At 65.6% G+C, this 57083-nt stretch carries 51 protein-coding genes and 2 tRNA genes (2 of these 53 cut by a window edge); 32 read left to right on the top strand and 21 right to left on the bottom strand.

Translation table 11 applies throughout. The features are described 5' to 3' along the window. Positions 1–743, bottom strand: partial view of a hypothetical protein gene (locus tag E4634_RS20500; RefSeq protein ID WP_135446547.1) — the 5' portion only. It extends 25 nt beyond the left edge of the window; only the first 743 of its 768 coding nucleotides appear in the window; its start codon is at positions 741–743; its stop codon lies beyond the left edge, outside the window. A gap of 324 nt (positions 744–1067) precedes the next feature. On the opposite strand from E4634_RS20500, the gene E4634_RS21575 reads away from it, so the two are divergent. After that, entirely contained in the window at positions 1068–1622 is a 555-nt protein-coding gene (locus tag E4634_RS21575) for an outer membrane beta-barrel protein (RefSeq protein WP_167855009.1), read from the top strand. A gap of 13 nt (positions 1623–1635) precedes the next feature. On the opposite strand, the gene E4634_RS20490 is transcribed toward E4634_RS21575, so the two are convergent. Together E4634_RS20490 and E4634_RS20485 are read right to left on the bottom strand one after the other, a co-directional pair. Beyond that, on the bottom strand, positions 1636–1935 hold the full coding sequence (locus tag E4634_RS20490) for a chaperone modulator CbpM (protein ID WP_135446545.1): 300 nt from the start codon (positions 1933–1935) through the stop codon (positions 1636–1638). Next, the gene (locus E4634_RS20485) at positions 1935–2876 is read right to left on the bottom strand and encodes a DnaJ C-terminal domain-containing protein (RefSeq protein ID WP_135446544.1); all 942 of its coding nucleotides are present in this window, start codon (positions 2874–2876) and stop codon (positions 1935–1937) included. Before E4634_RS20485 ends, E4634_RS20490 begins: the two co-directional genes overlap by 1 nt. Before the next feature lie 131 nt (positions 2877–3007). Here E4634_RS20485 and E4634_RS20480 point away from each other — a divergent pair, with 131 nt between their 5' ends. The 3 genes from E4634_RS20480 to E4634_RS20470 are packed head-to-tail and all read left to right on the top strand — an operon-like array spanning position 3008 to position 5718. Then, on the top strand, positions 3008–3739 hold the full coding sequence (locus tag E4634_RS20480; protein WP_206046968.1) for a sulfotransferase: 732 nt from the start codon (positions 3008–3010) through the stop codon (positions 3737–3739). A gap of 36 nt (positions 3740–3775) precedes the next feature. Beyond that, on the top strand, positions 3776–4777 hold the full coding sequence (locus E4634_RS20475; protein ID WP_240725263.1) for a glycosyltransferase family 2 protein: 1002 nt from the start codon (positions 3776–3778) through the stop codon (positions 4775–4777). Between the two features lie 11 nt (positions 4778–4788). Then, positions 4789–5718: a cation diffusion facilitator family transporter gene (locus E4634_RS20470; RefSeq protein ID WP_135446542.1), complete on the top strand. Its 930-nt coding sequence runs from the start codon at positions 4789–4791 to the stop codon at positions 5716–5718. Between the two features lie 120 nt (positions 5719–5838). On the opposite strand, the gene E4634_RS20465 is transcribed toward E4634_RS20470, so the two are convergent. Further along, positions 5839–7917 carry a TonB-dependent receptor gene (locus tag E4634_RS20465; protein ID WP_240725262.1) on the bottom strand — a complete coding sequence of 693 codons (2079 nt, stop codon included), beginning with the start codon at positions 7915–7917 and terminating at the stop codon, positions 5839–5841. 299 nt (positions 7918–8216) lie between these two features. Here E4634_RS20465 and carA point away from each other — a divergent pair, with 299 nt between their 5' ends. The 3 genes from carA to greA are packed head-to-tail and all read left to right on the top strand — an operon-like array spanning position 8217 to position 13056. Then, positions 8217–9356 (top strand): glutamine-hydrolyzing carbamoyl-phosphate synthase small subunit, encoded by a 1140-nt coding sequence (carA, locus tag E4634_RS20460; RefSeq protein ID WP_135446540.1) that lies wholly within the window; start codon positions 8217–8219, stop codon positions 9354–9356. Positions 9357–9361: 5 nt separating this feature from the next. Beyond that, complete coding sequence (gene carB / locus E4634_RS20455; protein ID WP_135446539.1) at positions 9362–12583, top strand: carbamoyl-phosphate synthase large subunit; 3222 nt, start codon at positions 9362–9364, stop codon at positions 12581–12583. Beyond that, positions 12580–13056, top strand: a complete 477-nt coding sequence (greA, locus tag E4634_RS20450; protein ID WP_135446538.1) for a transcription elongation factor GreA — start codon at positions 12580–12582, stop codon at positions 13054–13056. Before carB ends, greA begins: the two co-directional genes overlap by 4 nt. A gap of 27 nt (positions 13057–13083) precedes the next feature. Here the strand turns inward: greA and glsA are convergent, their stop codons facing one another. The 6 genes from glsA to E4634_RS20425 all read right to left on the bottom strand — a co-directional run bounded on the left by glsA (position 13084) and on the right by E4634_RS20425 (position 18565). After that, positions 13084–14142, bottom strand: coding sequence for a glutaminase A (glsA, locus tag E4634_RS20445; RefSeq protein WP_135446537.1), 1059 nt, complete (start codon positions 14140–14142; stop codon positions 13084–13086). A gap of 44 nt (positions 14143–14186) precedes the next feature. Then, positions 14187–15632, bottom strand: coding sequence for a DcaP family trimeric outer membrane transporter (locus tag E4634_RS20440; RefSeq protein ID WP_135446536.1), 1446 nt, complete (start codon positions 15630–15632; stop codon positions 14187–14189). 307 nt (positions 15633–15939) lie between these two features. Further along, a complete protein-coding gene (locus E4634_RS20435) occupies positions 15940–16563 on the bottom strand; it encodes a TetR/AcrR family transcriptional regulator (RefSeq protein ID WP_135446535.1) in 624 nt (207 codons plus the stop codon). Positions 16564–16719: 156 nt separating this feature from the next. Further along, complete coding sequence (locus E4634_RS20430; protein WP_135446534.1) at positions 16720–17859, bottom strand: acyl-CoA dehydrogenase family protein; 1140 nt, start codon at positions 17857–17859, stop codon at positions 16720–16722. Between the two features lie 80 nt (positions 17860–17939). Beyond that, positions 17940–18107 (bottom strand): hypothetical protein, encoded by a 168-nt coding sequence (locus tag E4634_RS21570; RefSeq protein ID WP_167855008.1) that lies wholly within the window; start codon positions 18105–18107, stop codon positions 17940–17942. Between the two features lie 17 nt (positions 18108–18124). After that, entirely contained in the window at positions 18125–18565 is a 441-nt protein-coding gene (locus E4634_RS20425) for a hypothetical protein (protein ID WP_135446533.1), read from the bottom strand. Between the two features lie 227 nt (positions 18566–18792). Here E4634_RS20425 and E4634_RS20420 point away from each other — a divergent pair, with 227 nt between their 5' ends. Both E4634_RS20420 and feoB read left to right on the top strand, forming a co-directional pair. Continuing rightward, positions 18793–19047 carry a FeoA family protein gene (locus E4634_RS20420; protein ID WP_135446532.1) on the top strand — a complete coding sequence of 85 codons (255 nt, stop codon included), beginning with the start codon at positions 18793–18795 and terminating at the stop codon, positions 19045–19047. Between the two features lie 71 nt (positions 19048–19118). Next, positions 19119–20948 (top strand): ferrous iron transporter B, encoded by a 1830-nt coding sequence (gene feoB / locus E4634_RS20415; RefSeq protein ID WP_135446531.1) that lies wholly within the window; start codon positions 19119–19121, stop codon positions 20946–20948. Between the two features lie 26 nt (positions 20949–20974). Here feoB and E4634_RS20410 read toward each other — a convergent pair whose 3' ends face one another. Continuing rightward, positions 20975–21316 (bottom strand): hypothetical protein, encoded by a 342-nt coding sequence (locus E4634_RS20410; protein ID WP_135446530.1) that lies wholly within the window; start codon positions 21314–21316, stop codon positions 20975–20977. Between the two features lie 251 nt (positions 21317–21567). On the opposite strand from E4634_RS20410, the gene E4634_RS20405 reads away from it, so the two are divergent. The 3 genes from E4634_RS20405 to E4634_RS20395 all read left to right on the top strand — a co-directional run bounded on the left by E4634_RS20405 (position 21568) and on the right by E4634_RS20395 (position 24053). After that, positions 21568–21987 (top strand): rubrerythrin family protein, encoded by a 420-nt coding sequence (locus E4634_RS20405; protein WP_135446529.1) that lies wholly within the window; start codon positions 21568–21570, stop codon positions 21985–21987. A gap of 132 nt (positions 21988–22119) precedes the next feature. Next, positions 22120–23442 (top strand): heterodisulfide reductase-related iron-sulfur binding cluster, encoded by a 1323-nt coding sequence (locus tag E4634_RS20400; RefSeq protein WP_135446528.1) that lies wholly within the window; start codon positions 22120–22122, stop codon positions 23440–23442. A 14-nt stretch (positions 23443–23456) separates the two neighbouring features. Further along, complete coding sequence (locus tag E4634_RS20395) at positions 23457–24053, top strand: DUF3501 family protein (RefSeq protein WP_135446527.1); 597 nt, start codon at positions 23457–23459, stop codon at positions 24051–24053. Positions 24054–24137: 84 nt separating this feature from the next. Here the strand turns inward: E4634_RS20395 and yhbY are convergent, their stop codons facing one another. Further along, a complete protein-coding gene (gene yhbY, locus E4634_RS20390) occupies positions 24138–24449 on the bottom strand; it encodes a ribosome assembly RNA-binding protein YhbY (protein ID WP_135446526.1) in 312 nt (103 codons plus the stop codon). A 101-nt stretch (positions 24450–24550) separates the two neighbouring features. Between yhbY and rlmE the strand changes: the two genes are divergently transcribed. The 7 genes from rlmE to E4634_RS20355 all read left to right on the top strand — a co-directional run bounded on the left by rlmE (position 24551) and on the right by E4634_RS20355 (position 30941). Then, positions 24551–25186 (top strand): 23S rRNA (uridine(2552)-2'-O)-methyltransferase RlmE, encoded by a 636-nt coding sequence (rlmE, locus tag E4634_RS20385; protein ID WP_135446525.1) that lies wholly within the window; start codon positions 24551–24553, stop codon positions 25184–25186. A gap of 257 nt (positions 25187–25443) precedes the next feature. Beyond that, positions 25444–27366 carry an ATP-dependent zinc metalloprotease FtsH gene (ftsH, locus tag E4634_RS20380; RefSeq protein WP_135446571.1) on the top strand — a complete coding sequence of 641 codons (1923 nt, stop codon included), beginning with the start codon at positions 25444–25446 and terminating at the stop codon, positions 27364–27366. An 82-nt stretch (positions 27367–27448) separates the two neighbouring features. Beyond that, positions 27449–28243 (top strand): dihydropteroate synthase, encoded by a 795-nt coding sequence (gene folP / locus E4634_RS20375; protein ID WP_135446570.1) that lies wholly within the window; start codon positions 27449–27451, stop codon positions 28241–28243. A gap of 6 nt (positions 28244–28249) precedes the next feature. Next, positions 28250–29596, top strand: coding sequence for a phosphoglucosamine mutase (gene glmM / locus E4634_RS20370; RefSeq protein WP_135446524.1), 1347 nt, complete (start codon positions 28250–28252; stop codon positions 29594–29596). Between the two features lie 68 nt (positions 29597–29664). After that, positions 29665–30408 (top strand): triose-phosphate isomerase, encoded by a 744-nt coding sequence (gene tpiA / locus E4634_RS20365; protein ID WP_135446523.1) that lies wholly within the window; start codon positions 29665–29667, stop codon positions 30406–30408. A 38-nt stretch (positions 30409–30446) separates the two neighbouring features. Then, on the top strand, positions 30447–30848 hold the full coding sequence (secG, locus tag E4634_RS20360) for a preprotein translocase subunit SecG (protein WP_135446522.1): 402 nt from the start codon (positions 30447–30449) through the stop codon (positions 30846–30848). 7 nt (positions 30849–30855) lie between these two features. Then, positions 30856–30941 (top strand) — tRNA-Leu (locus E4634_RS20355). 125 nt (positions 30942–31066) lie between these two features. Here E4634_RS20355 and E4634_RS20350 read toward each other — a convergent pair. Both E4634_RS20350 and E4634_RS20345 read right to left on the bottom strand, forming a co-directional pair. Then, entirely contained in the window at positions 31067–31864 is a 798-nt protein-coding gene (locus tag E4634_RS20350) for a TonB family protein (protein ID WP_135446521.1), read from the bottom strand. A 142-nt stretch (positions 31865–32006) separates the two neighbouring features. Next, positions 32007–33926, bottom strand: a complete 1920-nt coding sequence (locus E4634_RS20345; protein ID WP_135446520.1) for an acyltransferase family protein — start codon at positions 33924–33926, stop codon at positions 32007–32009. 474 nt (positions 33927–34400) lie between these two features. Here E4634_RS20345 and E4634_RS20340 point away from each other — a divergent pair. From E4634_RS20340 to E4634_RS20300, 9 genes are all read left to right on the top strand, one after another. Beyond that, a tRNA-Met gene (locus tag E4634_RS20340) sits at positions 34401–34477 on the top strand. Positions 34478–34564: 87 nt separating this feature from the next. Continuing rightward, positions 34565–35020, top strand: coding sequence for a ribosome maturation factor RimP (gene rimP, locus E4634_RS20335; protein WP_135446519.1), 456 nt, complete (start codon positions 34565–34567; stop codon positions 35018–35020). Between the two features lie 28 nt (positions 35021–35048). After that, complete coding sequence (nusA, locus tag E4634_RS20330; protein ID WP_135446518.1) at positions 35049–36542, top strand: transcription termination factor NusA; 1494 nt, start codon at positions 35049–35051, stop codon at positions 36540–36542. Positions 36543–36594: 52 nt separating this feature from the next. Beyond that, a complete protein-coding gene (gene infB, locus E4634_RS20325) occupies positions 36595–39282 on the top strand; it encodes a translation initiation factor IF-2 (RefSeq protein WP_135446517.1) in 2688 nt (895 codons plus the stop codon). A 15-nt stretch (positions 39283–39297) separates the two neighbouring features. Further along, positions 39298–39696, top strand: coding sequence for a 30S ribosome-binding factor RbfA (gene rbfA / locus E4634_RS20320; protein WP_135446516.1), 399 nt, complete (start codon positions 39298–39300; stop codon positions 39694–39696). A 3-nt stretch (positions 39697–39699) separates the two neighbouring features. Next, complete coding sequence (truB, locus tag E4634_RS20315) at positions 39700–40626, top strand: tRNA pseudouridine(55) synthase TruB (RefSeq protein ID WP_135446515.1); 927 nt, start codon at positions 39700–39702, stop codon at positions 40624–40626. A gap of 219 nt (positions 40627–40845) precedes the next feature. After that, a complete protein-coding gene (rpsO, locus tag E4634_RS20310) occupies positions 40846–41115 on the top strand; it encodes a 30S ribosomal protein S15 (protein WP_135446514.1) in 270 nt (89 codons plus the stop codon). A 60-nt stretch (positions 41116–41175) separates the two neighbouring features. Beyond that, the gene (gene pnp / locus E4634_RS20305; protein WP_135446513.1) at positions 41176–43299 is read left to right on the top strand and encodes a polyribonucleotide nucleotidyltransferase; all 2124 of its coding nucleotides are present in this window, start codon (positions 41176–41178) and stop codon (positions 43297–43299) included. A gap of 340 nt (positions 43300–43639) precedes the next feature. Next, positions 43640–44263: a putative 2OG-Fe(II) oxygenase gene (locus tag E4634_RS20300; RefSeq protein ID WP_135446512.1), complete on the top strand. Its 624-nt coding sequence runs from the start codon at positions 43640–43642 to the stop codon at positions 44261–44263. A 43-nt stretch (positions 44264–44306) separates the two neighbouring features. Here E4634_RS20300 and E4634_RS20295 read toward each other — a convergent pair whose 3' ends face one another. The 6 genes from E4634_RS20295 to E4634_RS20270 are packed head-to-tail and all read right to left on the bottom strand — an operon-like array spanning position 44307 to position 50777. Beyond that, entirely contained in the window at positions 44307–44921 is a 615-nt protein-coding gene (locus tag E4634_RS20295) for a TIGR02466 family protein (protein ID WP_135446511.1), read from the bottom strand. Positions 44922–44951: 30 nt separating this feature from the next. Continuing rightward, the gene (locus tag E4634_RS20290) at positions 44952–47561 is read right to left on the bottom strand and encodes a fused MFS/spermidine synthase (RefSeq protein ID WP_135446510.1); all 2610 of its coding nucleotides are present in this window, start codon (positions 47559–47561) and stop codon (positions 44952–44954) included. Between the two features lie 49 nt (positions 47562–47610). Next, a complete protein-coding gene (locus E4634_RS20285) occupies positions 47611–48237 on the bottom strand; it encodes a HupE/UreJ family protein (protein WP_135446509.1) in 627 nt (208 codons plus the stop codon). A 7-nt stretch (positions 48238–48244) separates the two neighbouring features. Next, a complete protein-coding gene (locus E4634_RS20280) occupies positions 48245–48859 on the bottom strand; it encodes a HupE/UreJ family protein (RefSeq protein ID WP_135446508.1) in 615 nt (204 codons plus the stop codon). A 26-nt stretch (positions 48860–48885) separates the two neighbouring features. Continuing rightward, positions 48886–49857 (bottom strand): HupE/UreJ family protein, encoded by a 972-nt coding sequence (locus E4634_RS20275; RefSeq protein ID WP_135446507.1) that lies wholly within the window; start codon positions 49855–49857, stop codon positions 48886–48888. Further along, a complete protein-coding gene (locus E4634_RS20270; RefSeq protein ID WP_135446506.1) occupies positions 49857–50777 on the bottom strand; it encodes a peptidyl-prolyl cis-trans isomerase in 921 nt (306 codons plus the stop codon). The genes E4634_RS20275 and E4634_RS20270 overlap by 1 nt, the downstream gene beginning before the upstream one ends. Before the next feature lie 330 nt (positions 50778–51107). On the opposite strand from E4634_RS20270, the gene E4634_RS20265 reads away from it, so the two are divergent. Beyond that, positions 51108–53096 (top strand): hypothetical protein, encoded by a 1989-nt coding sequence (locus E4634_RS20265; RefSeq protein WP_135446505.1) that lies wholly within the window; start codon positions 51108–51110, stop codon positions 53094–53096. Between the two features lie 54 nt (positions 53097–53150). Here the strand turns inward: E4634_RS20265 and E4634_RS20260 are convergent, their stop codons facing one another. Further along, entirely contained in the window at positions 53151–53612 is a 462-nt protein-coding gene (locus E4634_RS20260) for an EF-hand domain-containing protein (protein ID WP_135446504.1), read from the bottom strand. Positions 53613–53675: 63 nt separating this feature from the next. On the opposite strand from E4634_RS20260, the gene E4634_RS20255 reads away from it, so the two are divergent. From E4634_RS20255 to E4634_RS20245, 3 genes are all read left to right on the top strand, one after another. Next, positions 53676–54494 carry a 2OG-Fe(II) oxygenase gene (locus E4634_RS20255; RefSeq protein ID WP_135446503.1) on the top strand — a complete coding sequence of 273 codons (819 nt, stop codon included), beginning with the start codon at positions 53676–53678 and terminating at the stop codon, positions 54492–54494. Positions 54495–54661: 167 nt separating this feature from the next. Further along, complete coding sequence (locus E4634_RS20250) at positions 54662–56428, top strand: PhoX family protein (RefSeq protein ID WP_135446502.1); 1767 nt, start codon at positions 54662–54664, stop codon at positions 56426–56428. Between the two features lie 139 nt (positions 56429–56567). Further along, a protein-coding gene (locus tag E4634_RS20245) for an Aq_1262 family (lipo)protein (protein ID WP_206046967.1) crosses the window boundary here: on the top strand, positions 56568–57083 show its 5' portion. The gene runs 1170 nt beyond the window's last position; 516 of the gene's 1686 nt are visible here — the first part of the coding sequence; its start codon is at positions 56568–56570; its stop codon lies off the right edge, out of view.

Raw genomic sequence — 57083 nt, 5'->3', positions numbered from 1 at the left:
TGCTCGTCGATGTAATGCGACATGTCCGCGGCGAGTTGGGTGACGCTGTGGCTGATGAAGTCGTCGAAGCGCCGACCGCCCAGCGCCAACCATTCATCCACCGGGGCGGACTCCGATTTCGCCTGGAAGTCCTCCTTGCCCAGGTGCATCTCGCCGGCGGCATCCTGCCAGGAGACCAGCAGCATGGCCTTCACATGCAGGTGCATGCGGTTGTCGTCGTCGCCGTCGATCTCGATCAGGGTGATGATCGGCGACACCTGGATTGGCGCGGTTTCCGCGGGCAGCTGCCGCGTTGCGGGCACCTCGCCCAGCAATTGTTCGAACATTTCCTGCTGCAGGTCCCGGTGCTGGTTGAGCGCGGCCAATTGACGGCTGATGCGTTCAGCCTGCTCGCTGGTGAAGTCTCCCTGGACACCGCCGTAGACCATGCCGCCGACACCGCCAACGATCAGCCCCATGCCGCCCAGGGCGGGGGAGCAGATCCAGAAGAACGGGCCGCAGACCAGGCCCAGGGCGGAGCCAGCGAGCATGCCCGAGCCGCCGCCGACCTCGGCACCTTCGATCACGCTCTCTTCTGTGCTCTTGACCCGTTGCAGGGCGGTTAACTCGGAAGACCTGACCACCGCCACCTGGCTCAAGCGGCCGACCGGTTCGTAGTCCTGCTGCGGCCGCGAGGCGCAGGCGGTGAGGCACAGGGCCAGGTAGAGAGCCGCCAGCCTGGCGGCGATGGGGTGCTTTTGCATGTTGCCTGCCCCGGGTGGCTGATGCCGCCTGTTATGCTTTGTTGTGCAAAGTATATGCTGGCCAGAGCTGAGGGTATTGATAGAGGTCATGAGATAGGGGGCATTCACGCCGGCGGTACCGCCGGGAGAGCAGTGCATCGGGCAGTCCGGTTGTGCAGAGCCCGCCTCGTCCTGGTGACGGCTATCGGGTGGCGAATTTCATCAAAAAAGTCGTATCTGACCCCACTTTCTGGCGTTTGGGGGTGTGGGTTGAAATATACTTCGGGCAGCTTGGGGATTACTGCCTGTGGAATGGGTCCGCGCTGGCGTCTGGGAGGCTCTGGGATGAAGGTAAAATACGTACTATTGGGTTCTATATTTGGGGCGGTGGCGTCGGGGTCTGCCGGCGTTGCCGCGGATACCGGGTTCTACGCCGGGGGTAGCGTGGGCTCCAGTTACCTGGAAGCCAAGAACGGCAGCTTCAAGCTGGACGGCGACGATCTCGGTTACAAGGGCTTTGTCGGCTTCCAGTTGCTCTCCCTGCTGGCGGTGGAAGCCGGGTACGTGAATTTCGGCGAAGTCAACGACAAGTCCAACGGTATACCCGGCGAAGTGGCAGTGGACGGCTGGGACGCGTTTGTCGTCGGCAACCTGCCCCTGGGCCCGCTGAACGTCTTCGCCAAGGGCGGCATGATCGCCTATGAAGCGGAACTCAAGGCGGCCGTCGACGAGTTGGAAAACCGCTACAAGGACAACGCCAGCGACCAGGACCTGGCGTTTGGCCTGGGCGCCTCAATCGAACTGGGCGATCTCGCGGTGCGCGCCGAGTACGAATACTTCGACGCCAGCGACCTCGACAACCTGTCGCTGTTCAGCGTCGGCCTGGTCTACCAGTTCTGAGCCCGCAGATCCGCTAGTCCTGCGCCAGGAACCGCGCCAGGCGCTGGCGCAGTTGCGCGTTTTCCCGCGCCAGTGCCTCGCGCTCGCGCAACAGGTCGACGAGCATCGCCACCGCCAGCCAGTCCAGGTCGAGGTCCGACTTCAGGCGCAGGGCGCGCTTTGCCCAGTGGGCGGCGCCGGCCTCGAACAACCAGTCTGCGTCGCGCTCGCCGGCCACCGGCCGCACTACTTCGTACTCGACCATCTCGACCACCAGCGAACGGCTGAGGCCCTGGCCCGCGCACAGTTCCTCCAGGGACAGTTTTGCCTGCATTATTGTTTCTCCCATTCTTTGCGCGGATCGAAGGCCGCCTGCTCCGCCAGCTGTCGCCACAATGCGTCCGCAGACTCCGAAGCCTGCGGCGGCATGACCACCTTGAGCACCGCCAGCAGGTCTCCGCGGCCATCGCGTGTGGGCAGGCCCTTGCCGCGCACCCGCAGCTTCTGCCCGCTCTGGCTGCCTGGCGCGATGCTCAGGCTGATCCTGCCGTCCAGGGTGGGGATTACCACCTTGCCACCCAGCGCGGCCTCCCAGGGCGCTACCGGTACCGCGAGCACCAGGTTGTGGCCTTCCACGTCGAACACCGGGTGCGGCACGATGCGGATATGCAGGTACAGGTCTCCCGCCGGCCCTTTGCCGCTGCCCGGCGCGCCCTGGCCCTTGAGCCGGATGCGCTCGCCGTCGGCAACGCCGCTGGGGATGGTCACGTTCAGCGACTTGCGCTGGTAGCGCAGCTGCCCGCCCTCGATGACCGGGATCTCGTATTCCACCGGCTTGCGCTGTTCGGCCACCAGTTCCTCGAGAAACACCGGCATCTCGATCTCCACATCCTGGCCCTGCATGTCGAAGCCGCCCGCAGCGCGCCCGCGCCCGCCGCCAAAACCGCCGCCGAACATGCTGTTGAAGAACTCGGAGAAGTCCCCCGAGAACTCCTGTGAGTAGGCGCCACTGGAAGATTGCCAGCCAGGTGGCGGCTGGAAGTCCTCCGCCCGGCGCCCACCGTAGCGCCGCAGTTCGTCGTACTCGGCCCGGCGCTCGGGGTTCTTGAGCACCTCCCAGGCCTCGGCGACCTCCTTGAAGCGCGCCTCCGCGTCCTTGTCCGGGTTCACGTCCGGATGGTATTTGCGCGCCAGCTTGCGGTAAGCCTGCTTGATCTCGCTGGTCTCGGCATCCTCGGCGACCCCGAGCAGTGCGTAGTAGTCCTTGAAGTCCATGGTCCGTCCAGTTTGTATTACCGGGTGACCCCAGTGTGGTCAGCCCCCATACCAGTCTATATACTAGCGGTATTCAGAATTTCAATTGCCAAGAAGTCGCCTCTACAGGGCGATCATGAGTCGCCTGGAGCGTGATAACAACGATACAACCCAGCCCCGGCCAGCTCGCAGCACCGCGAAGTATTCTGTGTGTACTGGGCATGCACCGCTCGGGCACCAGTTGCCTCACCGGATCGTTGCAGGAAGCCGGTCTGTACCTGGGTGATTACCACACCTGGAACCCCTACAACCTCAAGGGCAACCGAGAAAACCAGTACATCGTCGACATCAACGACAGTGTACTGGCGGCCAATGGTGGCGCCTGGGACAGGCCGCCGACCGGCACGGTGCGCTGGAGCGAGCAGGCACGGCTCGCGGCGCGCGAGTTGTTCGCCCGCTACGCCGCGCAGTCGCCATTTGGTTTCAAGGACCCGCGCACCCTGCTGGTCCTCGATGGCTGGCGCGAGCTGTTCCCGCACATGCAGTTTATCGGCATTTTCCGCCACCCGGTGGCGGTGGCCGCTTCGCTGCATAATCGCAGCGGCATGCCACACCAGCAGGGGCTGGAGCTGTGGTATGAATACAACCGGCGGTTGTTGCGGGTGCACACCGGGCGCCCATTTCCAATCCTGTGTTTCGATGAAGCGCCGGATGATTTCCAGGAAAAGTTGTACGACGTCCTCAGGGAGATGGGCTTCGATGCAACGGCCTGGCAGGGGGAGTTTTACGACGAGGCGCTGCGCTCCGCCGAGTCGGGGGAGAGCATGGAGATTCCGTGGCGGGTTCGCCGTCTGCACCGGAAATTACAAAAACTGGCTATCTGAGGTGTACCGTCAATGCTGACACACATAAGAAAAATAATGAGTGCGGGGAACGGACCGCAGCCCGCGTCGAGCAACAGCGGCCCGGCCCTGAGCATCATCGTCATCGTCTACGACATGCCCCTGCAGGCGGAGCGTACCCTGTATTCGCTGACACCCGAATACCAGGAGGGGGTGAGTGCCGGTGACTACGAAGTGATCGTGGTCGAGAACGAGTCCGCCAACAACCTGCGCCGCGAGTTTATCGCCCAGTTGCCGCGCAATTTCTCCTACCACCTGCGCGCCGAGCGCGAGCCCACCCCGGTCCATGCCATCAACCACGGCGCCGGCATCAGCCGTGGCCGCTACCTGTGCATTATGATCGACGGCGCGCGTATGGTGACACCCGGTGTCGTGCGCAACCTGCTGCGCGGTCACCGGCTCCACGACCAGGCGGTGGTGACCGTGCCTGGCTACCACATCGGCGACCAACTGCAGCAGGAGGCGGTGAACCTCGGCTATGGGGTCGAGCAGGACCAGGCGCTGATCGAATCCGTGTGCTGGCCGGGCAACGGTTACGGGCTGTTCGACGTGGCCTGTTTCAGCGGTTCCTGTGCCGCCGGCTTCTTCCGCCCGCACAGCGAGAGCAATTGCATCAGTATTCCCCGCGACATCTGGGCCGCACTGGGCGGCATGGACACCCGCTTCAACCTGCGCGGCGGCGGCCTGGTCAACCTCGACCTGTACAAGCGGGCCTGTGAGTTCGACGGTGCCGAGCACGTGGTGCTGCTCGGCGAGGGCACCTTCCACCAGTTTCACGGCGGGGTGACCACCGGCGGCGAGGCGCGCGATGTACGCGCGGCGCTGATAGCCGAGATGACCGCACAGTACGAGCGCATTCGCGGCGAGGCCTACAGCGCGCCGGGCACCTCGCCGGTGTTCCTCGGCGAACTGCCCTGGCAGGTGCTGCGCTTCGTCAAGGACTCGGCGGAGCCGCTGATCGCGGAGCGCCAGCCAGCCCGTGACCAGGGCATTCTCGCCTCAGTCGCCGCCCAGGCCTGACGGGAGGCAACATGTCGCGTGGTAGCCAGAGGAGAGCGCAGGCATCGCGCCGCGCCCGCCTCATGCGCTGGGCTACCTACGCCTCAGTCAGCGTCGCCTCGCTGCTCATCCTGGTCAAATTCATCGCCTGGCAGTGGTCAGGTTCCATCAGCCTGCTCGCCACCCTGGTGGATTCCCTGCTCGACAGCCTGGCCTCGCTGGTCAACCTGTTCGCGGTGCGCCACGCGCTGTCGCCAGCGGACCGCGAACACCGTTTCGGCCACGGCAAGGCCGAGGCACTGGCCGGCCTCGGCCAGTCGCTGCTCATCGCCTCGTCGTCGTGCTACCTGCTGTACAGCGCTTTCGAACGCTTCCTCGAGCCCACCGCGGTGACGCAGGTGCTGCCGGCGATCGCTGTCATCCTGTTTTCGCTGGTGGCCACCCTTGGCCTGCTGGCTTTCCAGTCTTTCGTGGTGCGTGAAACCGGCTCAGTGGCGATCCGCGCCGACTCGCTGCACTACCGCTCGGACCTGCTGGTCAACCTCGCCGTGTTGCTGGCCCTGGGCCTGGCGCGCTTCGACCTGCTCTGGGTGGACCCGCTGATCGGCGCGGTGATCGCGCTGTACATCCTGCGCAGCGCCTGGGGAATTGCGCGGGACGCGCTGGACCACCTGATGGACCGCGAGTTGCCGGATGCCGAACGCCGCTCGATCCGCAGGATCGTGCTCGCCCACCCGGACGTACACGGCATGCACGACCTGCGTACCCGGCGCTCGGGCAACGATACCTTCCTGCAACTGCACGTGGTGCTGGCGGACGGGCTGACCCTGCAGGGCGCCCACCGCATCATCGACGAGGTCGAAGCCGAGTTGGAATCAGCCTTCCCCGGCGCCGAGGTACTGATCCACCCGGACCCGGTATCGGTAGTCGGCGTCGAGACGCGGCAGGAGTTCCTGCGCTAGCAAACGAGAGCCTGCGCTGGCAAACCAGAGCCCGCGCGAGCGAATGACTACCTGCGCCAGCGGCCGGTCGCCTGTGCCAGATCACGAGCGTCGGCCCCGGCGAGTGCCGCAGGTGCTGGCTCAGAAACGGTAGCTGGCCCGGGCGAAAACGTTGATGCCGTAGCCGGGCAGGCGCTCGCCGACCGCAATATCCGGGTTGTAGGCGCGGTTGTAACCGCCCAGGTGGTCCTCGTACTCGCGGTCGAGGAGGTTCTCCACGCCGGCGTCCAGGCTGAACTTCTCCGTCACCGACCAGCGCGCGCTGAGATTGACCACGGCGTAGCCGGCGGTCTCGCGCTCGCGATTGGTCTGGCTGACCTCGTCCTGGCGCGCGTAACCCACCACCTCCAGTCCGGCGCCCCAGGCCCGGGTGTCGTAGTCCAGGCGCAGACTGGCGTTGGGCGGGGCGATGCGATACAGGTTGTCGTCGATATCCCGGCGCTCGCCGCGCACGTAGTTGACGATGCCGGACAGCGCCCAGCTGTCTGCCAGTTGCCAGTGCCAGTCCATGTCGAAGCCGTACAGCTCGGCGTCCACGTTGTCAAAGCGCAGCGGGTCGGGGTTACTGGTGCCGTTGCTGGCGTTCATCATGCGCACGAACATGATCGCCGCCATGTCGTCGCTGGGCGTGCCCTGGATGTAGTCGTCCACGCGCTTGTAGAAGATGCGCGGGGCGAGGCTCAGTGTGCCGTTGCCGAAGTCCAGGCCAAACTCGATCTCCCGGGCGACTTCCGGGTCCAGGTCCACGCGGCCGGTGTACAGGTTGGCGTCGGCCAGGCCGGCGGTGGCCTCCAGGGGCAGCCACAGGTAGCGCTCCTGGTAGGAGGGGCTGCGGTGCTTCTGCGCCACGCCGAGGTACCAGGTGGTGCCGGGGGCGCTGTCGTAGTGCAGGCGGGCGACGAGGTCCAGGTTGTCGTCGCTTTGCGCGCGGTCGCTGGCGTTGAAGGTGTCGCGCAGCTGCATCGCGGGCGGCATCATCATCGCCGGCGTGCCGTTCACTTCCCCGGCGTCGGTCTCCACGCGGTTCAGGCGCAGGCCGAACTCGCCGCGCCAGTTGTCCGCCAGGCGCTGCTGGCGCTCGAGGAACGCGCCGAGCACCTCGCGCTGCGCACCGTTGAAGTTGACCACGAAGAACATCGCGTTGTTGGGGTTGTCGATGTTCGAGTCGTGCTCAGAGCGCAGGCCGTCGACGCCTGCCGTCCAGCTGCCGCTCGCGTCCTGCCGCTGCGCCTGCAGGTCGAAGCCCAGGGTACTGGCGTCGGCGATGTTGCGCCGCCAGCGCGCCGGGTCCGCGGGCGCCCGGCGCAGGTGGTAGTTGGTCATGCCGTGGTCCAGCTCGCTGCCGAACAGGGACGCCTCGAGGCGCCAGTCGCCACCGGGGGTGAAGCGGTAGTCGAGGTTGTACAGGTCGCCCTCGAAGTACTCGATGTCCATGGGCAGGGCGGGGGTGCCGGTGTCGCCGGTGTCGTTGTAACCGTAGTGCAGCGCCAGCTCGTGGTCGCCCGCGCGCAGGCCGTAGCCGATATCGAAGCGCTGGCGCTGGTATTCCGTGGGCAGGATGTCGCCGCCGGGGAAGCGGGCGTCGTCGCCGCGCTCACTGGCCGCGGCCAGGGCCAGGCGCTGGTTCTCGCCGGCCACCTGCAGGGCCCCGGCCAGGCGGGTGCCGGCGGAGGCGGACTGGGCGCTGCCGCTGAACTGGCCGTGCAGCCGCACGCTGCCGTCCTCACTGAACTCGCCCTGCTGGGTGTGTGCCTCGATGGCGCCGCCAATGGATTCCTGGGCGACGCTGACCGGGGCGATGCCGCGGTACACCTGGATCGAGGCCAGCTGGCCGCTGGTGGCGTAGGACAGGGGCGGGTCCATCCAGTTGGGGCCCGCCGGGGCCAGCTGGTTGCCGTCCAGGGAGACAGCGATGCGCTGGCCGTACATGCCGCGGTACTGGGGGATGCCGGTCAGCGGCCCGTTGCCGTTGACGTTGCCGCCGGGGACGCGCTTGAGCAGGCGGGTGACGTCGGGGGAGGGAACCCACTCGTCGGTGAGGTCCATGCTGCGGCTGTCCGGCGTGGCCTGGACCACCACCACTTCCACGTCCTCCGGTCCCTCGGCCTGGGCGCCCATGGCTGCCAGGGCTGCGCACAGCCCGGCGTTCAGTTTGTTCATTCGCATTGCAGTCCCCTTCTGGTGCGGGCCGCAGTATACCGACGCGGGGTGCGCGCTCCCTGCGGCATGATGTCGCACCGCGGCGAGACAGTTTGCGGCGTCCGACTGGACAGCCTGCGCCGCTTCACCTAAAATCGGCGCCCAGATTTTTCACATGCCTGCACAGCGCGACAGGCAATGTGTGTTCCCGCGAAAACCAGAGCTGAATCTATGTGAAAAGGCGAGATGTGGTTCCCCCATCTCGCCTTTTTGCGAGCGCGCGCGGCGCAGCGGTTTTCCTGGCTTGATGGAGGTTATGCTTGTCCAGTCCGGCTATCCTGGTCCTTGAAGACGGCAGTATTTTCAAAGGTCTGGCGATTGGGGCCAGCGGCAGCACCGTTGGCGAAGTGGTCTTTAACACGGCCATGACGGGCTATCAGGAGATCCTCACCGATCCTTCCTACGCGCGGCAGATCGTCACACTTACCTACCCGCATATCGGCAACACCGGTACCAACCCCGAGGACGAGGAGTCCGGCGGCGTTTGGGCGGCCGGCCTGGTCATCCGCGACCTGCCGCTGCTGGCCAGCAACTACCGCAACCAGCAGAGCCTGCAGGATTACCTGGTGGAGCGCGGGGTGGTGGCCATCGCCGATATCGACACCCGGCGTCTCACCCGCATCCTGCGTGACAAGGGCGCCCAGAACGGCTGCCTGATGGCGGGCGATGACATCGACGAGGCGGCGGCACTGGCCCAGGCCCAGGCGTTTGCCGGCCTCAAGGGTATGGACCTGGCGAAGGAAGTCAGCGCCAGCGAATCCTACACCTGGAACGCCGGCAGCTGGCGGCTGGGTGAAGGCTTCCCCGAACACGCCCCGGAATCCCTGCCCCACCACGTGGTGGCCTACGACTATGGCGTGAAGCGCAACATCCTGCGCATGCTGGTGGATCGCGGCTGCCGCGTGACCGTGGTGCCGGCGCAGACCCCGGCAGCGGAGGTCCTGGCCCTGGCGCCGGACGGTGTGTTCCTGTCCAACGGCCCGGGCGACCCGGAGCCCTGTACCTATGCCATCGAGGCGATCCGCGCGATTCTCGAGACCGACATCCCGGTGTTCGGCATCTGCCTCGGCCACCAGCTGCTCGGCCTGGCCTCCGGCGCCGGCACGGTGAAGATGAAATTCGGCCACCACGGCGCCAACCATCCGGTACAGAATATCGACGACGGCACGGTGCTGATCACCAGCCAGAACCACGGTTTCGCGGTGGACGAGGCGAGCCTGCCGGACACCCTGCGGGTCACCCACAAGTCGCTGTTCGACGGTTCCCTGCAGGGCATCCACCGCACCGACAAGCCCGCCTTCAGCTTCCAGGGCCACCCGGAGGCGAGCCCCGGGCCGCACGATGCCGCCCCCCTGTTTGACCACTTTATCGAACTGATGAACGCCCGCGCCGGGGCCTGAGAGCTATGCCGAAGAGAACCGACATCCAAAGTATCCTGATCCTCGGCGCCGGCCCCATTGTCATCGGCCAGGCCTGCGAGTTCGACTACTCCGGCGCCCAGGCCTGCAAGGCGCTGCGCGAAGAGGGTTTCCGCGTCATCCTGGTCAACTCCAACCCGGCGACCATCATGACCGACCCGGCGATGGCCGACGCCACCTACATCGAGCCCATCGAATGGCGCACGGTGGGACGCATCATCGAGGAGGAGCGCCCGGACGCCCTGCTGCCCACCATGGGCGGCCAGACCGCGCTGAACTGCGCCCTGGACTTGGCCCGGCACGGCGTGCTGGAGAAGTTCGGCGTGGAGATGATCGGCGCTACCGCGGAGGCCATCGACAAGGCCGAGGACCGCGAGCTGTTCGACCAGGCGATGAAGCGCATCGGCCTGGAGACCCCACGCGCCTCCACCGCCCACAGCATGGAGGAGGCCTTCCAGGTACTCGACTCCCTGGGCTTCCCCTGCATCATCCGGCCGTCCTTCACCATGGGCGGCTCCGGCGGCGGCATCGCCTACAACCGCGACGAGTTCGAGGAAATCTGTACCCGTGGCCTGGACCTCTCGCCGACCAAGGAACTGCTCATCGACGAGTCCCTGATCGGCTGGAAGGAATACGAGATGGAGGTCGTTCGCGACAAGAACGACAACTGCATCATCGTCTGCTCGATCGAGAATTTCGACGCCATGGGCGTGCACACCGGCGACTCCATTACCGTGGCCCCGGCGCAGACCCTCACCGACAAGGAATACCAGATCATGCGCGACGCCTCGCTGGCGGTGCTGCGCGAGATCGGCGTGGAGACCGGCGGCTCCAACGTGCAGTTCGGCCAGTGCCCGAACACCGGGCGCATGGTAGTGATCGAGATGAACCCGCGGGTGTCGCGCTCCTCGGCGCTGGCCTCCAAGGCCACCGGCTTCCCTATCGCCAAGGTCGCCGCCAAGCTGGCCATCGGCTACACCCTGGACGAGCTGCAGAACGACATTACCGGCGGCGCCACACCGGCTTCCTTTGAGCCGGCGATCGACTACGTGGTGACCAAGATCCCGCGTTTCGCCTTCGAGAAATTCAACGGCGCCGACGCCCGCCTGACCACCCAGATGAAGTCCGTGGGCGAGGTCATGGCCATCGGCCGCACCTTCCAGGAGTCGGTGCAGAAGGCCCTGCGCGGCCTGGAAGTCGGCTCAGCCGGTTTCGAGCACCGCGTCGACGTGGACAACCCGGACAAGCGCGACGAACTGGTCGCGGAGCTGATCACCCCCGGGCCGGACCGTATCTGGTACATCGCCGACGCCTTCCGTGCCGGCATGCCCGTGGACGAGGTGTACAAACTCACCGGCGTGGACCCCTGGTTCCTGGTGCAGATCGAGGACATCGTGCGCACCGAGGACGGCCTGAAGACCGTCGAGCTGGCGGAAATCGACACCGAGCGCATGTTCCGCCTCAAGCGCAAGGGTTTCTCCGACGAGCGCCTCGCGGTACTGCTGGGCACCCAGGAAAAGAGCGTGCGCGAGCACCGTCGCGCGCTGGGCATCCGCCCGGTGTACAAGCGGGTGGATACCTGCGCCGCGGAATTCGCCTCGAGCACCGCCTACATGTACTCCACCTACGAGGAGGAGTGCGAGGCGCTGCCCTCGGGCCGCGACAAGATACTGGTGCTCGGCGGCGGCCCCAACCGCATCGGCCAGGGCATCGAGTTCGACTACTGCTGCGTGCACGCGGTGCTCGCCATGAGCGCCGACGGCTACGAGACCATCATGGTCAACTGCAACCCGGAGACCGTGTCCACCGACTACGACATCTCCGACCGCCTGTACTTCGAGCCGGTGACCCTGGAAGACGTGCTGGCCATCGTCGAGCTGGAAAAACCCAAGGGTGTGATCGTGCAGTTCGGCGGCCAGACGCCGCTGAAGCTGGCGCGTGCGCTGGAGGCCGAGGGCGTGCCGATCATCGGCACCACGCCGGACGCCATTGACCGCGCCGAGGACCGCGAGCGCTTCCAGCAGATGATCGAGAAGCTGGGCCTGAAGCAGCCGGCCAACACCATCGTTCGCAGTGCGGACGAGGCGGTCGAGGCGGCGGCGGCAATCGGCTACCCGCTGGTGGTGCGCCCCTCCTACGTGCTCGGCGGCCGGGCCATGGAAATCGTCTACCGCGAGGAAGACCTGCTGCGCTACATGAGTAACGCGGTGAAGGCCTCCAACGACGCGCCGGTACTGCTGGACAGCTTCCTCTCCTCCGCGGTGGAGGTGGATATCGATGCGGTGAGCGACGGCGAGCAGGTGGTGATCGGCGCCATCATGCAGCACATCGAGCAGGCCGGCGTGCACTCGGGCGACTCCGCCTGTTCGCTGCCGCCCTACAACCTCGAACCCGCTGTACAGGATGAAATGCGCGAGCAGGTGCGGCGCATGGGCCTGGAACTGGGCGTGAAGGGCCTGATGAACGTGCAGCTGGCCTGGCAGGACGGTGAGATCTACGTCATCGAGGTCAACCCGCGCGCCTCGCGCACCGTGCCTTTCGTATCCAAGTGCATCGGCGTATCGCTGGCACAGGTGGCGGCGCGCTGCATGGCGGGCCAGACCCTGGCCGCGCAGGGCATCGAGAAAGAGGTGGTGCCGCCGTACTACAGCGTCAAGGAAGCGGTGCTGCCGTTCAACAAGTTCCCGGGCGTGGACCCGATTCTCGGGCCGGAGATGCGCTCCACCGGCGAGGTGATGGGCACCGGCGATACGTTCGCCGCGGCGTTCGCCAAAGCGCTGCTGGGGAGTGGCGAAGAGCCCCCGAAAAGCGGTACGGTACTCATCAGCGTACGTGATGTGGACAAGCCCGTCGCCGTGAGTGTCGCCCGCGACCTCGTCGATATGGGCTTCAAGCTGGCCGCCACCGGCGGTACGGCAGCGGCCCTGGAGGCCGCCGGCCTGGAAGTCCGCCGGGTCAACAAGGTGCTGGAAGGTCGCCCGCATATCGTCGACCTGATCAAGAACGACGAGGCGGACCTGATCATCAACACCACGGAAGGCCGCCGGGCCATCGAGGACTCGGCGCCGATCCGGGCCAGTGCCGAGGCACACCGGGTGTTCTATACCACGACCATGGCCGCCGCCGAGGCCCTGGTGCTGTCACTGCGCGAGGAAGGCGACAAAAAAGTGCGCAGGCTGCAGGACCTGCACGGGAGTATCAGTGCATGAACAAGGAACCGATGACCGTTACCGGCGAGGCCGCGCTTCGCCAGGAACTGGAACGCCTGAAGAAGGTTGAGCGGCCGCGTATCAGCGCCGCCATCGCCGAGGCCCGCGAGCACGGTGACCTCAAGGAAAACGCCGAGTACCACGCCGCCCGCGAGCAGCAGAGCTTCGCCGAGGGCCGCATCATGGAGATCGAGAGCAAGCTCTCCAATGCCCAGGTGATCGACGTCACGCAGATTCCGAAAACCGGCAAGGTGATCTTCGGCACCACCGTGGATCTCATCAACCTGGACACGGACGCTACCGTGACCTACCGCATCGTCGGCGAGGACGAGGCGAACGTGAAGCAGAACCTCATCTCCGTCGGCTCACCCATCGCCCGCGCCCTGATCGGCAAGGAAGAGGGGGACGTCGTCGTGGTGCGTGCGCCGGGCGGCGATATCGAGTACGAGATCGACCAGGTCCAGCACATCTAGCCCGCTGCGGGCGAGGTTTCCCCTCGCCTATTCACTGCGGTTGGGGCCGAACAGGCCGACACCCAGTTCCCCGGAAATGTAGTTGATCGCCTTCAGGCCGCGCACACTGTTGCCGGCTTCGTTGAGCGGCGGCGAGAAGGTGGCGATGGCGAACTTGCCCGGCACTACGGCGACGATGCCGCCGCCCACGCCGGTCTTGGCCGGCAGGCCGGAGCGGTACATCCACTCGCCGGATTCATCGTAGAAACCCGCGGTGGCCATGATCGCCAGCAGTTCCGGCACGTCCTCCGCATCCAGCACCCGCTTGCCGGTGAACGGGTTGACCCCCTCGTTGGCGAGTGTGGCGCCCATGATGCCGAGGTCGCGGGTGTTGATGCCGATGGAGCACTGGCGGGTGTACACGCGCAGTGCTTCCTCCGGGTCGCTGTACAGCCTGCCGTAGTTGAACAGGAGGTTGGCGATGCCGCGGTTGGACCAGGCGGTCTCGTACTCTGAATCGTACACTTCCTCCAGCACTTGCAGTTTGCGCCCCGCGTAAGCCTCGATATTGCCCAGCACCTTGTTCCAGCGCGCCTGCTCGGAATCCGCCTGCACCAGACTGACCGCGGCGATGGCGCCGGCGTTGACCAGCGGGTTCACCGAGCGCGATTCGTAGAGTTCCATGGCGAGCTTGGAATTGAAGGGCAGGCCGGTGGGCTCAACGCCGATCTTCTCGCGAAGAACCTTGGGGCCCTGTTCGGCCATGATCAGCGAGGCGGTGAAGGGCTTGGAGACGGACTGGATCGAAAACTCGTACTTCTGTTCACCAGCGGCGTAGATCTTGCCGTCGCGGGTGACAAGGGCGATGCCGAACATCTCGCTGGGCACGGTGGCCAGTATGGGAATGTAGTCGGCGTTGGCGCCGTCCTTCACGTCCTTGAACTTGGCGTAGGCCTCGTCGACCACACGCTGGTAGTCCTCGGCGGTGAGCGGGGCGGCCGCTGCGCTGCGTACATTGAATGGCGCGAGCGTTACGGACAGCGCCAGGGCCAGAGCCAGGGTCCGGGTCAGTGTGGCCAGGCCAGCGGCCAGTCTGGGGGTCAGCATGTTGGAATCCTCTTCTTGTTTCGAAACCGGCTTCTCAGGTTTTGTCAGCGCGGGAAATTGACCTTCAGCGACATCTGCACGCGCAGGTCGTCGCCGTCGGCACCGTTGATATCCTCCCGTTCACCCCAGATCAACTCGCCGCCGATCAGCACGCCGTCGGTGGGGTAGTGCAGCAGGTTGACCTGGGCGATCTGGCCCTTCTCGAACTCCGTGCCCGCCTGGCCGGCGGTGGTGTCGAGTTCGACCCCGCTCCAGCCGATGGAGGTTGACCAGCGCTCGTTCCAGTAGTGATCGTAATAGGCGACGATGCCGAGCAGCGGCACGGTTTCCGCCGTGTTGCCGGTACGTTCCGCATTGCGCGGCGCCAGGTCCAGGCCGCCGTCGTTCAGGTAGTTGCCGATACCCTCGCCATACACTACCTGCAGTTTGAGGCGGTCCAGCTCGGTCACCCTGATCACGCTGCTGGCGTTGATGCCCCAGCCGTATTCCTCGTCCGTGAAACCGGTGTCCCTGCGCTCGTAGCCAAGCTGGCGGGCCATACCCGCCAGTTGCCAGTGGCCCCAGTCGGTATTGTTGCGGTAGCGCAGTGCGAGGTCGGGCAACTCGTTTTTGGCCCGGTATTCCTCGCCCAGGGTGGACTCGCAGCTTTCCCCGACCTCGTTGGAGCACTCGTCCCGGAAGCGGCCGACCGTGAGAGCGGTGCCCGGGTCTTCCAGGGAGATGGCGAACTCGTCCTCACCCATGGGCCAGGTGTAGCGCATCTGCTGGTTGCGGTAGAACACCATGCCGGTGGGGCCCCAGTAGTCGATGGTATTGGGGAACACGTCGATGTCCATGAAGTTCGACCAGTACTGGCCCATGCCGAAGTTCTTCCAGGTGGCCCAGGCGTGGCGCAGTCGCGGCGTGGTCTGCCCGGCGTCGCCGCCAGTACCGAACAGCTCCGCTTCCAGGATAAAACCGACCTTGCCCGCGTCAGTATCCCAGTCGCCCTTCAGGCCCAGGCGGGACTGGCGTACGGAAAACACGAACTCGCCGTCTGCGCCGTACTGGCCATCGGCGGTGGGGATAGTGGTGACGCGCAGGGTGTCGTTCCAGTCCGGGTCCACCCGCTTGAAATCGTAAATGGCATCGGCCATCACGAAGCCGTAGATCTCGAAACCCAGCGGCTCGTCGCCGGTCTCCTCGGGGGGCATGGCCACGGCTATTGGCTGGTGCAGGTCCTCGATGGGGACTGTGGTAGTGGATGTGCCTGAACCAGTCGCAGGAGGCGGGCTCGTTACAAGAGCGGGGCTTTGCCCGGCCTTGAGTCGCTCCAGTTCGTCCTGCATGGCCTCCAGTGCGCGCTGCTGCTCTTGCATGATCTGGGCCTGGTGCTGCAGTTGCTGCTCCAGCAGGCGAATGCGCTCGGCGTCAGATTGGGCGAAGGCCGGAGCGGTGAGGGCAGAGGCGGCAAGCGCGATGGGTATCACCACACGTTTGTGGTTGGTCATGGCCTTCGTACTCCTTTGCGAATGGCTGTGCCTGTCTTGTTCTTATCACTTGCTCGAGCCCGGCTCGCTTGTCGGGTCAAACCGATTCAGTGGCATGCGGGTAGCTCCCAAACCGGAGCCACACTGGTCAATAAACGTAGCAGGTTTGGCGCAATCGTCACCTGTATTGCCAGCGCGCCAACAGGTCGGCGTTCGAGTGGTCCGCGACTAAGGAGCCGCTGTGCGGAAGCGAGCATCGGGACTGTGTCTCGCCGCACGCCTTGTGCTGGGTCGCTCCGCGGGTTAACGACAGCCGCAACAGCCAGCCCTACGTCTGGTCGACGTTGCTGACCACGCGCCAGGCGGCCTCGGCGAATACCTCCGCATGAGCCTCGATATCTCCCTCGACCTGGCCGTTGAGCCAGCGGCGCGCATAGTCGTGGGCCGGCCCCAGCACCAGCGAGGGCAGGCACTGGGTGGGCAGTGCGCGCAACTCGCCGCAGGCCAGGTAGGGGCCGAAATACGTCGCCATCAATTCGGCATTGCGCGCGTTGACCGCATGCAGTTCCGGGTGGTCGCCCTGCCACAGGCGGGTGCTGGTCACGGTGTAGATGAAACGCGCCCATTCGGGGTTGTCGCGCACCCATTCGAGTATGGCGATCACGCAGGCTGTCACGCCCTCACGCGCGCTCTGTGCGGTGGCCAGTTTTTCCTCCAGCAACCGCGTGCTGCTGTGCAGGCCCTCTGCGAGCAGCGCCAGGGCGATGCCCTCCTTGCTGCCGAAGTGGTGGTACATGCTGCCCACGCTGGCCCCGGCGCGGCGGCCGATCTCGCCGATCGCCGCGCCCTCGATGCCGCGTTCGTTGAAACACGCCAGAGCCGCCATGAGGATGGCGTGCTGTCGATTCGCGCTGCTGCGGCTGGCGGTGTACACCGCCGGGGTCTCGCTCATGGGGGTGGGCTCTTCACGGTCCAGGCCCTAGTTTAGCGGCCCGTGCGATTGGGACAATTGCCTGTGACCGCGGCGCCGTTACATTTCGAGATGGATACCCTTGCATGGATGCTCTTGCATGGATGACCTTGCATCGTTGGCCTTGAATGGGTGGCACTACAAACCCAGGCTGCGCGCAATCAGGTTGCGCTGAATCTCCATGGTGCCCCCCGCGTAGAGGGCGAGCAGGGCCTCGCGCAGCCGCCGCTGCATCGGGTTGTCGCTGAAATAGGCGCGGCCGCCGAGCAGGCGCATGCCGTCCTGGGCGATCTGCTGGGCGTTTTCTGCCGCGAACAGTTTGGCCGAGCAGATCTGTCGCTGCGCCGCGGCGCCGAGGTCGGCCGCCTGTGCCGCGGCGTAGACCAGCCATTGCATCGCCTCGATGCGCACCGACATGTCGGCGATGCGGTGCTGGACCGCCTGGAAGCGACCGATCGGCTGGCCGAACTGCTCGCGTTCGGCGGCGTGGGCCAGCACCGCGTCGAGGATCGCCCGCGACAGCCCGAGGCAGGAGGCGGCCACGCTCAGGCGCTCCAGCGCACCGCCCAGCATCAGCCATGACCACGCGCCGTTGGCCTCGCCCAGACGGGCGTCGGACGACACCTGCACGTCCCGGTACGCCACCCGACAGGAGGCGATCTCGTTGCCGGCGAGCTTGGGCAGTGCGGTGATTTCAAGACCGGCGCTGTCGGCGGGGACCAGGAACAGGCTGATTCCCTGGCGTGGTCCGGCCTTGGCGTCGCTGCGCGCGGCGGTGAGCAGGAAATGCGCATCGGCGGCGCCGGTGGTGTAGAGCTTGCTGCCGCTGAGCACATAGTCCTCGCCCCGGGGCTGTGCAGTCAGGCTCAGTCCGGCCAGGTCGGACCCCGCCTCGGACTCGGTCAGGGCAAAGGCAAAGCGCAGTTCCCCGGCGCACAGTGGCCCCAGTAGCGCCTCGCGCTGGGCTGGGCTGCCACCGGCGGCGACCAGGGCGCCGCAGACGCCGTTGATGAACAGGATGTTGGCTGCGGCGCCGCTGTGCCGCGACAGTTCTTCGAAGGCGATGCACTGGGCCAGCAGGTCCAGGCCGCCGCCACCGTAGTCGCGCGGCAGGCCCAGGCCCAGCAGTCCCGCCGCGGCCAGCGCGCGGTGCAGGTCGGCTGGGTACTGCTCAGACTGTTCGCGGGCCGCTTCGGATTCGCTATCGCAGTGGGTGGCGCAAAAGGCCCGGATGCTTTGGCGCAGTTCGGCCTGTTGTTCGGTGTCGCGAAAGTCCATGGCACTCTCCTGTTAGAATTATATTCTAGAATAGAATTCTAACGGAGATTGTCAACGGCAAGGCCCCGACAGATAGCACTTCAGCCGAGGAGGCTCTCCTTCAATGCACGCCAGCCGGCGCGGCTGGAGCGGTTGTTCAGGCAGCGAAACTCGCTGGCGACCAGGTTGCGCTCGCGCAGCAGGCGCTGCAGCACTTCCAGTGGCAACTCCACCTGCACCCGTTCCGTCGTCACCGGCTTGTCTTCCACCGTGGGAGGTCCGTGATTCAGTGCAGGCTTGTAGAGACCGGCACTGGCTGCGGCTGCGGCGTGATCCCGGCCGGGCTGCCGAGCAGGCGCTCACAACAGGCCAGCACCAGTCGGCGGTGCACCCCGCTCACCAGCAGTTGCTCCATGCGGCTGATGGCGGCAGCGTTGACCAGGCGCGCGGCCTCGCGCTCGCCCACGATCAGCAACAGTTCTCCGAGCAGGGCGGTGGCGTCGGTAAAGCGGCCGATTTCCGGAGCCGCCGGTGCCGCGTCCTGGCTGAGCAGAATGCCCGCGGCCTCGTAGGCGGCGCCGGCGTGGCGTGCAGCTGCCGTGAAGTCCTGCTCCTCGAGCAGTTCCAGGCTGCGCTGGCGCGAGCTTTGCCACAGTGCGTGGGCCGCCTCGGGGTTGGCGTCCAGCCAGCCGCGGTGGGTGGGGCAGAGAAAGCGAAGTTTGCTCATTCCGGAATCCTCGGTTGCGCCTTGTTATCAGTAATGAGAATCATTATTATTTAAGGCCCGGGCGGATGTCCAGATGCTGACTACTTTTTTAGGCGCAGTTTTTGTTTGCACTGTCCGGCATCAGTCCCGCATTTGCAGGTCGTTCAGGTTGTTGAGTTTCTTATGCAAATCATTCTCATTACTGCTAATATGGCGCGTTTGTCCCACACACGTTGTATGGATATCAGGTGACTGCCCAGCAAACCCTGTGGTCGCTCAAGGCGGGTGAGCGCTGCGAAATTATCGGTTACGACACCACCCTGGCCGAGGCCTACCGCATTCGCCTGATGGAGTTCGGGTTTCACCCGGGCGAGCGGGTGACCTGCCTGCAGGCGCCTGCCTTTGGTGCGCCCAAGGTCTACCAGGTCAGCGCCACGGTGTTCTCGCTGGACGACGATGTCGCCGCGTATGTGCAGGTGCGCCTGGAGCCCAGGGATGCATAGCGGCGGAACCCCGCGGTGCACAAGGGGCCCCTTGATGTGTTGCAGCCGCGTGATGTTTGAGGTGCCTCGCGATGTCTAAGGTCATCCTCGTCGGCAGCCCGAATTCGGGCAAGAGCATGCTGTTCAACCGCCTGACCGGTCTCAACCAGAAGGTGGCGAATTTCCCCGGGATTACCGTGGATGTCGGCACCGGTCGCATCCAGGCGATGCCCGAACGCACCCTCATGGACTTCCCCGGCACCTATTCCCTGCAACCGATCTCCGCGGAGGAAAAACTCGCGGTGGGGTATTTCGAACGCGCCTTGCAGGACCCGGAGGTCGACCACGTGCTGTGCGTGATCGATGCCACCCGCCTGGAAAAAAGCCTGCTGTTCACCCTCCAGGTGATTCGCGACTGCCAGCGCTTCGGCAAGCCGGTGACGGTGCTGGCGAACATGATCGACGTGCTCGACAATCACGGCCTGGAACTGGATGTCGACGGCTTGGCCCAGACCCTGCAGACACCGGTGGTGCCGCTGTCCGGGCGCTCCGGCAAGGGCGTGGACGAGTTGCTCGCCTCATTGCGCAACCCGGTGATGCCGGACACCAATGGTGCGTTCGCCAACGCGCCGGATGCGCTGTTGCGCGGCGAGGCGCACGCGCTGTCACGGCGTTTCGGCCCCGGCGGCGAGTTGCTGGTGCGCGGCCAGGCGCGGCTCGACAGCTTCTTCCTGCACTCGGTCACCGGCGGCATCTCGTTTTTCCTCATCATGTACCTGCTGTTCCAGTCGATCTTCACCTGGGCGGCGCCGGTCATGGACGCGGTGGAGAGCAGCCTGGGTTGGATGGCCGACGCCCTGGTGCCGCTGCTGGGCAACCAGGTGGCGCGGGATTTCACCGCCGACGCCCTGTTCGGCGGGGTGGGGGCCTTCCTGGTGTTCGTGCCGCAGATTTTCGTGCTCACCTTTATCATCGGCCTGCTGGAAGACTCCGGCTACATGGCGCGCGCCGCCCTTATCTGCCACAAGCCGCTGCGCCTGTTCGGCCTGACTGGTAAGAGCTTCATTCCCATGCTGTCCGGCGTGGCCTGTGCCATTCCCGCGATCTACGCGGCCAGGGCGATTGACTCCCCGCGTAAGCGACTGCTCACTTACATGGCGATTCCGCTGATGCCCTGCAGCGCCCGCCTGCCCGTGTACACACTGCTGATCGCGGCTTTCATTCCGGCCGAAACCGCCCTCGGCGGGCTTATCGGCTGGCAGGGGCTGGCAATGTTCGGCATCTATTTCTTCGGCATGTTCATCGGCCTGCTGATCGCCGGCCTGGTCTCGCGCACCGCCGAGGACCGCTACACCGACCTGCCCTTCGTGCTGGAGCTGCCGCCCTATCGCATGCCGGGTTTCAAGCCGCTGCTGCGCAACGCCTGGAACCGCTCACGGCACTTCGTCACCAAGGCCGGCAAGGTGATCTTCGCGGTCACCATGCTCATCTGGATCCTGGGTTATTTCCCCAACTACGGGGCGGACCTCGGCGAGTCGTGGCTCGGCCAGGTCGGTCACTGGGTGGAGCCGCTGTTCCGGCCCCTGGGCCTGGACTGGCGCTACGGGGTGGCCATCTTCACCTCGTTCGCGGCGCGCGAGGTTTTCGTCGGTACGCTGGGCACGATTTTCGGCATCGAGGGCGCGGACGAGAACATGGTGCCGCTGGTCGATCACATCCACGCCAGCGGCCTGGCGCTGGGTTCGGGGCTGGCCCTGCTGGTGTTCTTCGCCATCTCCCTGCAGTGTGTGTCCACCCTGGCTATTCTCGCCAAGGAGAGCCAGTCGCGCTCACTCACGCTGAAGATGTTTATCGGCTATTTCCTGCTCGCCTATGTCGCCGCGGTGGCGGTGTACCAGCTGACCAACGCACTGGTCGCCTAGCGGCGCACCCTCACCGAACGCCGGGCCTACTCCCGGCGCGACTGGAACAACTGCACCCGCGCCAGCACCAGCTCGGCGATCAGTTGCAGCACCAGCGCGTGGTTCTCACGGCGCAGTTCCTCCAGGCCGGTTTCGATATCGACTTTCAACTCGGTGGCCGCGCGCTCGTCCAGGGCATCCGGCAGGCGCACGTTGAACTGGTACTGCTCGGCACCCTGGCTGCGGTTGTAGATGTCGGTAAGCTGTCTTGCGGCGAAATCGATGAGGTCGCGGTCTGCGCCGCGGGCGGCGAGCAGCTCGCGAATGTTGCGGTCGAGGTAGGCCAGGCCCTGGGCCCGGGATGAGGGGAATTCGAGCAGCTCTCCCATAGGGACTCGCTTGTGCTGGTCGGATGCCTTCCAGTGTAGCGACGGCCGCAGTCGAGGTAAATGCCGGCGGGGCTCGATCTAGAATACCTATGGCATTGATAGGGAAATTCGATTACGCAACGCCGATTGATTAGGGCTAGTCTATACAGCGCAATTCAAAGCTCCGCGGATTGTGACCGTGCGCCGGGGCGCCAGCCGCCCTGACCACGCCCAGCCAGCCATAACAGCCTAACAATAATTGGAGGCAGATCATGTCCCTGAAAGGCAGCAAGACCGAACAGAACCTCAAAGACGCCTTTGCCGGCGAGTCCCAGGCCAACCGCCGCTACCTCTACTTCGCCGCCAAGGCGGATGTCGAGGGTTACAACGATGTCGCCGCCGTGTTCCGCTCCACCGCCGAAGGTGAAACCGGTCACGCACACGGCCACCTCGAGTACCTCGAAGAGACCGGCGACCCGGCCACCGGCCTGCCCATCGGCGGCACCGCCGACAACCTCAAGGCGGCTATCGCCGGCGAGACTCACGAGTACACCGACATGTACCCGGGGATGGCGAAGACCGCCCGCGACGAGGGTTTCGACGAGATCGCCGACTGGATGGAAACGCTGGCCAAGGCCGAGCGCAGCCACGCCAATCGCTTCCAGAAAGCCCTGGACACCCTCGACGCCTGATCCGCGCAGCGGCGCGCCCATTGCCCGCCGCGCGGATAACGGGCGCACCGCGGGCAATGGGCGTTATCCCTGCCCGGCGGCGGCCACCGAGGTCGCCGCCGGGTCGCTTGTGGCTATCGCGAGGAAATCACCGTGAGAGAAGGCAGTCTCGAAGCGCCGACACGGCACCCCATTGACTGGAAATCCGACGACTACTGGGACAAGGACGCCCTCTATTCCGAACTGGAGCGGGTCTACGACATCTGCCACGGCTGCCGCCGCTGCGTCAGCCTGTGCGAGTCGTTCCCGACACTGTTCGACCTGGTGGATGAGTCTGAAACCCTCGAGGTCGACGGCGTTGCCAAGTCCGATTACAACAAGGTCGTCGACCACTGTTACCTGTGCGACCTGTGCTACATGACCAAGTGTCCCTACGTGCCGCCGCACGAGTGGAACGTGGATTTTCCGCACCTTATGCTGCGCGCCAAGGCGGTCAAGTTCCGCGAGGAGGGCGCGCGGCTGCGCGACCGGGTGCTGACCAGCACCGATACCGTGTTCGGCCTGTCCTCGGTTCCGCTGGTGGATGTCACGGTCAACGCGGTGAATCGTTCCAGCGGCGTGCGCAAGGTGCTGGAGTCGACGATGGGCCTGCATCGCGAAGCGCCGGTGCCCGAATTTCACAGCAAGACCATGCGCAAGAAGGTGGGCGCCCTGGTGCGCGAGATCGCGCCCAAAGCCGTGGGCGACACCACCGGCAAGGTGGCGCTGTACGCGACCTGCTACGGCAACTATACGACGCCCGATCTCGGCGAGGATTTCGTCAAGGTCTACCAGCACAACGGTATCCACATCGACGTGGTGCCGAAGGAAAAATGCTGCGGCATGCCTAAGCTGGAACTGGGCGACCTCGATGCCGTGGACAAGCTCAAGCAGGCCAACATCCCGGTGCTGGCGGCGCTGGTCGACGCCGGTTACGACCTGATCGCGCCGATTCCCTCCTGCGTGTTGATGTACAAGCAGGAACTGCCCTTGATGTACCCGGACGACGCCGATGTGCTCAAGGTGCAGAAGGCCTTCTTCGACCCCTTCGAATACCTGTGGCTGCGGCACAAGGGCGGCGAGCTGAACACCGAATTCCCCAACGCCCTGGGCGAGATCGCCTACCAGGTGGCCTGCCACCTGCGGGTGCAGAACATCGGCATCAAGACCCGCGACGTGCTCGGCCTGGTGCCGGGCACCGAGGTGCAGGTGCACGAGCGCTGCTCCGGCCACGACGGCACCTACGCGGTGAAGGCGGAGACCCGGGAAAAATCGCTGAAAATCGCCCGCCCGGTCGTGCGCAAGGTCGATGCCGGTACGCCCGCCTATTTCGCCAGCGACTGCCCGATGGCCGCCAGCCATATCGCGAATCTGTCGGCGAAGGTCGACCACGCCACCCATCCCATGACGCTTCTGCGTATGGCCTACGGTCTGTGAACGAGGTGTCCGCCATGGCAAAACTGTCGCGCGATGATCTGTGGTCGCTGGAGGAATACGCCCAGGAGCGGCCCGCGTTTCGCGCCCGCGTACTGGCCCACAAGAAAACCCGGCAGGTGGCGCTGGGCCAGCACGCGCGCCTGTACTTCGAGGACGCCCTGACCATCCGCTACCAGATCCAGGAGATGCTGCGCATCGAACGGGTGTTCGAGCCGGCGGGCATCGCCGAGGAGCTGGAGGCCTACAACCCGCTGATCCCCGACGGGCAGAACTGGAAGGCCACGTTCATGCTCGAGTACGAGGACCCGGCCGAGCGCGCCCTGCGGCTGGGCGAGTTGATCGGTATCGAGGATCGCGTCTGGATGCAGGTCGCAGGTTGTGACCGGGTCTACGCGATTGCGGACGAGGACCTGGATCGGGAGACCGCCGATAAAACCTCTTCGGTGCACTTCCTGCGTTTTGAGCTCGCCCCCTCGATGATCAGCGCCCTGAATGCCGGGGCCGCGCTGGGCGCCGGTATCGACCACCCCGCCTACCCGGCGGAGCTGGTGCTGGAAGATGCGGTGCGCGAGTCGCTGCTCGCGGATCTGGTGGCGCCGACGCTCAACTAGCTGCCGCCCACTCTGGGCGGGCCTGGCGGTTGTCGGGCGCGAACCCGGAAGCGGGAAAAGAACGGAAAGAGAGCTGTGCGGTTTTTACAGCGGGCGCAGCAGGTTGGACAGTTTCGGATCCGGCTTGCTGCTGCGGCGCAGGACCAGGATGACGTTGCCGATGGCCTGCACGAGTTGTGCGCCGCAGGCTTCGCAGACGGCCTCGGCAGTAGCCGCGCGGGCGGTGCGATCACCCACGGCGAGCTTTATCTTGATCAGCTCATGTTGCTCAAGGGCGCGGTCGATCTCGCCGATAACACCTTCTGTCAGGCCCTTGCCTGCGACGGTGACGACCGGCTTCAGTTTGTGGCCGATCGCGCGCAGTTGCCGCGCGTCCTGTTTCGCTGTCATGTTCATGGTCAATCCGGGGTAAACTTGCGTCGGTTGCATCCGGCCTGGCCGGGGGCGCGTATTCTACACAAGGGCCCCGCGGCCCGGAACTGCAGCGTAGACGGTACATGGCGAAAAAGCGATCCTCGAGCAAGGCCTGGCTGAAGGAGCACCGGGACGACCCGTATGTGCAGCGTGCCCAGCGCGAGGGCTACCGCAGCCGTGCCTGCTACAAGTTGTTGGAATTGCAGGAAAAAGACCGCCTGATCCGGCCCGGCATGACAGTTGTCGACCTGGGCAGCGCGCCGGGCGGTTGGTCGCAGGTGGCGGCGGACCTGGTGGGCCACAAGGGCAGGGTGGTCGCATCGGACATCCTGCCCATGGACAATCTCGCCGGGGTGGAATTCATCCAGGGCGATTTCACCGACGACGCGGTGTTCGAGCAGATCCTTTCGGCGGTGGGCGACGCCCCGGTCGACCTGGTGGTCTCGGACATGGCGCCGAACATGAGCGGCATGACCGCGGTGGACCAGCCGCGCGCCATGTACCTGGTGGAACTGGCCCTGGACATGGCGCGCCGGGTGCTGACGCCGGGCGGCAGTTTTGTCGCCAAGGTGTTCCAGGGCGAGGGGTTCGACGACCTGGTGCGCGACGCCCGCGGCAGCTTCGAGCGGGTGGTCAACCGCAAGCCGAGCGCCTCGCGGCCGCGCTCGCGCGAGGTCTACCTCGTGGCGAGGGGGTTTCGCGGGGCAGATGAACGGTAGTCGCAATGCGACCGCCGGGGCCTTGAAACGTGGTCGAAGCGCCCCAACTGTAGTAAATTGGAGCCCTTATGACCCCCGATTTCACGCCCAACGAGCGCGCCAGGTCCCGCGGGGCCGGCGCACCGCCAGCGACTGATCAGCCGGGGCGCTGGCACCCTGTCTACAACTGAGGAGAATGGCTGTGCAGGTGCCGTCGTCAAGCTTGGCGGTGACCTCCCTCCCCGGGTAGAACGCGAGAGGAAACAGCATTGAACGATATGGTAAAAAATTTGCTGCTGTGGCTGGTGATAGCCGCGGTCTTGTTGTCGGTCTTCAACAATTTCAACATGCAGAGCCCCGCCGATACGCTGGGCTACTCCGAGTTCATCCAGGAAGTGAACCGCGACCAGGTCAGCAAGGTGCTGGTCGACGGCCTGGTGATCAGCGGCGAGCGCATGGACGGGACCCGCTTCAAGACCATCCGCCCGATGGTGGAAGATCCCAAGCTGATGGACGACCTGCTGGCGCACAACGTCGCCGTGCAGGGCAAGGAACCCGAGCAGCAGAGCGTGTGGACGCAGCTGCTGGTGGCGTCCTTCCCCATCCTTATCATCATCGCCGTGTTCATGTTCTTCATGCGCCAGATGCAGGGCGGTGCCGGCGGCCGCGGCGGCCCGATGAGCTTCGGCAAGAGCAAGGCGCGCCTGCTGGGCGAGGACCAGATCACCACCACCTTCGCCGATGTCGCCGGTGTCGACGAGGCCAAGGAGGACGTGCAGGAGCTGGTCGAGTTCCTGCGCGACCCCAGCCGGTTCCAGAAGCTCGGCGGGCGCATCCCGCGCGGTGTGCTGATGGTAGGCCAGCCGGGTACCGGTAAGACGCTGCTGGCCAAGGCCATCGCCGGCGAGGCCAAGGTGCCTTTCTTCTCCATCTCCGGTTCAGACTTTGTCGAGATGTTCGTCGGTGTCGGCGCCTCCCGCGTGCGCGACATGTTCGACCAGGCCAAGAAGCAGTCTCCCTGCATTATCTTCATCGACGAGATCGACGCTGTCGGCCGCCATCGCGGCGCCGGCCTGGGTGGCGGTCACGACGAACGCGAGCAGACCCTCAACCAACTGCTGGTGGAGATGGACGGCTTCGAGGTGAACGACGGCGTGATCGTGATCGCCGCGACCAACCGTCCCGACGTGCTCGACCCGGCGCTGCTGCGCCCTGGCCGCTTCGACCGCCAGGTGGTGGTCGGCCTGCCCGACATCCGCGGCCGCGAGCAGATCCTCAAGGTGCACATGCGCAAGGTGCCGCTGGGCGAGGACGTCGAGCCCGCACGCATCGCCCGCGGTACGCCCGGCTTCTCCGGCGCCGACCTGGCCAACCTGGTCAACGAAGCCGCCCTGTTTGCCGCGCGCGCCAACCTGCGCACCGTCGGCATGCAGCAGTTCGAGCTGGCCAAGGACAAGATCATGATGGGCGCCGAGCGCAAGTCCATGGTCATGTCCGAGCACGAGAAGCGCAACACCGCCTACCACGAGGCCGGCCACGCCATCGTCGGCCGCCTGATGCCCGAGCACGATCCGGTGTACAAGGTGAGCATCATCCCCCGCGGCCGCGCCCTGGGTGTGACCATGTTCCTGCCGGAGGAAGACCGCTACAGCCACAGCCGCCGGCACATCGTCAGCCAGGTGTGCAGCCTGTTCGGAGGGCGTATCGCCGAGGAGATGACCCTGGGTCGCGACGGCATTACCACCGGCGCCTCCAACGACATCAAGCGCGCCACCGAGATCGCGCGCAAGATGGTCACCCAGTGGGGCCTGTCCGAGAAAATGGGCCCGCTGATGTACGACGAGGGCGACGAGGAAGTGTTCCTCGGGCGCAGCGCGGCGCAGCCCCACCAGGGTATCTCCGACGAGACCGCCACGCAGATCGACAAGGAAGTGCGCAGCATCATCGACGACTGCTACGAGACTGCCCAGCAGCTGCTCGAGGAAAACGTCGACAAGCTGCACATGATGGCCGACGCCCTGATGCAGTACGAGACCCTCGATTCCGAGCAGATCGACGACATCATGTCGGGCCGCAAGCCGCGCGCCCCGCAGGGTTGGGGCGACGACTCGCCCAGCGGCGGTGCCGCAGTCAGCGCCAAGGAGGATCGCAAGGACTCCTCCGGCAGCTCCCCCATCGGCGGTCCGGCGGGCGAGCACTGAACCAGCCTTGCCTGCCGTGACAGACCCGACCCCGGCGCTGAACTGCGCCGGGCGTCGGTTGGACCTCTCCCGCCCATGCGTGATGGGCATCATCAATACGACCCCCGACTCCTTCTCCGACGGCGGCGCGCTGTATGCCGGTGCCCGCCTGGATCTCGACAGCGCCCTGCGCCGTGCCGAGGCCATGGTCGAGGAGGGTGCGGCGATCCTCGATATTGGCGGCGAATCCACGCGTCCCGGTGCCGCGCCGGTGAGCGAGGCGCAGGAGATGGACCGCGTGTTACCCCTGGTCGAACGCATCGCCGCCAGCCTGGACGTGGTGATCTCCGTGGATACCAGTACACCGGCGCTGATGCGCGAGGCGGCCGCCCGCGGTGCGGGCCTGATCAACGATGTGCGCGCCCTGCGCCGGGAGGGGGCCCTGGAGGCCGCCGCGGCGACCGGCCTGCCCGTGTGCCTGATGCACATGCGCGGGGAACCCGGCGATATGCAGCATGCTCCAAGCTACGCCGACGTGGTCGCCGAGGTGCGCGAGTTCCTGTGCGAGCGCTCTGACGCCTGTCGTGCCGCAGGGATCGACACGCAGCGCCTGTTGTGGGACCCGGGCTTCGGCTTCGGCAAGACCGTCGAGCACAACCTCGCCCTGCTGCGTGGCCTGCCGCAGCTGGCCGCGGAGGGTTTTCCCCTGCTGGCCGGCTTGTCGCGCAAGTCGATGATCGGCAAACTCATCGGCCGTGAGGTGGACCAGCGACTGCCCGCCAGCCTGGCCCTGGCGCTGCTGGCCGCCCAGCGCGGCGCGCGCATCCTGCGCTGCCACGATGTCGCCGCCACGGTCGATGCCCTGGCCATGCTGGCGGCGGTAGAAGCAACGGAATAGGACATAATGAAGAAACGCTTTTTCGGTACCGACGGTATCCGCGGTACGGTGGGAGAGGGGGCGATCACCCCGGATTTCATGCTCAAGCTGGGCTGGGCCTGCGGCCGCGTGTTCTCGCAGCAGGCGGGCAAGGCGCGCAGCCGGGTGATCATCGGCAAGGACACCCGGGTCTCCGGCTATATGTTCGAGTCCGCCCTGGAGGCGGGCCTGGTCGCCGCGGGTGTCGATGTGCGCCTGCTCGGCCCCATGCCGACGCCGGCGGTGGCCCTGATGACCCGCACCCTGGCCGCCGACGCCGGCATCGTCATTAGTGCCTCGCACAACCCGTTCGACGACAACGGCATCAAGTTTTTCTCCGCCAGTGGCACCAAGCTGCCCGACGCCATGGAACTGGCGATCGAGGCCCAGCTGGATGAACCGCTGGTGACCGTTGGCCCGCGCGAGATCGGCAAGGTCACGCGCCTGGTGGATGCCGCCGGGCGCTACATCGAATACTGCAAATCCACCGTACCGGACAGCTTCAGCCTGCGCGGCATGCGCCTCGCCGTGGACTGTGCCCACGGCGCCACCTACCACATCGCCCCCAGCGTATTCGCCGAACTGGGCGCCGAGGTGGTGAGCCTGGGCGTGCAGCCGGACGGTTTCAACATCAACGCCGGGGTCGGCTCCACCGACACCGCGGCACTCGCCGCCCTGGTGCGCGAGCGCGGGGTGGACCTGGGTATCGCCTTCGACGGCGACGGCGACCGGGTGCTGTTCGTGGACGCCGATGGCAGCGTGGTGGATGGCGACGAGTTGCTGTACATCATCGCCCGGCACCGCCTGGCGGTGGGCCGCCAGGAAGTGGGCGTGGTCGGCACGCTGATGTCAAACCTCGGGCTGGAACTGGCCCTGCGCGAGGCCGGCCTGGACTTTGCCCGCGCCAGGGTCGGCGACCGCTATGTAAAGGAAATGATGGAAGAGCGCGGCTGGCGCCTGGGCGGGGAGTCCTCCGGCCACATCATCTGCAGCGATATGGCCACGACGGGCGACGGTATTGTCGCCGCCCTGCAGGTGTTGCGCGCCATTGTCGATTCCGGCGAATCGCTGGCGCAGTTGCGCGCCGGGATGACCAAGTTTCCGCAAACCATGATCAACGTGCGCGCGGCCGGCGACGTCGATCTCGACGCCCGCCCGGCTATCGCCGCTGCCGTGGACAAGGTAGAGGCCGCCCTGGGTGATCGCGGGCGCGTGCTGCTGCGTCCCTCGGGTACGGAGCCCGTGGTGCGTGTTATGGTAGAGGGCGAGGATGCCGGTATGGTCCGGCAGTTGTGTGAAGGCCTGGCCGCGGATGTCGAGCGCCATCTCGCCTGAGGTGAGCGCCTTGCCTGGGCCTGCCTTCTTCTGTAAGATTGCCGCCGCTTTGCGGCCTGGGGGTAAAGATGCGTCGTCCGCTGGTTGCGGGTAACTGGAAAATGCACGGTAGCCGCGAGAGCGTGCGGGAACTGTTGCAGGGTTTACTCGATGGCGTGTCCGAGGGGCCGACCGAAGTGGCGGTGTGTCCGACCTTCGTACACCTGGCCCAGGCGCTCGAGGCCTGTGATGGTTCGGCGCTGGCGGTAGGCGCACAGGACTGCAGCCACCTGCAGAGCGGTGCCTGTACCGGCGATATCGCCCCCGCCATGCTGGCGGACCTCGGTTGTGACTGGGTCATTCTCGGCCACTCGGAGCGCCGCGCGTTCCACGCCGAGAGCGATGAGCTGATCTCGTCCAAGCTGGTCGCCGCGGTAGAGGCGGGCCTGAAGCCCATCCTCTGTGTCGGCGAGACCCGCGAGCAGCGCGAGGCCGGTGACGCCGAGACGGTGGTGGCCGGGCAGTTACGCGGTGCGCTGCAGGGAATCGAGATTCCCGCGAACCTGGTGGTGGCCTACGAGCCGGTCTGGGCGATCGGCACCGGCCTCACGGCCACGCCGGAGCAGGCCCAGGCCATGCACGGATTCATCCGCGGCGAACTGGCCGCGGTGGGTGTCGCCGATGCGTCACAGACGCGCTTGCTGTACGGCGGCAGCGTCAAACCCGGCAACGCGGCGGAACTGTTCGCCCAGCCGGACATCGACGGCGCCCTGGTGGGAGGTGCCGCCCTGGTAGCGGCGGACTTCCTGGCAATCGTCGCTGCGGCGGCGTAAACGAATTTGCGATGTCCCCGCGGGGGACAGGATAGGAAATGCTTCAGATAATTTTGGTGGTCCACCTGATCGTGGCATTGGGCATTATCGGCCTGATCATGCTGCAGCAGGGCAAGGGCGCAGATATCGGCGCCTCATTTGGTGCCGGTGCCTCGCAGACGCTATTCGGCGCCTCCGGCAGCGGCAACGCGCTGACCCGGGCGACCGCCTGGCTGGTCGCGGTGTTTTTCGCCACCAGTTTCGGCCTTGCGGTCCTTGCCACCCAGCAGTCGGATACTGTGAACGACCTGGGTATTGAAATTCCCGCGGCGCAGGAGCAAGCTGCCGCACCAGCTGTGACGGGCGAGGAAGTGCCCAGCGTGGAGAGCGACATCCCCACCGCCAGCAGCACCGACGCCGACCTCCCCAGCGGGGACGTCCCGGTCGTCGAGGAGAACTGAGTCCCACGCCGAAGTGGTGGAATTGGTAGACACGCTATCTTGAGGGGGTAGTGAGCTATGCTCGTGCGGGTTCAAGTCCCGCCTTCGGCACCAACACCTGCAAAGCCCGGCACACGCCGGGCTTTGTGCATTCTGCGCCCATCAATTTCACCCAAAAAGGGCTCTGACCCCAGGGGAGGGGTCAGAGCCCTTTTTGGTTGGAAATGATGCGCCCGGGCTTACTCGAGTTCGAAACTGAACCGGTGGCCGACGCCGTGGCGCTCCACCGGGACGCCGTCCTGTAACTCGACGCGATAGCGGAACTGCTTCGCCGCATCGATGGCTGCGGCGTCGAACACGCCGGCGGGCACCGAGCGGATGATGTTGAAATGGGTCGTCCGGCCGTCGCGGTCGACGCAGTACTCCAACTCCACGAAACCCTCGATACCCGCCTGCAGGGCGTGCTCCGGGTACACCGGCTGGAATTTGGCCACGCCGTGCTGCTCGAGCATGGCCTGGATCTCGTTCTCGGACGGTGCCTCGGGCTGTGGCGGCTTGAACAACTCCATCGTGGAAAGGGCATTCTGGTCGCCGAGCTCCGCCGCCCGCGACAGGTAGCGAAATGCCGTCCGCGTGTTTTGCGGGACCCCTTTGCCCATGAGGTAGATCACCCCGAGATTGCGGATGGCGTCGGCATCGTCCTGGTTGGCGGCCAGGGTGAACCAGTAGATGGCCTGGCCAGTGTCGGCCATGACTCCCGTGCCATCGTAGTACAGCGAACCGAGGAAGGCCTGGCCGCGCGGGATGCCGCGCTCGGCCGACTCCCGGCACCAGCGGTAGGCCTGGTCTGCATCTTCGGGGTAGCTCCCGGTGCCGAGCGCATAGCCCTGGCAGCGCGTCTGCACCTCGGTATCGTCGATGGGCTGCACGTCCATGGGCCGGGCTGGCTCCACAGCAGCGCCCACACTGACGCTCGCCAGGGCCAGCAGGGCCGTCGCGGTGGCGAGGGTCGTGCGCAGGGGGTGGATCAACATCATTTCTGGCTTTCCCGGAATTGGTACGAAATGGTCCTGATTCTAGCAGCGCGCCTGTCGATGCGGGGCTTTCACCACCTCATTCCGGGAGATTGTGCACATTTTTACTACCCGGGCGCGGGCTGCATGAGGCCCAGAGCGCGGTTCAATTGCGCTGCCCGGCGGGTGGCCGCATCAGGGCAGAGAGGTCGAGGCTGGCGCGCAGGCGCTGCGCCATCAGGCGGGCGCCCTCGGGGGAGAAGTGGTGGTGGTCGATATACAGCAGTTCGCCACCGAGGATGACGTCACAGTGCGCCGGGCACTGGATCGAGGCGATGTCGATCACCGGCACGTCGACAGGCAGTGCCTCCCGCATGGCCTGCAGCAGTTCGGGGTGGCGGTCCGCCGAGGCGGCGACTGCGCGGTTGGGGTCGGGTTCGTCGCGTGCGCCGTTAAGCAGGATAGGTACCTTTGCCGGGAAGGTGATGCGCGGTCCGAAGACGGCGATCGCGTTGCCGGAGGTTTGCAGGTGGGCCAGGGTCGCGACCAGGTTCTCGAGGTTCTGTTCCTTCCAGAGTGCCGCTACCACGACGAGATCCAGTGGTTGGAATACCAACTCGTTCAGGCGCAGGGCATTCAGCCGCTGGCAGTTGTCGTACTTGTGCTCGACCAGTTCCAGCAGCGGGCCGCAGCCGCCCGCTGTCGCCTGCAGGAAATGGATCTCTGGGTAGGCGACGGACAGCATCACATAGGTATCTGCGGCGAGACTGTCGCCTATCACCAGGACGTTGCGTTCACCGGGCACCGGGCTGGCGCAATGGCCGCGGTCGTAGTCCTCGAAGTCAGTATCCTCTTTCAGGTTGCAGCGCCCGGTGCGGATAGCCTCGCGCCGCTCCCTGCGCCCCTGGAGAGCGGCGAGTTCGACATTCCCGTACTGCGACGCATAGCGTGAGGGATAACCGTCGCCTCGCCACCAGACCATTGCCAGCGCCACGCCAGCGACCACCAGGCACGCGGTCACTGGCGCAGCCAGCTGCTGCCAAGCGCCGCTGCGTGCGCTGGAATAGCGAAACGGTTTCTCGACAAGTTCGTGCAATACGGCGCCCGCGACAAGCGTGACCGCGGCCAGCGTCAGTTGCTCACCGCCGTCGGGCGCAACGAAATTCCGGCTGTACTGGTAGTACACGATGATCGGCCAGTGCACCAGGTACAGCGCGTAGGAGCGCCGGCCGATCCACAGCATGACCCGGTTGGCGTAGATGGCGCGGGACAGGCGGTTACCCTGGCTGGCGACCAGCAGCAGGCCCACAGCGCTCGCCGAGAGGGCGGTGGCCGCCGGGTCGCTGGCCTCGTCGCACGCGGCGGACAGCGCGAGGAAGGCACAGGTGGCGGCGAGACTGATGGCCGCGCCCACGCCCCAGGGTACGCGCAGTACCAGCAGCGCCACCAGCGCCCCGGCCATGAATTGGTGGACCCGGAACGGCAGCATGTAGAACACCGAGTGCGCCTGCTCTGCGGGCATGGCCAGCGACAGTGTGGCGGAGGCCGCCAGCAGCACCCCTACCAGCCACAACATATGGCGCCGGAAGAGCAGCAACAGGGCCGGCCAGAACAGGTAAAACTGCTCCTCCACGCCCAGGGACCAGGTGTGCAGCAACGGCTGCGACTGCGCCGCTGGCGCGAAATAGCCAGCGTCCATCCAGAAATGAAAGTTGCCCACGGAGAGCAGGCTGTAGGCTGCGGCGAGTGAGGTGTCCGCCAGCTGGGCCGGCGGCAGCAGGTACCAGCCCGCGGCCAGCGTGCACAGGATGGTCACTGCCAGGGCGGGCACGATGCGCCGGAAGCGGCGCAGGTAAAACTTGCCGAGGCCCAGGCCGTCGCCGCGGATGTCGTGGATCAGGTTGCGGCTGATGATAAAGCCGGAAATTACGAAGAACAGGTCGACGCCCAGGTAGCCCCCCGGGATGCCCGTCACACCGAGGTGGAACAGGAGCACGGCGAGTACCGCCAGCGCACGCATACCCTCGAGCTCGGGCAGGAATCCGCTGGTGGCCGTCCTCGCGGCAAGGCTAATCGGGGCGGTCATTCTTCAGGAAAGCATCGGGGGGCGCCGGGTGCTGCGCTTCTCGCCGCACCCGCCTGCCCGCCTGACTGAAGCGGTAATCGTCGTCGGCGCACAGTACTGCCAGCGTGACCGGCAACGGAAATGGACTGCCGCCAGTGAATGCGAGAATGTTCGAACCGAGCCTCCTGTCCCTTGTCCTTGTCCCTGCATGGAGTTCCGCTGCGGCGGCCATGCCCGCCGGTTTACACCCATTTTCCCGGCGGCTGGCGCCGCGCAGCAAAGCCTGCGCGGCCCCGATTGCGCGCGAAAACCCGCTTCAAAGTAACCTTAGGGGAAGCGATGGGCGCAAGTCACGCCCGCGGGCAAAAATAGTTGGTTTTGCCCGGTTGACCGACAGGGGGGTGCTACCTATAATGCACACCCTCGAATTTGGGGTCTGGCAGTGCCAGCTCCTGAAGTGATTGCCGAGGGGCTTTCACATCGAGGCAGTTTTGATGCGGGGTGGAGCAGCCTGGTAGCTCGTCGGGCTCATAACCCGAAGGTCGTCGGTTCAAATCCGGCCCCCGCTACCAACTTACGTCGCCAGCTCCGAAGACCAGCGACGTTTACCGAAAAGCCCCTTTATTGGGGCTTTTTCGTACTTGGAGATTCGTGTCGGCGTGTCGAGCAAGGCGCAGCAGATTCAGCAGTTGCTTGAGCCCACCGTCGAGGCGATGGGCTATGAGCTGTGGGGCGTTGAGTTCCTGTCCCAGGGCAAGCACAGCGTGCTGCGCATCTTTATCGACGCCGAAAACGGTATTTCCGTCGACGACTGCGCGGCGGTCAGCGAGCAGGCCAGCGGCCTGCTCGACGTGGAAGACCCCATCCCGGGGGAGTACACCCTGGAGGTGTCCTCGCCGGGCATGGACCGATTGCTGTTCAAACTCGAGCAGTACCCTGCCTATGTCGGGGAGGAACTGGACCTGCGCCTGCGCAGCCCTTTCGAGGGGCGACGCAAGTTCAGGGGAATTTTGAAAGGTATCGAGGAAGGTGACGTGGTGATCCAGGTGGACGACCACGAGTACCTGCTCCCTCACGGCGTGATCGAGAAGGCGCGCATTCGACCCCGCACCTGATGCGGCCTGAGAACTGGCGAGGCGATAGATGAACAAGGAAATTCTGCTGGTAGCGGAAGCGGTCTCCAACGAGAAAGGGGTGTCCGAGGACATCATCTTCGAGGCGATCGAACTCGCCCTGGCGACGGCGACCAAGAAACGCTACGAAGAGGATTCAGACATCGAGGTGACCATCGACCGCAAGAGTGGCGACTACGTCACCAAGCGTCGCTGGCTGGTCGTGCCCGATGACGAACTCGCCCTGCTCGGTACCCAGTTCACCACCGAGGAAGCCGCCGAGAAAGACGAAAGCCTGAAGCCCGGCGACATCTACGAGGAAGTCGTGGAGAACGTCGGCTTTGGCCGTATCGCCGCACAGACCGCCAAGCAGGTGATCGTGCAGCGCGTACGCGACGCCGAGCGCGCCCAGGTGGTGGAACAGTACATGGACCGCGTCGGCGAACTGGTCGCCGGCTCGGTGAAGAAAGTCACCCGCGACAACATCATCGTGGACCTGGGCAACAACGCCGAGGGCCTGCTGCCGCGCGGTGAGCTGGTCGGCCGCGAGACCTTCCGCGTCAACGATCGCGTGCGCGCGATTCTCAAGGAAATCAGCACTGAATCCCGCGGCCCGCAGCTGATCCTCAGCCGCGCCTGCCCGGAAATGCTGATCGAGCTGTTCAAGATCGAGGTACCGGAAATTTCCGAGGGCGTGATCCAGATCCGCGCCGCCGCCCGCGACCCGGGTTCGCGCGCCAAGATCGCGGTGAAGACCAACGACCAGCGCATCGACCCGGTCGGCGCCTGTGTCGGTATGCGCGGCTCGCGCGTGCAGGCGGTCTCCAACGAACTGGACAACGAGCGCGTGGACATCGTGCTGTGGGACGACAACCCGGCGCAGCTGGTGATCAACGCCATGGCGCCGGCGGAAGTCGAGTCCATCGTGGTCGATGAAGACTCCGGCACCATGGATGTCGCCGTGTCCGAGGACAACCTGGCCCAGGCCATCGGCCGCTCCGGCCAGAACGTGCGCCTGGCCAGCGAGCTGACCCAGTGGACCATCAACGTGATGAGCCTGGAAGACGCCGCCGCCAAGCACGAGGCCGAGACCGGCCAGATCATCGGCGTATTCTGCGAGCAGCTGGACGTGGACGAAGAGGTCGCCGAGATCCTGGTGGAAGAGGGCTTCACTACCCTCGAGGAAGTGGCCTATGTGCCGCTGGAGGAGATGACCGCGATCGAGGGCTTCGACGAGGATATCGCCGAGGAGCTGCGCGCCCGCGCCAAGGACGCCCTGCTCACCCAGGCCATCGCCTCCGAGGAGCAGCTGGGCGCTAACGAGCCCGCCGATGACCTGCTCAATATGGAAGGCATGGACCGCCACCTGGCCTTCCTGCTGGCCAGCCGCGGCATCGTGACCATGGAGGACCTCGCCGAGCAGAGCATCGAGGACCTCATCGATATCGAAGACATGACTGAAGAACGCGCCGGACAACTGATCATGACCGCGCGCGAACCCTGGTTTGCCGAGGCCGGCAACTGAGCCAGCTGCGGTGAGGCAGACGAACGGGAACAGGGATCCAGGAGAACATAGCATGGCGCAAGTGACAGTACGGCAACTCGCAGAAGTCGTGGGTGCATCCGCCGAACGTCTGCTCACGCAGATGAAAGAGGCGGGGCTGCCCCACACCAGCGCGGGAGAAGCCGTATCTGACGAGGACAAGCAGACGCTGCTCGCCTACCTCAAGCGCAGTCACGGTGAGTCCACCGAACAGCCCAAGCGCATCACCCTGAAGCGCAAGACCATCAGCACGCTGAAGACCTCGGGTTCGCAGGGCAAGAAAACCGTCAACGTGGAAGTGCGCAAGAAGCGCACCTACGTCAAGCGCGATCCCGCCGCATTGGAAGGCGAGGCGCAGGCCGACGACGTGGCGCTTGAGACCGAGGCCGAGGAGGTCGCGGTTGCCCCGGCTGTCGAGGCAGAGGCTGCCGCACCCGAGCCGGTGGTCGAGGAGCCGGTGGTCGCCGAGGTGGCGCCGGAGCCCGAGTTCGTGCCTGAACCCGAGCCGGAAGTCGTCGAAGACCCCGCCGACATGGACCCGGAAATCCTGCGCCAGCGCGCCGCCGCGCGCCGCAAGAAGCAGGAAGAGGAAGAGGCCGCCGCGCGCAAGGCCGCCATGGAGGCGCGCAAGCGCGAAGAGGAGGAGCGCAAGCGCTCCCAGGCCGAAGAGCGCACCGACAAGGTCGACAAGGCCAAGGAAACCATCAAGCGGCCCAAGCGCCTGCACGATGCGCCCCCGGCCGGCGCCGCCGATGACAGCTCGCCGAAGCGCAAGAAGCACGGTCGACTCGACCGCGCCGAACCGCTGGGTCGTGGCAAGCACCGCGGCCACAACCTGTCGCTGTCCGACCTGGACCGCGCCGAGACCGGCTACTCACGCCGTCGCGGCGGTCGCAAGAAGATGCGCGCCACCCATGAAGAGCACACCCGACACGGATTCGAGATGCCGACAGAACGCAAGGTGATCGAGGTAGAGCTGCCTGAAGCTATCTCTGTGGGCGACCTGTCCCAGCAGATGGCGGTGAAGGCCAGCGTGGTGATCAAGGAGCTGATGAAGCTCGGCGTCATGGCGACCATCAACCAGATCCTGGACCAGGACACCGCGACCCTGGTGGTCGAGGAACTGGGCCACCGGCCGCGGCTGGTCAGCGCCGACGCGCTGGAAGAGAGCCTCGAGGAATCCCTCGCCGCGCACACCGGCGAAGGCACCCCGGAGCCGCGCGCCCCGGTAGTGACGGTGATGGGTCACGTCGACCACGGCAAGACCTCGCTGCTGGACTACATCCGCAAGAGCCATGTCGCCTCGGGCGAGGCCGGCGGTATTACCCAGCACATCGGCGCGTACCACGTACAGACCGACCACGGCATGATCTCCTTCCTGGACACCCCCGGCCACGCGGCGTTTACCGCGATGCGCGCCCGCGGTGCCAAGAGTACCGACATCGTGATCCTGGTGGTGGCCGCGGACGACGGCGTCATGCCGCAGACCGAGGAAGCGGTGCAGCACGCGCGCGCCGCCGGCGTGCCGCTGATCGTCGCCATCAACAAGATGGACAAGGAAGGCGCCGATCCGGACCGCGTCAAGAACGAATTGTCCGCCAAGGAAGTCATCCCTGAAGAGTGGGGCGGTGATACCCAGTTCATCCCGGTTTCCGCGCACACCGGCGAAGGCGTCGACGCGCTGCTGGAAGCGGTGCTGCTGCAGTCCGAACTGCTCGAATTGCAGGCGCCGCGCGATGTGCCCGCCCAGGGTATCGTGCTGGAATCGCGCCTGGACAAGGGCCGCGGCCCGGTGGCCTCGCTGCTGGTGCAGACCGGTACCCTGCGCCGCGGCGACATCGTGCTCGCCGGCCTGCAGTACGGCCGTGTGCGCGCCATGCTCGACGAGAACGGCCAGCCGATCGAAGAGGCCGGCCCCTCCATCCCGGTAGAGATCCTCGGCCTCGACGGCACGCCCGACGCCGGCGACCCCTTCGCCGCGGTGGAGAGCGAGAAGCGCGCGCGCGACATCGCCGATTTCCGCCAGGAGAAGAGCCGCGATACCAAGCTGGCGCGGCAGCAGGCCGCCAAGCTGGACAACATGTTCGAGAGCATGGCCGCGGGCGAGAAGAAGACGCTCAACGTGGTGGTCAAGGCCGATGTGCGCGGTTCGCTGGAAGCGATACAGTCTGCACTGCTCGACCTCGGCAACGACGAGGTGCAGGTCAACATCGTCTCCAGCGGTGTCGGCGGTATCGCCGAGACAGACGTCAACCTGGCGATTACCGCCGGTGCCGTGGTCTTCGGTTTCAACGTGCGTGCCGACAACGCCGCGCGCAAGCTGATCGAGAACGAGGGCGTGGACCTGCGTTACTACAACGTGATCTACGACCTGATCGACGACGTCAAGTCGGCCCTGTCCGGCATGCTGGCGCCGGAGATGCGCGAGGAAATCCTCGGTATCGCCGAAGTGCGCGACGTCTTCCGCTCGCCGAAGTTCGGCGACATCGCCGGCTGTATGGTCACCGAGGGTACCGTGTACCGCTCGCGCCCGATCCGCGTGCTGCGCGACAACGTGGTGGTCTACGAGGGCGAGCTGGAATCCCTGCGCCGCTTCAAGGACGATGCCAGCGAAGTGCGCAACGGCATGGAGTGCGGTATCGGCGTGAAGAACTACAACGACGTGAAGGTCGGCGACCTGATCGAAGTGTACGAAGTGAAGGAGGTCGCCCGCTCCCTGTAAGGGGGCGGTGCTGCAATGGCCAGGGAATTTTCCCGCACCCAGCGCGTGGCGGATCACCTGCAGCGCGAGCTCGCGGTGCTGTTGCAGCGCGAGGTGCGCGACCCGCGGGTCGGTATGGTCAGCGTGACCGGTGTCCAGGTCAGCCGCGACCTCGGTCACGCCAAGGTGTATTACACGCTGCTCGGTGCGGACTCCGCCGCCGAGGCAGAGAAGGTCACCGAGGTGCTCAACGGCATGGCCGGTTTCCTGCGCAGCCAGCTGTCCCGCGACAGCACCATGCGCAGCGTGCCGCAACTGCGTTTCTATTTCGACAGCAGCGTGGGTCGCGGCCGCGAGATGGAAGCGCTGATTCGCAAGGCCGCCGATGCCGACCGCGAACTGGGCCTGCGCGACGACCCGGCGGAGGACCAGTAGCCCGTGGCGCGGCGACGCAAGGGGCGGCCGATAGACGGTATCCTGGTGTTGGACAAGCCCTCGGGCATGAGCTCCAACCAGGCGTTGCAGATCGCCAAGCGCCTGTTTTTTGCGGCCAAGGCGGGCCACACCGGCAGCCTGGACCCGCTGGCCACCGGCGTACTGCCGCTGTGTTTCGGCGAGGCGACGAAGTTTTCCCAGTACCTGCTGGACGCCGACAAGGCCTATGCCAGCACCGTAATAATGGGTGCCACTACTGCCACCGGCGATGCCGATGGCGAGTTGCTCGAGGAGCGCGACGCCAGCGATCTCACCGAGTCGGATGTCGCCACAGCCCTGCGCGGCTTCGAGGGCGAGATCGAGCAGGTGCCGTCGATGTACTCGGCGATCAAGCGCGACGGCCAGCCGCTGTACAAGCTGGCGCGCCAGGGCATCGAGGTGGAGCGCGAGGCGCGGCGGGTAGAGATCAAGCGGCTGGAACTGCGCGCGTTTCGCGCAGGTCCGAAACCCGAGGCGGACATCTACCTGGAGTGCAGCAAAGGGACGTATGTGCGCTCCCTGGCCGAAGACCTCGGCAAGGTGCTCGGTTGCGGCGCCCATGTCGGCGCCCTGCGCCGCACCCAGGCCGGGCCGTTCGGCCTGCAGGACGCGGTTACCCTGCAGACCCTGGAGAGCCTGAAACAGAATGACGAACTGGCGCGGATGGACGGCCTGCTGCTGCCCGCCGACACCGCGTTGGATGCTTTGCCCCTGGTACGCCTGACGGAATCCGGCGGATTCTACCTGCGCCAGGGCCAGCCGGTGCTGGTGCCAAATGCACCGTGCAATGGTATTGTGCGCGTCGCCCTGGAAAGCGGCGAATTCCTCGGGGTAGGGGAAATCTTGGACGACGGGCGCGTGGCGCCCCGTCGACTGGTGGTGAGTCGCTGACAGCGGCTCGCCGGCGGCGCAGGAAGCGCTGCCACTGGCCCTCGGCCAGGTGTGCTCCCACAGGGGGCGTGTGCGGTGGGCGACAGGACGTCGCTGGCCGTGCCGCAGTACAGCCACCGTTGGGTGGCGCGAACCTGTCTGTCAATCTGCACGGACAGGCTCTTTCATTAACGCGGGCGGTGTGCCGCCCCGGGCAGATTACGTAAGAGGAAATGAAAAATGGCTTTGAACGCTGAGCAAAAAGCAGCAATCGTCAAAGAGTACCAGACAGGTGAGGGCGATACCGGTTCCCCCGAAGTACAGGTCGCGCTGTTGTCAGCGAATATCGACCAGCTGCAGGGACACTTCCAGCAGCACAAGGGCGACCACCACTCACGTCGCGGCCTGATCCGCATGGTCAACCAGCGCCGCAAACTGCTGGACTACCTGAAGCGCAAGGATGTCGCGCGTTACAGCGACCTGATCAAGCGTCTGGGTCTGCGCCGCTAAGCTGCTTGAACCACCGGGGGCCATGCCCCCGGTTGTCATTATTGGAATTGGAGAAAAAGAGTGAATCCAGTAACTAAAACTTTCCAGTACGGTGGTCAGACCGTCACCCTGGAAACCGGCCGTATCGCCCGCCAGGCGACCGGTTCGGTCCTGGTGACCGTCGAGAACACCTCGGTACTGTGTACCGTCGTGGCCGAAAAGGCCCCGCAGCCGGGCAAGGACTTCTTCCCCCTGGCTGTCCACTACATCGAAAAGACCTACTCCGTAGGCAAGATCCCTGGCGGTTTCTTCAAGCGCGAAGCCCGACCCAGTGAGAAGGAGACCCTGACTTCGCGCCTGATCGACCGTCCTATCCGCCCGCTGTTCCCCAATGGTTTCATGAATGAGGTACAAGTGGTTTGTACCGTGATGTCGGCGGACAAGGACATCGACCCGGATATCCCCGCCATGATCGGCACCTCCGCCGCCCTGGCCATCTCCGGCGTACCTTTCGGCGGCCCGATCGGCGGTGCCCGCGTCGGTTTCACCGAGAGCGAAGGCTACCTGCTGAACCCCACCTACTCGAAGCTGAAAGAGTCCAAGCTCGACATGGTCGTCGCCGGCACCGCCGACGCGGTCCTGATGGTGGAGTCCGAGGCCAAGGAACTGACCGAAGACCAGATGCTGGGCGCCGTGCTGTTCGCGCACCAGGAACTGCAGACCGTCATTCAGGCGATCAACGAGCTGGCGGCGGAAGCCGGCAAGCCGCGCTGGGAATGGCAGGCGCCCGCGGTCAACGAAGAACTGCTGGCGGCGGTTGAAGCACAGGCCAAGGCCGACCTCGGCGAAGCCTACCGCATCACCGAGAAGGCCGCGCGCTACGAGCGCGTCAGCCAGATCCGCGACGCCGCTGTGGCAGCACTGGCGAGCGAGGAAGGCCCCAGCGCCGACGAAGTGAAGGACATCTTCAAGAAAGTCGAGAAGAACCTGGTGCGCAAGCGCATCCTGGCCGGCGAGCCGCGCATCGACGGTCGCGACACGCGCACCGTGCGCGCCATCGCCTGCGAAGTCGACCTGCTGGCCAAGGCCCACGGTTCCGCCCTCTTCACCCGCGGCGAAACCCAGGCTATCGGCGCCGTCACCCTGGGTTCCACCCGTGACGCGCAGATCATCGACGCCCTGGAAGGCGAGCGTCGCGACCCGTTCATGCTGCACTACAACTTCCCCCCCTACTCGGTGGGCGAGGCTGGCCGCGTGGGCTTCACCAGCCGCCGCGAAACCGGCCACGGCCGCCTCGCGCGCCGCGGCCTGGCCGCCGTGCTGCCGGGTGAGGAAGAGTTCCCCTACACCGTGCGCGTGGTCTCCGAGATCACCGAGTCCAACGGTTCATCCTCCATGGCTTCCGTGTGTGTCGGCTCGCTGGCACTGATGGCCGCCGGTGTGCCGCTGAAGGCGCCGGTCGCCGGTATCGCCATGGGCCTGGTCAAGGACGGCAACCAGTTCGCCGTGCTGACCGACATCCTGGGTGACGAAGACCACCTCGGCGACATGGACTTCAAGGTCGCCGGTACCGCCGAGGGCGTCACCGCCCTGCAGATGGACATCAAGATCGAGGGCATCACCGCCCAGATCATGGAGACCGCCCTGGAACAGGCCCAGCAGGCCCGCCTGCACATCCTCGGCCAGATGAACCAGGTACTGGACAAGCCGCGTGAGGTTACCTCCGAGAACGCGCCGTCCATGGTCACCATCAAGGTCGATTCCGACAAGATCCGCGACATCATCGGTAAGGGCGGCGCTACCATCCGCTCCATCACCGAGCAGTCCGGCGCCACCGTCGACATCGACGACGACGGCACCGTGCGCATCTTCGGCCAGGACTCCGCCGCCCGCGACAAGGCCCTGGAGATGATCCAGGAAATCACCGCGGAAGCGGAAGTCGGCGCCGTCTACAACGGCACCGTCGCGCGCATCGTGGACTTCGGCGCCTTCGTCAACATCCTGCCCGGCAAGGATGGCCTGGTACACATCTCCCAGATCGCCAACGAGCGTGTGGAGAACGTGTCCGACCACCTGAGCGAAGGCCAGCAGGTGCAGGTGAAGGTCCTCGACGTCGATCAGCGCGGTCGCATCAAGCTGTCCATCAAGGAACTGCTGGATGACGAAGCCGACGCCGGCGAGCCCGCGGAGCAAGCGGCTGACTGATCGGCCGCTCGTCACAGCGAATACAGGGGGCTTCGGCCCCCTTTTTTGTGCCCGGCTGTTCTCGGTCGGGCCCTGTTGCGGGCGGGTCACGGCTGCCAGATCAGTGTGTCGGCCCTGGCGTACGGCGTGCCTTGCCGAGGCGTCACCAGCCGGTCGTCACACTTGCTTCACGTAAGATTCATAAAGACGACCGCGTAAGGCCGGATAATGGACGGTGGTTACTGTCGCGCGTCTTGCCGGAGCGCTGGCTTTCGGTGTCGGGAATAGCCGAGGTGCGTTTTTGTCCCGCGCCAGTCGCGCCTGGACCGGATCTACACCTTCCCGCGAATCGAAGGCCGACATGCACATAGAAAACCTGTTTCCCACGCCCGTCATGCGGGTGCCCGCTGCGCTGGACGAAGCGCTTATCCAGACCCTGGTTGAACATATCCGCGAGCAGCCGCGGCACCACAATACCCAGACCAACCTGCTCACTCACACCGAGCCGATGAGTGCCCGGGAGGTGGCCGAAATCGCGGACCTGCCCGCACTGCTGCAGCCCTACCTGCGAGATTTCGGCTTCCTGTTGTTTGGCGAAAACCTCGACTGGACGATCAAGGAAATGTGGATGAACGTGTCCTCTACCGGCGGCCACCAGCTCATTCACTCGCACGCCAACAGCTTTATTTCCGCCGTGCTCTATCTCACCGACGTGCACCCGTCGGCGCGCACCATCTTTCACCGCAGCATGGGTGGCGCGGACTTCGTGTTTACCAACAAGCACGCGGACAGTGCCACCACGCCCTATAACGCGGACCGCTGGGTACCCGAGGAGCTCAATCGCGGTGACCTGCTGCTGTTTCCCAGCTACATGCTGCACGCGGTGCCGCCCAACCAGGGCGAGGAGCGCATTACGGTAGCGCTCAATGCCCTGCCGCACCGGCTGAAGAGCTGGGACTACGAAGTGAATTTCGTACAGGAATAACGCGGGCTTCGCTGGGATTGATCCCGGGCGCAATGCCCGGCGCTCAGCCCACCAGCACGTTCGCGGCGATGGAGATACGCGTGCCGTCGCCGGCGCAGGGGTGGACCTGGTGTTGCAGCCAGGCCGGGAAGGCCAGCATCTGTCCGGCGTGGGGATTCACCAGGAAGCGCCCGTACAGCGTGGTCTGCTCGGAGTAGGTCAGCCCGGCGCCGGGACGCGGGTCGATCAGTTCCAGCTTGCCGCTGAACGGGTTATCCGCCACCTGCTGGTTCGAGGTCACGTAGTAGACCATGGACCAGGCGGCGTTGGGGTGGCAGTGCACGCTGTTGTACTGCCCCTGGCGCAGCAGGTTGGCCCAACCCTCGAGGGAAAAATTCATCGGTGCCTGCGCAGCATCGGCGTGGGCGAACTGGCGCAGGACGCTCTCCGCGAATTCGCGCATCCGCTGACGCAAGGTGTTGATCGCCTCGTCGTCGCGCTGCAGGAAATCCATCCCTGAATGCCAGCCGCCGACATTGCTCCGGTTCAGCCCCGCCTCGCTGTTTGCCATGTCCTGCACCAGCTCCGCCAGCCGCGCATTCAGCGTTTCGCTGTCCGGCCACAGGTAGTTGATTACCGGGGTGATGAAGGCGGGTACGGTATTGCCTGAGAGGTTCATGCCGGGTGTCCTTTTTCTTGCCTGCCCTGGTTAGCGGGCGAGGATCTGCTGTTGCAGGCGCCGTGCCCAGGGCGCCTCCGGGTTCGCCTGCTCGAGGTCCTGCAGCAGGTCCAGCGCGGCGCGCGGGTTGCTGGCGGCCAGCGAGCGCGCCATTTGCAGCAGGGGTTCATAGGCGGGCAGGAAGTCGGGGCTCATGCGCACCACCTCCAGCAGCGGCTCGCGCACCTGCTGCAGCATCGCCGCCACGTCGGCGCTGGGCCGGATACCCACGCCGGCGGCGAGGAAGGCATCGCGCGCACGCCAGTAGGCCCGCAGGCGCGCATCGAAGTCGGACTGCGACTCGCGCTCCGGCAGCAGGCTGCCGCGCAGGGGGGCCAGCGCGGCGTTGAGTTGTAACAGGCGCGCGGCCGGCGCCGCGGGCGTGCCATACACGAACGACGGCGCGCTGTAGGTGACCCTCGGGTTGTCGTCGGTATTCAGGGGGCCTTCGCCGGCGAAGGCCCGCAGGGCCCGGGCGCCGCCCAGGTAGCCGCCGAACAGGGCGAAATCAGAGTTGAGGTGCAGTTGTACCAGCTGCGCCTGCAGGGTGCGGTCGTGCACGCGCTCCAGCAGCCAGTCGTCCTGGAAGCGGTTGTCGCCCCTGCGCCCGAGCAGGCACAGCAGCGGCTGGCCGAGGCTGAAGTGCGCCAGGTGCATCTGCGCGTCCGGGAACACCTCGAGGAAACTGCGGGTGATCAGCTGCAGGGTATCCAGCTCCAGTTGGAACAGGGGCAGCCACTGGCAGAACAGGCCGTCATTCGCCAGCCGCTCGCGTACCGCGCGAAAGTGCTCCACCGTGTACAGCGATCCGGCGCCATCGCGCGAGGGGTGGAAGACCTCGGCGATGATCACGTCGTAGCTGCCGCTGTCCGCGGTGACAAAACGCCTCGCGTCCGCGGCCAGCAGTCGCGGGGGCTGGCGCCAGTCGGCTCCTTTCACATCGACGTCGAACAGCGGCATCAGCGAGAGCATCTCTGGGACCAGCTCGACGCCAGTGACCGCCAGCTGCGGGTGGTACTTGGACGCCTGCAGGGTAATGCCGGTACCGAGCCCCAGGTACAGCACGCTGCGCGCCTCGCCGTGCCAGAGCAGCGGCAGGTGGGTCTGCCGGTGGTCGGAGAAACGGCTGGCGGTGCCGCCCATGATGAAATGGTTGTTCACCGCGAGATGGCGATTGCCGTCGGGTTCCTCGATCACCGCCACAGCGGCGACCACGCCCTCGCGGTAGGCCAGCACCTGGCTGCCGTCCTGCGTGGGCACAAAGCGCAGGGGCAGCGGCGCGAACAGGATCGCAAGCAGGGCCAGCACGCCGGGTACCGCCAGCGGCCAGCGCGCGGCCCTCGCCAGCCCCGCCAGCGGCAGCAGCAGGTAGGCGGCGCACAGTGCGAGCAGGGCGAGTTTCGCGCCGAGCAGGGGCAGTGCCAGCACACCGAACAACAGCGGCGCCAGCGCGCCCCCGAGCGTGTTGATGCCCAGTACCAGTCCCAGGCCGTGAACCTGTTTGCCGCGCTGGGCGAGGTGGCTGAACAGCGCACCCATGCACACTGTCGGCAGTAAAAAAACGCTGGCCGCGACGGCGAGTTCCGCGACCAGGCCGGTGAGGTCGCCCGGCCCGAGCAGGTCGAAGATGCCGCGGTAGATAGTGTCCGTGAGCCACAGGACGGCGCTGCCCAGCAGGCAGCAGCTCGCGGTGGCGAACAATAAGGTGGTGGCAAGCCGCGCCCAGTCGTCACCTTCGCCCGCCCGGTCCAGGCGCCGCTGGTACAGGGCGGCACCCAGCGCCGTGCCCAGCAGGTACACCGTCAGTACCGCGGCGAAGCTGTAGACGGTGCCCTCCAGCACCTGGGCGAGCACGCGCACCACCAAGACCTCGAAGCCGATGCCAAGCAGTCCGGTCAGGAACAGGAGGGGAAGGATGCCGGGAGCGTCTGTCCCGACCGGGTCGCTGGCCGTTTGTCTTTGCGCAGGGGCAGCAGGCGCGGCACGGCGGGCATGGGGGAGTACCGCCGCGGCCACCGCGAAATTGACCGCGGCGAACAACAGCAGGGTGTGCTCCAGTCCCAGCCACGGCAGTAGGAAAAAGGTGGCGAGCAGTGTGCCGAGCATCGCGCCCGCGGTGTTCGCCGCGTACAGCCCGGGCATGGCTTGGTGCCCGGGCGTGCGGGCCAGCGCGAGGCGCTCCACCCCCGGCAGGGTCGCCCCCATGGCCGCGGTAGCCGGTAACAGGGCCATCAGCGAGATGCCGAAGGCGATACCCCAGTGACGCAGCGGGCCGGGGTCGGTGTCTATCCATTGCGGGATGGCGGTATTCAGGGCCGGGAGCAGGACGACGAGGGCGAGCGCCCACAGGCCGATCAACAGCTCCAGGCCGATGTACCATCTTCCGGGATGAGGGGTCTCGCGCAGGCGGCGGTTGAGGCACAGCCCACCCAGTGCGAGTCCCACAAAAAATGCGGCCAGCACCGCCAGCATGGCGATGTATTCGTGGCCCAGCGACACCGACAGCATGCGCGTCCAGGCCATCTGGTAGCCGAGGCCGGCAAAGCCTGAGCAGAGCAGGACCGCGTGCAGCAGGAGCAGGTTGCCGCGGGACGCAGGCACGGCCCGGGCCTCCGCCGCAGTGCCCTGGCCGGTGACACCCGCGCAGGTGTCACGCACCGGGCTGCCCGAGCAGGCTGAAGCCCGCGAAAATGACGCCAGCGGCGAGAATCCAGCTGCCCAGTGCGCGCACCGCGACCAGCCCCCAGTTCTGGCGCACCACGACCAGCGCGCCGGCCCCGAGCAGGGCCACCAGCAGGTAGCCGGCACAGGCGACGCCAGTGGTGTAGAGCAGCAGGGCGCGTCCCTCCAGTTCGCTGACCACGTTGGTGTAGCCGTGGCTCAGCCCGAACAACACGCTGAGGCCCAGGAAGGCAGGCATGGGCAGTGCGACCGCCGTGGCCAGCAGTGCCCCGAGCAACACGATGGAGGCGATGTTGCCCCACTGCAGCCCGGCGTCGAAACCGGGCAGCCAGCTGCCCAGCAATACGCCGATAGCGACGGCGAGGGGAAAGGCGAGCAGGTTCCAGCGGGCGCCGCGTATGCCCTGCACGGCCGCCAGTAATCCCAGGGCAACCCAGGGCACCACATGGCTGAGCGTGGTCAGGGGATGCAGCAGACCGGCATAGAACTCGCCGAAGCGGGTCGAGACCAGGTGGGCGTGGGCCGGTGTGCTGGCCAGCAGGGCGATTGGTACGAGCGCGGCGTGCCAGCGCCTTATGGGACGGTTGCGCAACATGCCGGACCTACGCCAGCCCGCTCGCGGCGGAGAGGTAGTACAGGCCGATGGCAGCGATCCCGGCGCCGCAGGCGCGGACCACAGCTGAGCCCACAGGCCAGCGCACCAGCAGGCCGATGAGAATGCCGGCGAGGTGCAGCAGGCCGGTGGAGATCACGAAGCCCACGCCGAAGGCCATCGCGTTGGCGGACTGCGGCAGTTCAGTGCCGTGGGCGTGGCCGTGGAATATGGCGAACAACCCGACCAGTACCGCCATCACCACGAGGTTGGCGCGAAAGCGGGCGGCTACGGCCAGGCCCAGCAACAGCGCGGAGAGGGCGATACCGAACTCGATGAAGGGCAGGGGCACGCCGGCCACCCCGAACAGGCCGCCGAGGGCCATGACCACGGGGAACACGACGGGCAGCAACCAGATGGCCGGGGCGCCCAGCTGCGCGCCCCACAGGCCCACGGCCACCATGGCCACCAGGTGGTCCGGGCCCATGACCGGGTGCAGCAGGCCGCTGACCAGCCCCCCGGCGACACCCTGCTCCACGTGCGCCCAGGCCGGCAGGCTGCCCAGCGTGAGTACGATCGCGGCCAGTGAGCGCCAGTACGGTGTTGTTCGCAGGCTGTCGTGCATGGTTATTCCTCCCGGACTCGGTTTGCTCAGGTGGCCAGCAGTGCGGCGAAGCGGCCGATGAACCAGTAACTGGCGATACTGCCCACGCCGTAGATGCCGGCCTGGCTGCACCAGGCGGGCAGCCGCGCCTGCAGCACACGGTGCGCGTGGTACAGGCCGAGCACGGTCAATACGAAGGCCAGTTGGCCGACCTCCACGCCGACATTGAAGAACAGCAGGGCGGCGGGCAGGCTCTCCGGCGGCAGTCCCACATTGCTCATGGCGCCGGCAAAGCCGAAGCCGTGCAACAGGCCGAAGCCGAAGGCGATGAGCCAGGGCAGGCGCGCGCTCAGGCAGTGTTCACCGCGCCGGTGCTTGATCACCTCCACCACGACCACGACGATACTCAGTGCGATGCACGCGTTGACCGGTTTGTCGGGTATGCCGACCCAGCCGAGCGTGGCCGCGGCCAGGGTGATGCTGTGTGCTACGGTGAAAGAGGTGATCGTGGTCACCAGCGAGCGCGTGCCGTGTACCAGCAGCAACAGGCCGAGCACGAACAGCAGGTGGTCCACGCCGAGCATGATGTGCTCGATACCCAGCGGTATGTAGGCGGCGGCGATGGTCTGCCAGGGCACCGTGCCGTCGGCGGTGACCACCATGCGCGGATTGCCGCCGGTCAGGGTGTAGCTGCGTGGCGCGGCCCCCTGGCGTCGCACCTGCACTACGGCGGCCGAGTATTTGTCACCGATCTCGGGCATGACCACCTCGCCGACCAGTCCCTGCTCGCCGCACTCCAGGCGCGGGTAGTCCTCGAAGCAGTGTCCGGGCCAGCGCACCTGGGGCGGCACGTCGTTGCGCGAGGAGTAGTAGGTCCACTCCAGCCAGTAGGTGCCGGCTATACCTTCCTTTATGGTCAGCAGGGCGACGGGGGTTTCATGGGAGTGCGCCGCGCCGCTACCCAGCAGGCAGGTCCACAGCAGCAGGCACCGGCTCAGCCAGCGGTAGCGGCCTGCCATTACGAGTCGTTCCCGGCATTGGTGACGCCGGCGCGGGCCTTCAGGCTACGGCTCTGGGCGGTGACCGGACCCACATCGTAGGTCGTGGTATTGGCGAGGATCTCGCGAATATCGCCGTCGTCGAATTCCAGGTGCAACTGGTACTTGTCGGCGATCTCGGTCGCCATATCACTGACCTGCATGCCGCTTGCGGCTTTCTTGAAGTCGCGTGCAACCTGGGTCTTCACAGTCTCGAACTCTGCCGGTACTGCCGGGTGAACTTCCACGACACGGGCCAGCAGCCACTTGTCCTCGGGGGCGATGGCCACCCACTGTCCTGCGGGGGCGGCCAGCAGCGTATCGCGGCTGGCGTCGTCGAACATCGAGGCCAGGTTATCGGCCGAGCGCCGGGAGTAATGGTGGGATTCGGCCGGCTGCGCGGCACCGGGCCCGTTATAGCTGGCGGCCATCGCATCCGCCGCCGCCGCGTCCGTAGTCCCTTCGGGGGTGAGCAGTTCCAGCGAGTAGCGCTCCGGGATGTCGTAGTTGGCGCGATTGAGCTCGAACCACTGCTGCAACTCCCCGTCTTCTGGGGGCTGTTCCACCACCCGGTTGAAGATGACATTGCGCATCTTCAGCACCAGGCGGTTGCGCATCATCTCGTCGCCCTGGTCCAGACCCATGGCCCGCGCCTCGCGGTAGAAGATCTCGTTCTGGCTCCACTTCACGATCAGGTTGTCGATTTCCTCCTGCTCGGGCAGGCGCCCCTGGCCCTGGAAGAATACGTTGACCAACTCTGACACCTGGTCTGGGCCGACGATGATCTGGTGCGGGTCGTCACGCTGCAGCGTGAAGTAGTGGTCCAGCGCAAACAGGACGGCGCCGATAGCCAGGAATTGCAGCAGGGGCTCACGGAATAGGGCGGTCAGGGTTCTGGACATGGGGGATCGTGGGTCTCCGGGCTTGGGCTCTGGAACGCACCGGAAGAGCGTGCAGCCGAAGCGGCCCAGGCGAAGACGCAGGCTACAACTCCAATGTGACACTACCGTTAACCCGCATGCGCGGCGGACCGCGCTCCCTGTTCTGTGCTCCCTGCACCTACTGTCACGTTACGGAAACCTAATGGTCACCTGCGGTTCACCCCAGTTTCACTGGCGCGTGTTTTCGTAGTACTGGCGCAGTCCGCGCAATTAGCACGCTTTTTGATACCTGGGGGCTCTCTCTGCCCTTTCGCTATACCCATGCAAAAATCCAGCAGAGGATATTGACTGATGAAACCCAATGTAATGTCCGCCGCCCTGGCAGCAGCGGTCGCCGCTGTTTCGGGTGGCGCCACGGCAGGGGAATACCTGTCCGGCGATTTCCATAACCACACGACCTGTTCCGACGGCTCCACCAGCGTCGAAGTGCTGTCCGAGAAGTCCCTGTCCTACCTGGACTGGTTCATCCACGTCGGCCACTCCGGTTCCGGTGAGCGCGATTGCCGCGTCTCCGACTTCCTGTACCTGAACCGCGACAGCGCCTTCAACGGCGGTCTGTGGGCCAACACCGTGGGCGACGGCCCGGAGACCGACTCCGCCGCGATCAAGGGCGACTACATCGAAAGCACCCTGAACGGTGGCCACGTCGAGCGCATGTGGCGCTGGCAGTCCCTGCAGGAATACAACCTGCCGGGCATCATCACTGCCCGCGAACTGCCCGGCAACGAAGACAAGGAAGCCTTCCTCGGCCTGGAATGGGTAGTGCCCGGTCACGAGCACTCCTCCAACTCCATCTCCACCGGCCAGTACCTCGAGGCGCCGAACTCCGACGCCATCGCCCAGTTCGAGTACTGCTTCGCCCGCAACTCCGACGATACCTCCGGCGGCGCCGGCCAGGGCTGGACCTGTGAACTGTCCGAAGCCAACAACGAGAAAATCAAGGCCCTGTTCGACGGCCGTCCCGAAGAAGGCGTTGCCGACTACAACAGCACGCTGGCCGGTGGCATCAACATCAGCGACGACGGTGAGCACGTGAAGTCCACCGCGGCCGTACTGTGGATGCAGGAGAACTTCCCCGGTGAGTCCTTCTCCGTCGGTGCCCACGTCGAGCGCCAGGGCGCGTTCATCGAGGACGACGACGAGGGTTTCAACGTCGAGCACTTCCGCGACTGGAACAGCGTGGCACCCGACGTGGCCTTCGGCTTCGAGTCCGAGCCCGGCCACCAGGCCCAGTTCAACCGCGGCAGCTACAACGCCGGTCGTCCCTCTTCCGGCCTGTATACCTTCGGCGGCGTGGGTTGTTACGCCGGTGCCGAAGCTGCGCGTCCGGGCATGGACTTCGACGGCGAGCCGCTGACCGCTGACGACTTCGGCGCCTCAGGTGCCTACTCCGACGTACCCGACGACATGGATCCGGCCAAGGTTACCGTCTGCCGTCCCGGCGTGCGCACCATGTGGGACGCCATGCTGTCCGAGGGTCGTCGCTTCTGGTACTTCGCGTCTTCCGACTGGCACTCCCGCGGCAGCTTCGGCCCGCTGGACTTCGAGTCCGACAACGACTTCTGGCCGGGTGAGTTCCAGGAGATCTTCACCTACATGGACAACTACGGTGACGACCCTGCGCTCAGCATCATCGACAGCCTGCGCAGCGGCAACTCGTTCTCCGTCCAGGGCCAGCTGATCAGCAGCGACTTCAGCTTCCAGGCTTGCTCCGGTGGCTCCTGCGCCAGCATGGGTGAAACCCTCTACATCAAGCCCGGTCGTCCGGTGGTGGTTAACCTGATCGCCCACGACCCGCTGGGTGTGAACAACAGCCCGTACTTCTTCAACAACCCGTCACTGCTGCAGGTGGGTGTCGAAGAGCCGATCAACGAGCCGTCCCTGCGTCATGTGGACTTCATCACCGGTGTTGTCGGCAAGCAGTTTACGCCGGCGGATCCGGAGTACTTCGAGCCGATGGCCCCGCCGACCACGCGCATCGCCAAGAGCTTCTCCTACGCCCGTCCGCTGGGCGGCGAGGGTGCGCGCAAGATCATCGCCAGCTACACCTTCCGTCCCCACGAGGACAGCTACATCCGCGCCCGTGGTACCAACATCCCCGCCGGTACCCCCAACGTGCGTGACTACAACGGCAACCCCCTGCCGGACAACATGAATGACAACATCGCCTGTGCCGACCCGGCCTGCCCGCCGCACATCGGTGGCGTGCTGACCGCCGATGTCGAAGCCTGGGCCAACCTGTCGTTCACCACCAACCCGATCTTCATCGAAGTGAAGTAAGGGTCCCGCCGCTAGCGCCGGGGTGGAGCAGCAGCTCCGCCCCGGCGTTTTTATTTATGCACCCGGTTGCGGCAGGTAGCGCTGCAGGTCCTCGGGGTGCACCTCGCCGTCGCTGTCGCTATCCAGCGAACCAATCGCCCAGATCAGGTAGGTGCGGAATTCCGCCACGCTGACCAGCGCGTCATCGTCGCTGTCCGCGGTATCGAAAGACAGCGCCATCCACTGCTTGTTCTCCATCCAGCGGTAGGCCAGCCACTCCTGGCGGCTGATGTTGCGTGAACCGTCGATATCGAAGCGCCGGAAGATGGGCCCGATATGTTCGTCGGCCTCGCCGGTCTGGATATAGCCAACGTGCTCGCAATCCAGTTCGACGAAGAAGGGCGAGACGAACTGCGCCGCCGCGCTGTGCTCTGGGGTGTCTCCGGTCTCCGGGGTGGTAGCGGTAGTGCAGGCACCGAGCAGGGCGCCGGTGCAGGCGAAAAGAACCCCGTTGGCGAGGGTGCGGCGCGCGTTCATGTTAGGGCAATCTCCGTGGCGTAGAATTCTCGCCCCAAATTAGCCCCCGGGTGTTGCAGGCGTATGTCACGACTGTCGCCCGGCAGTGACAGCGAGGACCGACCGATGAAAGTCGCCTTCCAATGCGCCCAGTTCGTGGTGATCGACGATTTCCTGGCACCAGATGCCTTTGAGCAGATGTGGCGCTGGTTCCAGGTGGCGCCGTTTTTCGCCAACGATACACGTGGCCTGCACGGTGCCTGGCGGTTGGATGACGGCCGCGTGTTCAGGGGGCCGGATGTGTATTACGGCGCCCTGGCCGCCGAAGTCGCCCAGGCCCACGAGGGCGCCTTCGCCCACCCCACCGGCACGGCGCTGGACCTGTTGGTGGAGGCGTTTGCCGGTTGCGGCGACCTGTATGCCGACCTGGTCGGGCGCCAGGGCAGGGACTGGCGCACGGTGGCCATGGCGCCGCGCCTCTACGAACGCGGCAGCGCCCTGTACTGGCACCGCGATACGCCGTCGGTGGTCACCGGCAGCGTGACCTACTACGCGCATCCCGACTGGAACGTGCAGTGGGGCGGCGAGCTGTTCGTCGCCCACCCCTCTGCACTGCAGATTCCCGACAGCCACGGCCCGTCGATGATCGCGCCCAAGGAGGTGATGGGGCGGGGCATGGTGCAGCTCTCGGGTCACCTGGACAACCGCGAAGTGAACGAGGCGCTGATGGATGCGGGCATGGGCTATTACCTGATGCCTAAGCCGAACCGGATGGTGATTTTAAAGACCGGCAACCCGCACATGATCTCGGCGGTGAAGCCCGCGGCGGGGGATCACGTCAGGGCCAGCGTCACGATGTTCCTGATCCGTCCGGGCCAGGAGGGGGTCGAGGCCCTACGCTAGCGGTTTGCCACATCGCGCGCTGCCGGTTTGTGACCGGATGCTCACTTCGGCTGCTTGTCACGAATTCTCCATAAAAACTTCATACAGCATTCAAGTCGCGGACATGTCCGGCGCCTAGTTTACCTGCAGTTACCTCCACACCCACCAGAAGAGCAGGAGCCCCACCCATGCCAGGCAAGAAAATCCTTTCCATCGCCGTCGCCATGGCCGCCGCCGGCGCCCAGGCAGGCAGCCTCGAATTTACCAACGCGCCCATCCCCACCAACGATCTCGACAAGCGCAGCGTGCTGACCTCGCAGTTCGGCATCATGGATGGTGAGCAGTTCGACGTTAAGTTCAACACCATCATGCGCTCCGGCGATCAGCCCAGCCCTGCTTCCATGCCCTACGGCACGCTGGTGGACATCAACGGCGACCCGATCATCGCCGAAGACGGTTCAGTTGCCGTCTCCAGCAGCAACGACTTCGCCTCGCTGGTGCGCGGCCGCGGTGGCGACCTGTACATGGTCTCCCACTTCGAGGATCGCCCCGCTGCGATGTACCTCACCGAAGTGCGCCAGAACCCGGCCACTGGCGAAATCAAGCCGATCCGCACGCGTCCGCTGGACTTCTCCGACTTCAACGGCGGCTGGGTGCACTGCGCCGGCTCCGTCACCCCCTGGGGCAACCACCTCGGTTCCGAGGAGTACCCGCCGGATGCCAAGCAGTGGCGCGATGGCAACATCGATGGCTACAACGCTGCGATGGTGCGCTACTTCCCCGAAGCCAAGGGCGCCTCAGGCGCCGAGCTGCCGATGCTCGCGCAGGACTACATGAACCCCTACGACTACGGCTATAACATCGAGGTGGACGTCAAGAGCTTCGCTAACGCCAAGGTCGAGAAACACTATGCGATGGGCCGCGTGGCCATCGAGCTGTCCTACGTCATGCCCAACAACAAGACCGTCTACACCTCCGATGACGGCTCCCGCGTGGGCCTGTTCCGCTTCGAGGCAGACAAGGCCGGCGACCTCAGCGCGGGTACCCTGTACGCCGCCAAGTGGGTGCAGACTTCACCCTGGTACGGCGCCGACGAGCGCGTAGCCAAGGCCGACCGCGATGGCGGCAGCGCCGACCTCAACTGGGTTCCGCTGGGCCACGCTACCAACAGCGAGATCCGCGCCATCATAGACAGCGGCGTGACCTTTGCCGATATCTTTGAAGAGGATGTCGACGGTTGCACCGAGGTCTCTACCCGCGACGCCTCCAGCGAGTGCCTGAAGGTCAAGCCGGGCATGGACATGGCGGCCGCCTTCCTGGAAACCAGCCGCTACGCCAGCCTGCTGGGTGCGACCACCGAGTTCGAGAAGATGGAAGGCATCACCCACGACCCGGCCACCAACACCATGTACCTGGCCATGTCCCGCGTGCGCACGGCTATGACTGACGGCGCCGGCGACATGAGCGTGCCCTACAACTACTGCGGCACGGTGTATGCGCTGGACCTGGACAGCAACTACGTGGCCACGGGCATGCACGGCCTGGTGTTCGGCGAGCCGCGCACCTACAGCCGCGGCGCGCTGGAGGACAACCCCTACCCCGCGGACGGCCCCTACGCCGCCAACCAGTGTGACCTGAACGCGATCGCCGAGCCGGACAACGTGACCTTCATCCCCGGCTACAACACCCTGATCATCGGCGAGGACACCGGCCAGCACCAGAACGACATGATCTGGGCCTACAACCTGGAATCCGGTGAATTGACCCGTCTGCAGACCACGCCCTACGGTTCTGAGACGACCTCACCGTACTTCTACCCGGACATCCGCGGCCACGGCTACCTGATGTCCGTCATCCAGCACCCGTTCGGTGAATCCGACCAGGACAAGCTGGAAAGTGCGCAAGAGGCACGCGGTTACACCGGCTTCGTGGGTCCGTTCCCGTACCAGCCCTGATCCTGACCGGCGATCCCCGGCCACGGCCGGGGAATTCTACCCGCGTTCATTACCCGTGGAAGGACCCCTCAGGCAGGGGTCCTTTTGCGTTTCCGACAGTTGGCCAGAACACAGTGAACAGAAATCCAGTATGAAACATTTGAAACATTCCCTATTCATGGCGGCTGGCACCTTTGGCGCCAGCCTGCTGACCGCAACGGTGCTCGCCGCGGGAGACAGCAATCTCCCCTCTGCGGCTGATACTCCACTGCCCCTGACCTCGCGTACCCTGAGAAACCCGGCGGCCTATATCCCACCCCAGTGCTACACGAAAACCCAGGATGAGGCAGGGCGGGCGCACAACCCCTGCTACACCTGCCACACGGTGCCGCGCCGGCCGAACTACACCTACGATGCCGACCTGCAGCTGGCCTACGATTTTCCCGAGGATCTCGCGGTCAATCACTGGACCAACCTGTTCGCGGATCGCAGCGCGGCCATCCGCGATACCTCCGATGCGGAGATTCTCGAGTACGTCCGCACCAGCAACTATTTCAACGCCAGTGGCGGGATCAGCCTGTACGACGTGCTCGCCGACCCGCCGCAGGAATGGGACTACGACGGCAACGGCCGCTGGGACGGTTTCCGGCCAGACGTGTATTTCAACTTCGATGCG

The organism is Mangrovimicrobium sediminis (genome assembly GCF_004745945.1).
GTDB classification, from domain to species: Bacteria; Pseudomonadota; Gammaproteobacteria; order Pseudomonadales; family Halieaceae; genus Mangrovimicrobium; species Mangrovimicrobium sediminis.
This window is presented reverse-complemented; position numbering and strand designations above follow the sequence as displayed.

Excerpts from the sequence above, each read along its gene's own strand:
- E4634_RS21575 (WP_167855009.1), top strand. The coding sequence starts at position 1,068 with ATGAAGGTAAAATACGTACTATTGGGTTCTATATTTGGGGCGGTGGCG.
- E4634_RS20490 (WP_135446545.1), bottom strand. The coding sequence starts at position 1,935 with ATGCAGGCAAAACTGTCCCTGGAGGAACTGTGCGCGGGCCAGGGCCTC.
- E4634_RS20485 (WP_135446544.1), bottom strand. The coding sequence starts at position 2,876 with ATGGACTTCAAGGACTACTACGCACTGCTCGGGGTCGCCGAGGATGCC.
- E4634_RS20475 (WP_240725263.1), top strand. The coding sequence starts at position 3,776 with ATGAGTGCGGGGAACGGACCGCAGCCCGCGTCGAGCAACAGCGGCCCG.
- E4634_RS20470 (WP_135446542.1), top strand. The coding sequence starts at position 4,789 with ATGTCGCGTGGTAGCCAGAGGAGAGCGCAGGCATCGCGCCGCGCCCGC.
- E4634_RS20465 (WP_240725262.1), bottom strand. The coding sequence starts at position 7,917 with ATGAACAAACTGAACGCCGGGCTGTGCGCAGCCCTGGCAGCCATGGGC.
- carB (WP_135446539.1), top strand. The coding sequence starts at position 9,362 with ATGCCGAAGAGAACCGACATCCAAAGTATCCTGATCCTCGGCGCCGGC.
- greA (WP_135446538.1), top strand. The coding sequence starts at position 12,580 with ATGAACAAGGAACCGATGACCGTTACCGGCGAGGCCGCGCTTCGCCAG.
- glsA (WP_135446537.1), bottom strand. The coding sequence starts at position 14,142 with ATGCTGACCCCCAGACTGGCCGCTGGCCTGGCCACACTGACCCGGACC.
- E4634_RS20440 (WP_135446536.1), bottom strand. The coding sequence starts at position 15,632 with ATGACCAACCACAAACGTGTGGTGATACCCATCGCGCTTGCCGCCTCT.
- E4634_RS20435 (WP_135446535.1), bottom strand. The coding sequence starts at position 16,563 with ATGAGCGAGACCCCGGCGGTGTACACCGCCAGCCGCAGCAGCGCGAAT.
- E4634_RS20430 (WP_135446534.1), bottom strand. The coding sequence starts at position 17,859 with ATGGACTTTCGCGACACCGAACAACAGGCCGAACTGCGCCAAAGCATC.
- E4634_RS20425 (WP_135446533.1), bottom strand. The coding sequence starts at position 18,565 with ATGAGCAAACTTCGCTTTCTCTGCCCCACCCACCGCGGCTGGCTGGAC.
- feoB (WP_135446531.1), top strand. The coding sequence starts at position 19,119 with ATGTCTAAGGTCATCCTCGTCGGCAGCCCGAATTCGGGCAAGAGCATG.
- E4634_RS20410 (WP_135446530.1), bottom strand. The coding sequence starts at position 21,316 with ATGGGAGAGCTGCTCGAATTCCCCTCATCCCGGGCCCAGGGCCTGGCC.
- E4634_RS20405 (WP_135446529.1), top strand. The coding sequence starts at position 21,568 with ATGTCCCTGAAAGGCAGCAAGACCGAACAGAACCTCAAAGACGCCTTT.
- E4634_RS20395 (WP_135446527.1), top strand. The coding sequence starts at position 23,457 with ATGGCAAAACTGTCGCGCGATGATCTGTGGTCGCTGGAGGAATACGCC.
- yhbY (WP_135446526.1), bottom strand. The coding sequence starts at position 24,449 with ATGAACATGACAGCGAAACAGGACGCGCGGCAACTGCGCGCGATCGGC.
- rlmE (WP_135446525.1), top strand. The coding sequence starts at position 24,551 with ATGGCGAAAAAGCGATCCTCGAGCAAGGCCTGGCTGAAGGAGCACCGG.
- ftsH (WP_135446571.1), top strand. The coding sequence starts at position 25,444 with ATGGTAAAAAATTTGCTGCTGTGGCTGGTGATAGCCGCGGTCTTGTTG.
- folP (WP_135446570.1), top strand. The coding sequence starts at position 27,449 with ATGGGCATCATCAATACGACCCCCGACTCCTTCTCCGACGGCGGCGCG.
- glmM (WP_135446524.1), top strand. The coding sequence starts at position 28,250 with ATGAAGAAACGCTTTTTCGGTACCGACGGTATCCGCGGTACGGTGGGA.
- tpiA (WP_135446523.1), top strand. The coding sequence starts at position 29,665 with ATGCGTCGTCCGCTGGTTGCGGGTAACTGGAAAATGCACGGTAGCCGC.
- secG (WP_135446522.1), top strand. The coding sequence starts at position 30,447 with ATGCTTCAGATAATTTTGGTGGTCCACCTGATCGTGGCATTGGGCATT.
- E4634_RS20350 (WP_135446521.1), bottom strand. The coding sequence starts at position 31,864 with ATGATGTTGATCCACCCCCTGCGCACGACCCTCGCCACCGCGACGGCC.
- E4634_RS20345 (WP_135446520.1), bottom strand. The coding sequence starts at position 33,926 with ATGACCGCCCCGATTAGCCTTGCCGCGAGGACGGCCACCAGCGGATTC.
- nusA (WP_135446518.1), top strand. The coding sequence starts at position 35,049 with ATGAACAAGGAAATTCTGCTGGTAGCGGAAGCGGTCTCCAACGAGAAA.
- infB (WP_135446517.1), top strand. The coding sequence starts at position 36,595 with ATGGCGCAAGTGACAGTACGGCAACTCGCAGAAGTCGTGGGTGCATCC.
- rbfA (WP_135446516.1), top strand. The coding sequence starts at position 39,298 with ATGGCCAGGGAATTTTCCCGCACCCAGCGCGTGGCGGATCACCTGCAG.
- rpsO (WP_135446514.1), top strand. The coding sequence starts at position 40,846 with ATGGCTTTGAACGCTGAGCAAAAAGCAGCAATCGTCAAAGAGTACCAG.
- E4634_RS20300 (WP_135446512.1), top strand. The coding sequence starts at position 43,640 with ATGCACATAGAAAACCTGTTTCCCACGCCCGTCATGCGGGTGCCCGCT.
- E4634_RS20295 (WP_135446511.1), bottom strand. The coding sequence starts at position 44,921 with ATGAACCTCTCAGGCAATACCGTACCCGCCTTCATCACCCCGGTAATC.
- E4634_RS20285 (WP_135446509.1), bottom strand. The coding sequence starts at position 48,237 with ATGTTGCGCAACCGTCCCATAAGGCGCTGGCACGCCGCGCTCGTACCA.
- E4634_RS20280 (WP_135446508.1), bottom strand. The coding sequence starts at position 48,859 with ATGCACGACAGCCTGCGAACAACACCGTACTGGCGCTCACTGGCCGCG.
- E4634_RS20275 (WP_135446507.1), bottom strand. The coding sequence starts at position 49,857 with ATGGCAGGCCGCTACCGCTGGCTGAGCCGGTGCCTGCTGCTGTGGACC.
- E4634_RS20270 (WP_135446506.1), bottom strand. The coding sequence starts at position 50,777 with ATGTCCAGAACCCTGACCGCCCTATTCCGTGAGCCCCTGCTGCAATTC.
- E4634_RS20265 (WP_135446505.1), top strand. The coding sequence starts at position 51,108 with ATGAAACCCAATGTAATGTCCGCCGCCCTGGCAGCAGCGGTCGCCGCT.
- E4634_RS20260 (WP_135446504.1), bottom strand. The coding sequence starts at position 53,612 with ATGAACGCGCGCCGCACCCTCGCCAACGGGGTTCTTTTCGCCTGCACC.
- E4634_RS20255 (WP_135446503.1), top strand. The coding sequence starts at position 53,676 with ATGTCACGACTGTCGCCCGGCAGTGACAGCGAGGACCGACCGATGAAA.
- E4634_RS20250 (WP_135446502.1), top strand. The coding sequence starts at position 54,662 with ATGCCAGGCAAGAAAATCCTTTCCATCGCCGTCGCCATGGCCGCCGCC.